Below are 51,236 nucleotides of genomic sequence, written 5' to 3' on the forward strand. Positions count from 1 at the left end.
CTGCTTGAAGACGTTGAAGTTGATCGACGGCACGCCGTCGACGCGCGCGATCGACACCGGCTCCTGCTCGCGCTCGACGACCTGGCCCAGATCGCCGAGCCGCACCACGGTCGCGCCCTTGGTGCTGACGACGAGATCGGCGAACGCCTTCGCGTCGCGCACCTTGCCTTCGACCCGCACCACCGCCTCGGTCTGCGCGGCCTGCAGCAGGCCGACCGGCACGTCGGTGTTGGCGCGCTTGATCGCCGCGGCGATGTCGGCCGGCGTCAGGCCCACCGCCCGCAGCCGCTGCGCGTCGAGGTCGATGCGCACCTGGCGCACCGTGAGCCCGCCGACATCGACGCGCGCGACGCCGCCGACGCGTTCGAGCCGCTTGCGCACCTGCTGGTCGGCCAGCAGCGACAGCTCGCGCGCGCTGCGATCCGGCCCGATCAGCGAAAGGAGGACGATCGGCTGCGCGTTGTCGCCGTCGAAGCGCGAGATGAACGGCGCCTTCACCTCTTCGGAGAAGCCCGGCTGCAGCACCGAGACCTTGTCGCGCACGTCCTGCACGGCGCGCGCCATGTCGGCGTCGAGCCGGAACTCGACGACCGTCTCGCTGCGGCCTTCGAAGCTGTTCGAGCGGATCATCTTCACGCCCGCGATGCCGTTGAGCGCGAGCTCGATCGGCTTGGTCACCTCGACCTCGACGGCCTCCGGCGACGCGCCCGGGTAACGCACGCTGACGAAGACGATCGGCGGCGCGATGTCGGGCAGGCGCTCGACGCGCAGCTGCGCGTAAGAGAAGAGCCCGAGCACGCACAGCGCGATCATCATCATCGCGGCGAAGACCGGGTTGTTGATCGAGACGCGGGTGATCCACATGGCGCGGCCCGTGCGATCAGGACTTCGCGCGGCTGCGTTGCTGCGCCTGCCCGGCACCCGCGGCGGCCGGCGCGACGGGGCCCGGCGCGCCCTCGAAGCGCGCCTGCGCGCCTTCCTTCAGGTTCTCGAAGCGCAGCGCGAGCAGGTCGGCTTCGGGCGCGAGGCCCTTGAGCACCTCGATGCGGCCGCCGGCGTCATCGCGGCGGCCGGTGATGACGATGCGCCGCACCAGCGCGCCGTGCTCGATCGTCCAGACCTGATCCTGGCCCGAAGCCTGGCTCAGCGCCGCGACCGGCACCGTCAGGCGCGGGGTCGGGTCGTCGATCAGCACCTGCGCCTGCGCGTACTGGCCGGCACGCAGCCGCTCGTCGGCATTCGCGATCGTCACCACCACCGCGATCGCGCGCGTGCCGGCCTCGGCCTGCGGCGCGATGCGGTCGATGCGGCCCGCGACCGGCTCGGCGCGCCCTTCAACGCCGACCGTCACCGGCTGCCCCACCGCCAGCAGCGAGACCGCGTGCGTGGACACGGTGCCCACCAGTTCCAGCGTCGTCAGATCGACGAGCGTCAGCACCGGCTGTTCCGCGCTCAGCTTCTCGCCGGGCACGACATGGCGCTTGCCGACGATGCCGGCGATCGGGGCGACGAGCGCCGCCTCGCGCAAGCCGATGCGCATGCTCGACAGCTGCGCCTGCATCGAGCGCAGCTGCGCACGCGCCGCGTCCAGCTTGGCCTGCGACGACTGCAGCGCGTTCGGCGAGATGAAGTTCTGCTCCGACAGCCGCAGGTTCGATTCATGCAGCCGCAGTGCCTCGGCCAGCATCGCCTGCGCCGACTCGACGCTCGCGGCGCGGTCCTCGACGCGACTGTTGAGGTCGGCCAGATCGATGCGACCCAACAACTGGCCGGCCTTGACGCGCCGGCCCTCGGCGGTGTCGAGCGCCAGCAGCGTGCCCACCGCCTTGGCCTTGACGATCGCCGTCTGCGGCGCGACGAGCGGCCCCGAGAACTCGACGCGCTGCGGCATCGGCACGAGCAGCGGCCGGGTGACTTCGGCGCCCTTGAATTGGAGCGGCGGCGCGGCCTTGTCGGGCTCGGCCTTGGGCCTCGATGCGAGCACCGCGGCGGCGCCGGCCAGGGCCAGCACCGCCACCGTGAAGCCGACCTGCAGACGCCGTCTTGTGAACGCGCCGCGGCCGCTGGCGGGGGTGGTTTGCGTCATGGGCGGCGAGTCTAGGCGTCGCCTTTGGCGCCCCTGGTCGCACCTGCGACGAACCGGGGCTTTGCGGGCTCAGGCTGCCGGGCCGGCCGACGAGCCGGCGGAACTCCGCGACGAACGCCGCTTCAGCTTGCGGGTGCCTGCCCCGGGATCGGCGGCAGGGGGTGGCTAACGTCCCCGCACTGCGCGCGATGGCGCAGCGCGTGATCGATCAGCACCAGCGCGAGCAGCGCCTCGGCAATGGGCGTCGCGCGGATGCCGACGCAGGGGTCGTGGCGGCCGAAGGTCTCGACCGTCGCCGGCCGGCCCTGGACGTCGATCGACTGGCGTGGCGTGCGGATCGAGCTGGTCGGCTTGATCGCGATCGACACGGTGATGTCCTGGCCGCTGCTGATGCCACCGAGCACGCCGCCGTCGTGGTTGCTGCGGAAGCCGGCGGGGCTCATCTCGTCGCCATGCATCGAGCCGCGATGCGCGACGCTCGCGAAGCCGGCGCCGATCTCGACGCCCTTGACCGCGTTCAAGCCCATCATGGCCTTCGCGATGTCGGCATCGAGCCGGTCGTACAGCGGCTCGCCCCAGCCGGGCGGCACGCCGGTGGCCTCGACGACGATGCGCGCGCCGACCGAGTCGCCCTGCCTGCGCAGTTCGTCCATGAAAGCTTCGAGCTGCGGGATCTGGCTCGCGTTGGGCGCGAAGAAGGGGTTGTTCGCGACGTGCTGCCAGCCTTCGTGGCGAATCGCGATCCCGCCGAGCTCGGCCATGCCGCCACGCAAGCCGATGCCATGCCGTTCGGCGAGCCACTTCCTCGCGACCGCGCCAGCGGCGACGGTGGGCGCGGTCAGCCGCGCCGAGCTGCGGCCGCCACCGCGCGGATCGCGCGTTCCGTACTTCTGCAAGTAGGCGTAGTCGGCATGCCCGGGGCGAAAGCTCTGCGCGATGTTCGCGTAGTCCTTGCTTCGCTGATCGGTGTTGCGGATCAGTAGCGCGATCGGCGTGCCGGTGGTCCGGCCTTCGTGGACGCCGGAGAGGATCTCCACCGCATCGGGCTCCTGGCGCTGCGTGACGTGGCGGCTGGTGCCGGGACGGCGGCGGTCGAGCTCGATCTGGATGTCAGCTTCGGCGAGGGCCATGCCGGGCGGGCAGCCGTCGATCACGCAGCCGATCGCGGGGCCGTGCGACTCGCCGAAGTTGGTGACGCGAAACAGGTGACCGAGGGTGGAGCCGGACATGGCGCAGGCAGCAGCGAAGCGGCCTGCATTGTCACTTCTGCAGAAAAGGAAACCAGCGGCTAGAAGCTGCAGGCCAACCCGAGATGCGCCTGCACCTGCAGGCTCGTGCCGCCTTCCGCGTCGCGCCGCAGCTTGGTCGGCAGGCGAAAGCGGGTCGAGCATTCGTCGGCCTCGATCCCTACCGAGCGCAGCATCAGCCTGGGCATTTCGGAGGGGACGCTGAGCGCGCGCCGCGGGCGTTGGCGCGTGCCGGGCGCGGCTTCCGACGGCAGCTCGACGATCGCGACGCTGCGCGTGGCGGCTCGGCTCGGCCGGGCGAGCTCGCGCGAGGCGCGGCGGGCCCAGCTTTCGTGGACTTCGGGCAGCGGGCCGAAGGCCTGGGCTTCTTCGGCTTGCATCGCGCCCGCGCCGCTCGCGGCGGCCCACAGCGCGAGCGCCACGAGCCCCGATCGTCGGGGCGGGACAAGCTTGGAAGCCGAGATGGCCGGAGGCTGCGCCATGCCGGAAGCTTGGGGCATTTCGCGCCTGGCGGGGCGCTGCGTTAACACCCGGATTCAGGGGCAACTCTTGCGCTGCGGATTCCTTGGCAGCGGCCGCGGTGCGGCGTCAGGAGGCGCGGAACCCGATGTGTCGAAAGCCGCAGCCGAAGCCCGGCGCGCGCGCCGGCGGCGCGGCGAGACGCCTCGATTCAGAGCCGCGGTTCGGCCGGCACTTCCTGCTCGACCGGCCAGTCGCGGATGTAGGCCTTGAGCATGCGGTTCTCGAAGTCCTGGCCTTCGACCACCGCCTTCGCGACGTCGTGGAAGGAGATCACGCCCATCAGCGTGCGCTGGTCCATCACCGGCATGTAGCGCGCATGGCGGCCGAGCATCATGCGGCGCACTTCGTCGATGCTGGTTTCGGGCGTGCAGGTCAAGGGGTGATCGTCCATCACGCTGCGCACGAGGGTCGTGCCAAGTGTGCCGCCGTTGCGCACGATGGCGAGGATCACTTCGCGGAAGGTCAGCATGCCGACCAGCTCGCCATGCGACATCACCACCAGCGAGCCAATGTCGTGCTCGGCCATCGTCGAGGCGGCCTGCGCGAGCGCCTCGTCGGGCCCCACGGTGAACAGCGTCACGCCCTTGACGCGCAGGATGTCGATGACCTTCATCGCGATGACTCCTCTATGCACCTTGCCGAAAACCCGCGATTCAATATAGCCACAATCCCCGGCACTCGCCACAGCAAAGCCACCCCCATGCCCGGCGCGAACGACCCCGGCTTCGACACGCTGGTGCTGCACGCCGGCGCGGCACCCGATGCGGCGACCGGCGCACGCGCGGTGCCGCTGCACCTGTCGACCTCCTTCGTGTTCCAGGACGCCGATCACGCGGCCTCGCTGTTCAACATGGAGCGCGCGGGGCACGTCTACTCGCGCCTCTCGAATCCGACGAACGCGGTGCTCGAAGAGCGCATCGCCGCCCTCGAGGGCGGCGTCGGTGCGATCGCGACGGCGAGCGGCCAGGCCGCGCTGCACCTCGCGATCGCGACGATCGCCGGCGCGGGCTCGCACATCGTCGCGAGCGCGGCGTTGTACGGCGGCTCGCACAACCTGCTGCACTACACGCTGCCGCGCTTCGGCATCACGACCACCTTCGTGCGGCCCAATGACATCGACGCCTGGCGCGCGGCCATCCGCCCCGAGACCAAGCTGCTGTTCGGCGAGACGCTCGGCAACCCCGGCATGGACGTGCTCGACCTGCCGTGCCTCGCGACGCTCGCGCAAGAACATCGCTTGCCGCTCGTCGTCGATTCGACGCTGACGACACCGTGGCTGATGAGGCCCTTCGACCACGGCGCCGATCTCGTCGTGCATTCGGCGACCAAGTTCCTCGGCGGGCACGGCACGGTGATCGGCGGACTGCTGGTGGACGGCGGTCGCTTCGACTGGGACGCCGCTGCGGACTACGCGAGATCGGCTGCATCCGCGGCCGCGGGTACGCAGCGCTTCGGTGAGCTGACCGCGCCCTACGAAGGCTTCCACGGCATGGTCTTCACCGAGGAAAGCAGCACCGGCGCCTTCCTGCTGCGCGCGCGCCGCGAAGGCCTGCGCGATTTCGGCGCGTGCATGAGCCCGCACACCGCGTGGACGATCCTGCAGGGCATCGAGACGCTGCCGCTGCGCATGGCGCGGCATGTCGAGACCGCACGGCGCATCGCGCACTTCCTCGAAGAGCATCCGATGGTCGCGAGCGTCGGCCACCCCGACCTGCCCTCGCACCGCGACCACGCGCTCGCGAAGAAGCTGCTGCCGCGCGGCGCCGGCGCCGTCTTCAGCTTCGCGCTGCGCGGCAGGCCGGGTGTCGAGGGCGATGCCTCGCGCGATCAGGGCCGCGCGTTCATCGAAGCGCTGAAGCTGTTCTCGCATCTCGCGAACGTCGGCGATTGCCGCTCGCTGGTCATCCACCCGGCCTCGACGACGCACTTCCGCATGGACGACGCGGCCTTGCGCCTCGCCGGCATCACCGCCGGCACGATCCGCCTGTCGATCGGGCTGGAATCGGCCGAGGACCTGATCGACGACCTCTCGCGCGCGCTGCGCGCCGCCGAGAAGGCCGCGGCGTGAAGCTCGAGCTCGCGGGCCACGCGGCGGCGGCCTACGCCTACACCGGCGGCAAGCCCTTCGATGCATCGCTGCCGCTCGTCGTCTTCGTGCACGGCGCGATGAACGACCACAGCGTCTGGGCGCTGCACAGCCGCTGGTTCGCGCACCACGGGCGCGCGGTGCTCGCGGTCGATCTGCCCGGCCACGGCCGCAGCGCCGGGCCGGCGCTCGGCTCGGTCGAGGCGCTGGCCGACTGGCTGGTCGCGCTGATCGACGCGGCCGGCACGAGGGACCGCATCGCGCTCGTCGGCCACAGCATGGGCTCGCTGGTCGCGCTGGAAGCCGCTGCGCGGCTCGGCGCGCGGGCCGATGCACTCGCGATGATCGGCACCGCGTTCCCGATGAAGGTGTCGACCGCGCTGTTCGAGTGCGCGCTCGCCGATCCGCTCGAGGCGATCGACCGGGTCAACACGTTCTCGCATTCGACGCTGGCGGCCAAGCCGTCGAACCCCGGACCGGGCACCTGGCTGCACGGCGCGAGCCGCGCGCTGATGCGCAGGCAGCAGGAGCGCTACGCCGCCGCCGGCCACGGCAACCTCTTCCACCACGACTTCGGCGTCTGCGACCGCTACCGCGGCGCGAACGAAGCGGCGCAGCGCGTCGTGTGCCCGGCGCAACTGCTGCTCGGCGCGCACGACAGCATGACCCCGCCGAAGGCCGCGCAATCCCTCGTCGATGCGCTGGCCGCGAACTTGGGGGGAGGCCCGGATCGCGGGGTCACGGCCACGCTTGCGGCCGGGCATGCTCTGATGGCCGAAACGCCCGATGCGGTGTTGAATGCGCTGAAGCGCCTCATCACCGCCTGAACACGATGAATCCAGCCACCGCCCCGCAGCAAGTCGCCGACGCCGACATCCGCGCCGCCCGCAGCTTCGCCGAGTTCTACCCGCTGTACCTGCGCGAGCACAGCGACCGCACCTGCCGCCGGCTGCACTTCGCCGGCTCGACGCTGGCGCTGCTGTGCATCGCGATGCTGATCGCCAGCGGCCGGCCGCAGTACCTGCTCTACGGCCTGCTGTGCGGCTACGGCTTCGCCTGGCTCGGCCATTTCGGCTTCGAGAAGAACAAGCCCGCCAGCTTCAAGCGCCCGCTCTACAGCTTCATGGGCGACTGGGCGATGTACCGCGACATCTGGCTCGGGCGCGTCAAGATCTAGCCAGCAACTCGTTTTGCGGCACCCAAGTGCCGTGGAAGCCTTCGTGCACGCGGCACGGGAACCTGACCACCGCGACCGGGCCGCGGCCCAGGTGCATCGCATCGAGGATCACCAGATCGCTGCGGTTCTCGGCGCGGCGCCCGACGATCGCGAGCAGCCAGCCGTCGCCCTCCGCCGCACCCGCGTGACGCGGCACGAAGTGCGGCTCCTCGGGGCTCGAGTCGGCACCGGCGTACCAGAAGTCCAGCTTGCCGGCGGCCTCGTCGAAGTGGCCGAGGCAGGTGAACGGCGGGCCCTTCGGGCCCCACTCCAGCATCGGCCCGAGCGCCGGGTTGCTGGTGCCGAACCAGAACTGCCACGCGCGCGTCATCGAAAAGCGCGGGTCGATCGTCGGCATCTCGCCGATGTGCGGGATCAGCCGGCGCTGCTCGATGCGGTCGTCGGGGCTCGCCAGGTCGAGCGACCAGCGCTCGCCGAACGGCGGCTTCTCCTTCGCGTCGGGGTCGTGGAGGTCGGGAAACTGGCTGAGCCAGCCGGATTCGGTGACGAAGTGGTCGAGGTGCAACGTCGTGCCGCCGTTCGTCTCCTCTTCCCACGCGTTGAAGGTGTGCGTCTGCATCGCGAGCTTCGGGCTCGTGAACCAGCGGATGCCCTTCACGCCCTCCTTGCGCGGGATGACCGCGACCCTCGTCTTCTTCGTCGAGTCCCAGTGCCAGTAGGGCTCGCCGCGCTTGACGCGCTCCCAGTCGCAGACCATCGGGCAGATCACGAAGACGATGAAGTTGCGCGAGACGAGGAAGTCGTGCGCCATCGAGCAGTACGGCGCCTTGAAGCGTTCGGTGCGCGTGATCGCGCCGCGCGGGTCGATGGTGTAGAGCTCGATCTCGTCGCTCGCCACGCCTTCGGTGTTGTAGGCGAAGGCGATTGCCTCGCCGGTCTGCGGGTCGAGCTTGGGATGCGCGGTGAAGGTGCGGCTCTTCAGGGTGCCGCCGAAGTCGCGCTCGCCGAGCGTGGCGAGCGTCGCGGGATCGAGTTCGTAGGGCCGGCCCGACTCCTTCAGCGCATAGAGCCTGCCGTGATGCCAGAGCATCGAGGTGTTCGCCGTGTTGTTGTCGCGCCCGGCCACTTCCGGCGCATCGGTGAACGGGTTGCGGTAGGCGCCGAACAGCGCGCGGCGCGCCTTGCGTTCGAGCTCGAACTTCTCGGTGCGCACGTAGCGCGTCTTGAGGTCGGCATGGCCGTTCTCGAGACGCACCATGTGCACCATGCCGTCGCCGTTGAGGAAGATGTCGGTGCCCAGCAGCGGCGGGTAGGTCGGGTCGGCGCTGTTGCGGTAGTAGGCGCCGTTCAATCCGGGCGGGATCGCACCGATCACCTCGCAGTCCTGCACATCGACTTCCATGCGCACCGGCGCGGCGTGGCCGCGGTAGACGAGCAGGTCGGGAAAGCGCAGGCCGTTGGCGGACGAGTCGGAAGAGGCGGCGAGGGGTGCGTTCATGGTGTGCGGTACGGCTTGAAGGACAACGGGGAAGGCCGCGCGACTCAGACGAACATGCGCAGCATGCCCAGCGCATCGGCGGGGCGGGGGATCGAGAAGCTCACGTCTTTCCAGTCGGCCGCGGCCGGCCGCGCGAGACAGGCCGCGTGCCAACGGGCGACGTTCGGCCAGGCCTCGAGCGCGATGCCGCACTGCGGCGCGAGGTCCATCACCGTCGCGACGTTCAGGTCGGCTACCGTGAAGCGTGCGCCCAGCAGGTGCGCCTGCTGCGCCAGGTGCGCGTCGAGCACCTTCATCGGCCGATCGAGCTTGGCGATCGCCATCAGCGCTTCGGCCTCGACGCGCCGCTCGGGCGCGAACAGCTTGCGATTCGCCGAGGCGAGCAGCAGCGGCTTCTCGACTTCGGTGACGACCCAGAAGCTCCATTGCGTGGCGAGCGCCTCTTCGCGCAGGCCCGCGGGCGCGAGCGGGCCGCCGTGCTTGCGCGCGAGGTAGAGGTTGATCGCCATCGACTCGACGACGACGAAGCCGTCGTCGTCGAGCGCCGGCACGCGGCCGTTCGGATTGATCGCGAGGAACGCCGGCTCGCGCGTGCTGCCGTCGGTGAAGCCGAGCGGCACGTGCTCGAACGGCAGGCCCAGTTCCTTCAGCATCCACAGCGTGCGATGCGCGCGCGAGGCGGTCGAGCCGTACAGCGTGATCATCGTGGCGGCCTTCCGGGTGCTCAGAACTGATGGCGGATGCCGGCGACGTAGCTGTCGGCGTTCTGGTAGTCGGCGGCCGCCGGCACCCAGACCTTGTCGCGCATCAGCATCAGGTACAGCTCGGTGCGCTTGGACATCGCATGCAGGAATCCGGCCGAGGTGGTCTCGCGGGTGCGCGTGGCCGCGCCAGGGGCGCGCGGGTCCTGCTTGTCCTGCGCATGCGCGAGCTGGAACGTGTTCGCACCGAAGGTCGCCGCGGTGCCGACGGTGACGAACTCGTCGTCGTAGCCAATGCGGTCGTTGTCGATGTCGGCGTACTGGCCGAACAGGCGCACCGGGTCGATCGTGTAGGCGACGCCGGCGAGCCAGGTGTCCTGCTGCCGTGCGCCCGGCAACTGCGGCAAGGCGGCGTGGCGCAGGCTGGTGTTCGCGACCGTCACGAACAGCGGGCCGGCGCGGTAGTTCAGGTTGAAGCTGTAGCTGTAGCGGCTGCCGCTGCCCTCGCCCGCCTGCAGCGCGGCGTTCGCGCTGAAGCCGGCGAGCACCGGGCTGCTGTACTGCGCCGAGTTGACGAGCGAGGTGTCGGCCTCGACGCCGTTGGGGCTCTTGCTGCCGCCGGCGAACAGCACTCGGAACGAGGGCGAGAACAGCGAGTTCGGGCCGAAGGCGTTGGTCTGGATCAGCGAGATCCAGGTCGGGTGCGGCGTGTTGCCGAGCTTCACTTCGCCGAGCTTGTCGCTGCCCAGCGCGACGTAGGCGTTGCGACCGAAGAAGTAGTCGGCGCCCGAGCCGGGGTTCGCGTCGAAACGGCCCGGCGCGCCGGTGTCGGTGCGGAAGAAGGCCTCGAGCACGAAGCGCGCCTTCATGCCGTTGCCCAGGTCCTCGGTGCCGCGCAGCCCCCAGAAGCTCGTCTGCACGGCGCCGCTGTGCACGCCCTTGATGGTCACCACGCGCGCGGCGCCGGGGCCGGCGGGCGCAAGCGATGTCGGCGGCGCGAGCGTCTCGATCACGCCGACCGCGGCGTCGACGGTGCCGTAGATCTGCACCGTCGATTGCGCCGCGGCGGGCAGTGCGGCGCAGGCGCCGGCCAGGGCGCTCAGCGCGAACAGGATCTTCCTCATGCAAGTCTCCGTGGTGTTGTCGTTCGGACTTCACCGCGCCCTCCGCGCGGCTCGAACGCACGATAGGGATCACTCGCTGGAGGCAAAAACAGTTTGGATCGATGATCCGAATCGACCTCGGCAATACCAAGGGCAAACCCGCGCGGTCGCCCGCAGCCTCCTTCGGTCCATCGCCATGCGACTCGATCGTTTCGATCTCAACCTGCTCATTGCGCTCGACGCGCTGCTCGAGGAACGCAACGTCACGCGCGCTGCCGAGCGGCTGTGCATCGGGCAGTCGGCCGCGAGCGCCGCGCTCGCACGGCTGCGCGAATACTTCGGCGACGAACTGCTGATCCAGGTCGGCCGCGAGCTGCGGCCCACGCCGATGGCGCGCAGCCTCGCCGAGCCGGTGCGCGACACGCTGCTGCGCGCCCGCGCGACGCTCTCGCTGCGGCCCGACTTCGACCCGGCCACCGCGCAGCGCGAGTTCACGATCGCCGCGTCCGACTACGTCAACCACGTGCTGCTCTGCGACGTGCTGCGCCGGCTGGCGGTGCAGGCGCCGGGCCTCGCGATCCGTCTGCAGAGCCTGCCGCGCGATCTGTTCGAGCAGTTCGAGCGCGGCAGCATCGACCTGCTGGTGATGCCGCAGGCCTACGCGAGCCGGCTCGACCACCCGCAGCGCCGCTTGTTCGAGGACCGGCAGGTCTGCCTCGTGTGGTCGGGCAACACCGCGGTCGGCGACGCGCTCAGCGCCGAGCAGTACCTCGAGCTGGGCCATGTGAGCCTGAGTTTCCAGCTGCCCGGCGGCAGCGCGTTCGAGGAGTGGCTGTTCCCGCAGCACCGGCAGCAGCGGCGCGTCGAGGTCCGCGTCGACAGCTTCAGCCTGGTGCCGATGCTGCTCGTCGGCACGCCGCGCATCGCGGTGATCCACCACCGGCTCGCCGCGCGCGCCGCGCAGCAGCTGCCGCTGCGCATCCTCGATGCGCCGATCGAATTGCCGACGCTGGTCGAGATGCTGTGCTGGCCGCGGCACCTCGAGAGCGATCCCGCGCACCGCTGGCTGCGCGAAACCGTCTTCGAGAGCGCCGCGGCAATGCCCACGCCGGGCGGCAGCGGCGCCCCGACGAGCGCCTAGACGTCGGCCTGGAAACCCGAGGCCTTGACGATCGGCGCCCAGCGGTCGAGGTCGCTGCGCGCCAGCTTCTCCAGCTCCTGCGGCGTCGAGGCCGCGGCCTCGTAGTTGGCGATCCTCAAGGCCTCGACATAGCCCGGCGCCGCGACCGCGGCCCGCACGATCGCGGCGGTGCGGGCCACCACCTCGGCCGGCGGTGCGCCGGGGATGTAGACGCCGAACCAGTCGCGCATCTCCAGGCCCGGCATGCCCTGCTGCTCGAACGTCGCGAGCTCGGGCGCGAAGCGCGAGCGCGCGGGGCCGGTCGAGGCGAGCAGGCGCAAGCGCCCCGCCTTCGCGTGCGTGATCATGTCGCCGAGCGTCAGGACCAGCGCGGCGATCTGGCCGCCCATCAGGTCGTTGAGCGCCGCGCCGCCGCCGCGGTAGGGCACGTGCGTCATGTCCAGATCGAGCTTGCGGCTGAGCGCGTCGCCGACGAAGTGCGGCGGCGAGCCCGCCGCCGGCGAGCCGTAGCTGACCTTGCCCTTGTTCGCCTTCGCCCAGGCGGCGAACTCGGCGACGTTGCTCACGTTCGCCGGCACCGCCGGGCCGACACCGAAGCCGAAGTCGACGGTGGCCGCGAGGCTCAACGGGGCGAAGTCCTTGAACGGGTCGTAGCTCAGCTTCCTGTAGCTGTGCGGGTTGATCGACAGCACGCCGGCAGGATTGAGCAGCAGCGTGGTGCCATCGGGCGGCGCCTGGCGTGAGCTGTCGATCGCGATGCGGCCGCCGGCGCCCGGCTTGTTCTCCACGAGCACCGTCTTCGCGAGCTTGCCGTTCAGTTCTTCGGCGAGCCGGCGCGCGAAGAAGTCCGGCGCGCCGCCGGGCGGGAAGCCGACGAAGATGCGCGCGGTCTCGGGCTGTGCCTGGGCGCGCGCGGCGGGCAGCGCGAGTGCGCAGGCCGCGCCCATCGTCCATTGCAGGGCTTCTCGGCGGCGGATCGTATTCATGCTTGTCTCCTTTTTCGGATGGGATCGCTGCGGAATCGCTCAGCCGAGCTCGACGATGCGCCGCGGCGTGCGGTGCAGGCTTTCGCCGGGGCCGTCGGCTTCGATCAGGTAGACCTCGGTGTTGTGCACGAACATGCGCTCGTCGAGGATCCCCGGGTGCACGACGATGGCCATGTGCTCCTCGATCGTCATCGGCTCGTCGTGGCGCACCAGCGGGCGCTCGACCATGTCGTAGCCCATGCCGTGGATCGACAGCCGGCGCTCCTCGGCCATGCCGTGCTGGCGCAGCCAGGCGTTGTGCTGCTCGTGCACGTCGGCGCACCGCGCGCCGGGCTTGAGCAGCGTGAGCGCATAGCGCTGCGCATCGAGCACCCGCTCGTGCGCCTGCCTCAGCTCGGCGCTGGCCTCGCCGAGCACGAAGATGCGCGACAGCTCGGTGTAGTAGCCGCCGGCGCCGTTGTTCTCTATCAGCAGCGAGAACACGTCGCCGCCCTGCAGCGTGCGGCCCTGCATCGAGCGGCCGCGAAAGCTCGCCGCCTGCCCCGGCGGCGCGGACGAGCAGAGGAACACGCCCTGCTCGCTGCCGAGCCGCTGGCCCAGGTACTGCGCATGCGCGGCGATCTCGAAGTCCTTCAACCCCGGCTCGATGAACGCGGCCATGCGCGACATCACCTCGTCCTGCATCGCCGCGACCTGGCGCATGCAGGCGCGCTCTTCCTCGCTCTTGATCGCCTTGATCGCATCGACCCAGTCGGTCGCATCGACCAGCTGGCAGGCCGGTGCCTCGGCCAGCCCCTGGCGCAGCGCGGCGCCGAAGCCGTGGTACCAACCCGCGGGCGCGACCATGCCGACGCGGCGTGCGCCCATGCGGCGCAGCTCGGCCAGGGCGATCTCGGCGTCGTAGCCCGCGCTGTAGGCGACGGACGGATAGCTCGGCGTGGTGAAGCGCCGCTCGATGCCGGTGCGTTGCAGTTCGTCGGGTGCGGCGACACGACGCCCGCCGAACGGGCCCTGCTCGATCAGCGACATGCCCTCTTCGAGATGGAAGACCAGCGTCGTCGGGTAGCCGTTGTGCGCCGGCTGGTTGCTGAACCAGCGCACGTGGCCGCCGACCCAGTCGCTCGAGTTCTGCACCACCAGCGCCTGCAGGCCTTCCGCACGCATGCGATCGCGGCAAGCACGCCAGCGGCGGTTCATCTCGGTGGCCGAGACGGCGTTGACGGCGCGGGGATGAAGCTCGGACATGGCGGTGGCCTCGAAGAAGTCGCCGCACCTTACGGGGCCGTCCGGGCCGCGCCAAACAGTTTGGGTCGATGCGCGGGATCGAGCCGGTCGATACCAAGGGCAAGCCCTGATGCCGCGGCGTCGCGCGCGCGGCGGGTGCGCTAGCGCCGCACGACGTTGTGCATCGCGCCCGTGTCGCCGGCGAGGAAGCCGGCCAGGTTCTCGCGCACGATCGGCCAGGCCTGCTCGAGGTAGATGTCGCTCATGCCACCGAGCAGTGGCGTGATCAGCACGCGCGGCTCGCTCCAGAGCCCGCTCGCGGCCGGCAGCGGCTGTTCGCGGAACACGTCGAGCGCCGCGCCGGCAAGGCGCTTCTCGCGCAACGCGGCGACGAGCGCCTGCTCGTCGAGCACGCCGCCGCGGGCGACGTTGACGACGAAGGCGCCCGGCTTCATTGCCGCGAGCACGCGCGCGTCGACGAGGTTCTCGGTCTCCTTCGACAGCGGCACCACCAGCACCAGGTAGTCGGCAAGCGCAGCCGCTTCGGCGAGCCGATCGCGGGTGTACATGGCGTCGAAACCCTCGGCGGCGCGCGGCGTCCCGGAGACGCCGACGACCTTCATGCCGAAGGCCTTGCAGCGCGGCGCCAGCGCCTCGCTGATCGCGCCAACGCCGACGATCACCGCCGTCTTGCCCCACAGCAGCGGCTGCGGCCAGCGCTCCCAGTGCCTGCGCTGCTGATGGCGCAGGATCTTCGGCAGGTCGCGCGTGAGCGAGAGCATGTGCAGGAAGACCAGCTCGGACATCTGCGGGCCGTGCATGCCGCGCGTCGAGGTGACGACGACCTCGGGCCGCAGCGCACGCAGCTTGACGATCGCATCGGTGCCGGTCGTCAGGGACTGGATCCAGCGCAGCTTCGGCGCCGCCTCGACCAGGGCTTCGTCGAACTGGAAGTGGTGGCCGATCATCGCGACGGCCTCGCCCGCGTGGCCGCGCGCCGCCTCGCGATCGTTGGTCGCCACGAGATCGAGGCCGGGAAAGGCCGCGCGCGCGAGCGCTTCGAAGGCGGCGGCATCGGCTTCGGGCGCGCCGATGTAAAGGATGCGGTTGGCGGTCATGCGGTCGGCCTGCGGCCAGGCAGGTCTGCGAGGGTCGAGCAACAGGAAGCGGCGGGCCGGGGCCCCATGCGCCGCGGCTACTGGTTGAAGCGCAGCACCAGGCTCGCGGCGCCGAGCGCCTTGCCGCCCTTCAGCGCGTCGAGCACCGCGGCCTTGTCGAGCCCCGGCGGCAAGGCCTCGGGCTCGAGCGAGGTCGCGATCAGCGTGAAGACGTAGTGCTGCGGCGCGTTGCCGCGCGGCGGGCAAGGGCCGAGGTAGACGAGCCCGAGCGAGTTCTTGCCGGCGATGAACGGCAGCGGCGTCGCGAGGTTCGCGCCGGCGGCCAGCGCGCTCACCTCGGCGCGGATGCCGTAGGCCACCCAGTGGTTCACGCCGAGGCCGGCACGGCCCGCCTGGTCGTCCATCAGGATCACGAAGCTCTTCGTCGCCGCGGGGGCGCGCGCCCAGGCCAGCGGGGGCAGAAGGTTCTCGCCGGTGCAATTCGCGTTGCTGGGGTTCTTGCCCGCCTCGCGGGCCTCGAACATCGCGTTGTCGGCGCGGCCCGGCGACCACAGGCTGAAGCCCTTGTGGCCGGGGTCGCCCGACGCGCCGCGGCCGGCGGTGCCGGCGCAACCGGCGGCGAGCGTCGCCGCGAGCAAGACGAGGCTGACGAGGCTTCTTCGGATCATGGTCGCGTCTCCTGAAGTGCAGCCTAGTGGCTGCGGTGTCCGTGCCCAAACAGTTTCGCGTGATGGCTGGCATCGCGCCGCGCGATACCCGCGCCGGGCCGGTGGCGAGCCGGTCGCCGATGCGAAGGGCTAGGCTTCGTGCCATCGACCGCCGCCACGAAAGACCGAAGACGATGCGCGAACCCGCCTGGCGCCGCGAAGGCGAAGAACCCGACTACCGCTTCTCGCTCGCCAACGAGCGCACCTTCCTGGCGTGGATCCGCACCGCGCTCGGCGTGCTCGCGACCGGCCTGCTGCTCGACCAGTTCGCCACGCGGCTGGAGCCGCAGCGCGTCGTCGCGATCGTCGCGCTGCTGCTGTGCGCGGCGGCCGGCTTGCTCAGTGCGCTCGCCTACCGGCGCTGGCGCGACAACGAGATCGCGATGCGGCTGCGCGAGCGGCTGCCGCCCTCCTCCGCGTTGTTCCTGATGGCGGCCTCCCTGGTGGCGGTCGCGACCGCGCTGGCGGTGCTGATGCTGCTGCGCCTCGCCGGGCCGGCATGAGTGCGGGCGCCGCGCTCGAACCCGCGCGCGATGCCGGCCTGCAGGCGGAGCGCACCGCGCTCGCATGGAACCGCAGCGCGGCCGCGTTGCTGATCGACGCGCTGCTGCTGCTGCGCGCCGGCTACCTCGCCGAATCCGCGCCGGTGCTGGGCCTCGCGGTCGCGCTGCTGGGGATGAGCAGCGCCTTGATCGTGCTGGCGCGCAGGCGGCGCCGGCAGCTCTTGCGCGCGGACGGCCCGCGGCTCGCGTCGCGGTGGGCGATCGGCGCGATGGCGGCATCGGCGGTGACGGCCTGCGTCGGCGCGATCGCGGCGATCGGCGAGCGCGTGACGCAGTGACGCGCAAGCGGCCCGGGGCTGGCGATCGCACCCGCGGTTCTCAGAACGCGACCTGATCGGCGCCCTTGAGCGCCAGCATCGCGCGCGCCTCCGCGGGCGTCGCGATCTCGTAGCCCAGCTCTTCGAGCAGGTGGCGGATCTTGCGGACCTGCTGCGCGTTCGTCTCGGCGAGCTTGCCGCGGCCGAGGTAGATGCTGTCCTCGAGCCCGACGCGCACGTTCGCGCCCTGGATCGCCGCATGCGTCAGCAGGCTCATCTGGTGCCGGCCGGCGCCGAGCACGCTCCAGTGGTAGTCGCTGCCGAACAGCCGGTTGGCCGTCTCGCGCATGAAGGTGACGTTCTGCGGATCGGGCCCGATGCCGCCGAGGATGCCGAAGATCGTCTGGATGAAGAACGGCGGCTTCACGAGCCCCGCATCGACGAAGTGCGCGAGGTTGTAGAGGTGGCCGACGTCGTAGCACTCGAACTCGAACTTCGTGCCGCAGCCTTCGCCGAGCTCCTTCAGGATCAGCCGGATGTCGCGGAAGGTGTTGCGAAAGATGATGTCCTCGGTGCCCTCGACGTAGGCCTGCTCCCACGGGTACTTCCAGTCCCTGATCTTCGATGCGACCGGATGGATGGAGAAGTTCATCGAGCCCATGTTGAGCGAGGCCATCTCGGGCTTGAAGCGCAGCGGCGGCGCGAGGCGTTCGGCCAGCGTCATCTTCGTGCTGCCGCCGCTGGTGATGTTGATCACCGCATCCGTCGCGGCCTTGATCGGTGCGAGGAACTGCGCGAAGACGTCCGGGTCGGCGCTCGGGCGGCCATCGAGCGGATCGCGCGCATGCAGGTGCAGGATCGCCGCGCCGGCCTGCGCCGCGTCGATCGCATGCTCGGCGATCTGCGCCGGCGTCAACGGCAGATGCGGCGTCATCGAAGGCGTGTGGATCGCGCCGGTGACGGCGCAGGTGACGATGACTTTCGAAGCCTTGGCCATGCGGCGCTCCTCTTCGTTCAGGTGCTACCGGGGCCGCCGCCGCGTAAATCGCTCCGGCCTGCGTGCCCTGCTTCGCTTCGATCCGTTCGCCGGGGCACGATCGAGCGCTTGCCGTCCGGCGCACTGCCGCACGGTTGGCCGCCGTCGGCGGCGTTCATCGCCTTCAGGTGATCCAGCAGCTTCAGCCGCAGCGCGGCCTGCGCTTCGGGCGTCCAGCGCCGGAAGCCTTCGCCGCTCTTCATGCCGAGCTTGCCTTCGGCGATCAGCTCGCCGAGCAGCGGCGACGGCCCGGGCAGGCGGTCGATGTGCGGCAGCACCGTCTCGTGGATCGCGAGCGTCAGTTCGAGGCCGACCAGATCGGCGTTCTCCAGCGGGCCCAAGACCGGCAGGCGGCGGCCGAAGCTGGCCTTGACCACCGTGTCCACCGTCTGGGCGTCGCACACGCCGTCGGCGACCAGCGCGATCGCCTCGCGCCAGAGCGCGTGCTGCAGCCGGTTGCCGATGAAGCCCGGCACGTCCTTCTCGACCATCGCCGGCGTCTTGCCGGCCGCGGCGAGCAGGTCGAACATCGATCGCGCGAGCGCCGCATCGGTGGCGGGCGTCTTGATGACCTCGACCAGCGGCACGAGGTAGGGCGGGTTCCACCAGTGCGTGCCCATCGCGCGGTGGCCGGTCTCCAGGCCGCCCGTGATCCGCGTGATCGGGATCACCGAGGTGTTGCTCGCGAGCAGCGCATCGGGCTTCGCGAGCCGTTCGAGCTGCGCGAACAGCTGCTGCTTCCACGCGAGGTTCTCGGGGCCGGCTTCGAAGATCACGTCGGCGCCGGCGACGCAGGCGCCGAGGTCGTCGACCGGCGCCACGCGCTCTGCGGCGGCCGCGTCCTGGCCGAGATCGGCGAGGTTGCGCACGATGCGCTCGCGCAGGCTCGCGAGCGCGGCGGGCTGCGTGTCGAACACGTCGACGCGATGGCCGGCCACCGCGAACACTTGCGCGAGGCCGTGGCCCATCAGGCCGGCGCCGACGACGGCGATGCGGGGCTTGCTCATCTCATCCGGCCGTGTAGCCGCCGTCCGCGTAGACGGTGTGGCCGGTGTGGAAGTCGCTCGCGCGCGAGCACAGGAACAGCAGCGGGCCGGCCAGGTCCTCCGGCTCGCCGAGGCGGCCGATCGGCACGCGCGCGAGGAAGCCGGCGCGCACGGCGTTCGCGTGCTCGGTGTCCTCGAACATCCAGGCGGTCAGCGGCGAGCGGAACACCGTCGGCGCGATCGCGTTGACCGTGATGCCGTGCTTGCCCCATTCGCAGCCGAGCGCGCGGGTGAGACCGTCGGTGGCGGCCTTGCTCGCGCAGTAGGCGCTGTAGCCGGCCGGGTGGCCGAGCTTGCCGCGCGCGGACGAGACCAGCACCACCTTGCCGCCCTCGCCGCGCGGGATCGCGTGCCGGCCGAACGCGCGGCACAGGAGCCACGCGCCGGTGAGGTTGCCGTCCATCACCGCCTCGAAGCGTTCGAGCGGCATCTCGGTGATCGGCACCGGATCGTTCAGGCCCGAACCGACGACGAGGATGTCGACGCGGCCGAAGGCCTGCACGCCGGCCGTGACGATCGCCTCGCAGTCGGCTTCGGTCGTCGGGCGCCGCGCGACGGTGGCGACCTCGGCGCCAAGTTGCACGCAGGCGCTCTCGGTCTCCGCCAGCGCCTTCGCGTTGCCGGCCGCGAGCACGAGCTTCGCGCCGGCACCGGCGAGCACCTGCGACGCGAGCGCACCGAACGCGCCCGAGGCGCCGGTGACCACGGCCACCTTGCCGCGCACGTCGAACAGGCTCGCGGGGTGCTTCAGCCAGTCAGGCGACTTGCTCATCGGGCGGTCCTCAGGCTTTCGGCGGATAGGGCATCACCACCAGCATCGTCGCGACGCTGTTGCCGAGGTTCTTCACCTCGCGCGTCTCGCCGCCGGGGATGCAGCAGCTGTCCATCGGGCGCAGCACGGTCTCGACGCCGCCGACGCTGACCGTCAGCTCGCCGGCGAGCATCACGTAGACCTTTTCAAGAGGCGAGGCATCGGGCCCCGCGCCTCCACCGGGCAGGAAGTGCGACAGGCCCGTCCAGAACCGCTCGGGCCCGCCCGCTTCGAAGCCCTGCAGCCGCAGGGAGCGCATCTCGTAGTGATTCGGCGCGACGTAGGGCTTCGCGTCGTCGAAGCGGGTGACCTTCATGGTGGCTTCGGCCTACTTGCCGGTCTCGATGCGGTACCTGCCGCTCGGATCGACGATCGCCACGAGGCGAACGATGCAGCCGTCGCCCTTGGTCCAGCGCCACGGGAAGGCCGCGAACGTCACCCGCTTGCCCGTCACCTTGTCGATCTCGCCGCCGACGTTCTCGATGCCGCAGATGCCGGCCTTCAGGATGGCCTGGTGGCAAGGCTCCCACTCCGGGAAGTCCTCGATCACCTTGCGGCCGGTCTCTCTCTCGTATTCGCGGTTCACGTCGGGCAGCAGGCCGTTCGGCCAGCCCGGGCCGTGCGGGCCGATGGCGGTGCCCAGCGGATGGTCGAGCGCCTGGGTGTCGGTGCCGATCATCTTGACCTTCTTCTTCGCGAACCACTCGCCCGCGTCCTTGTAGAAGCCGGGCGAGTAGGCGTAGTAGTCGCGGTTGTCGCCGTAGGTCTTGTGCCAGCCGGTGTTGACGATGACGATGTCGCCCTCGCGGATCTGGGGGCTCGCCTTCTCCAGGTCGTCGCCGGTGATCACTTCCCACTTCTTCTTCGGGATCGAGACCACCACGCCGGTGCCGAAGAAGTGCGGCAGCGGCACCTCGTCCATGAAGGCCGTGCCGGCCACCACGTGCGCGGGCGCGTCGATGTGCGTGCCCGAGTGCATCACCGTGGTGATCTTCTGCGTGAGCACGCCCGAGCGCGCCATCGTGTGCAGGCGCTCGATCTTCACGTCTTCGAAGTACGGCCAGCACGGCTGGCCCAAGCCCCAGGGGTGGCTCAGGTCGTAGAACTCGAGCCCCATCTTGTTGTTCGTGTTCTCTTCGTAGTCGGTGCCACTGATGTTGATCATCGTCAGTCCCTCGTGATGGAAGCGGGTGGGCGCGGCGGGTCTTCAGGCGTGCTCGAGCCGGGCGGCGGCGATGCCGGCGATGCAGATCCGCTCGTCCTCGTCGCCGGTGCCGCCGGAGGCGCCGGCGGCACCGAGCACGGTGCCGGCCGCGTCGGTGATCAGTACCGCGCCGGTCTGCGCGATGAACTTCTGGCTCGCGGCGGCCGCGACGGCACCGAAGAACACCGGCATCTTTTCGGCACGAGCGCTGAGCGTGCGGGTGTTCGCGCCCATGCCGACGGCCGCCGCCGCCTTGCCGAGTGCGATGTCAATGCGCAGCGCGCTTGCAGCCGGTTCGCGCAGCGTGGCGATCACCTGCGCGGCCGCATCGACGACGACGACGGCCATCGGCCGCAAGCCCTGCGTTCGCGCTTCGCCGATCGCGGCGGCGACGAGCGTGGCGGCGGCCGTGGCATCGAGTCGGGTCATGGATTTCTCACTGCTATACGGTACACATGCACCGTATTATGGTTATGCTGCGCTGGCCTATGGAACCCGGGTTTCCCCGAGCAGGCGGGCCTGCGCGGCGGACCGGCATCCGCGGGCCGATGCCGCCGGCTCGGCAGAATCCGCGGCCGTCGCCGTTCGAAACCGTGAAGGAACATGAGCCCGACCTCCCGCGAGCCCGCCGACCCGGCACCGGCCGAGACCGAAAGCCCCGCCGAGCGCCAGCAAGGCGTGCAGGTCATCGCGCGCGCCGCCGCGTTGCTGCGTGCGCTGGAGCAGCAGCCGCAGGGCATGAGCCTGGGCGAGCTGGCGCGCGCGCTCGAGCTGCCACGCTCGACGGTGCAGCGCATCGTCGATGCGCTGCATGTCGAAGGTTTGGTGATGGCCTCGGGCGCGAAGGCCGGCGTGCGGCTCGGCCCGGCGCTGCTGGGCTTGGCCGCGGCGACGCGCTTCGAGATCGCGACGACCGCGCGCCGCACGCTCGAAGCGCTGGCGAAGGATTGCGGCGAGACGGTCGATCTCTCGCTCGCCGATCAGGCCAAGGTGATCTTCGTGGACCAGATCGCCGGCCGGCACCGGCTCGCCGCGGTGTCGGCCGTCGGCGTCTCGTTCCCGCTGCACTGCTCGGCGAACGGCAAGGCGGTGCTGGCGGCGATGACCGAGCCGGAGCTGCGCAAGGTGCGCGCGCGCATGACGCTCGCGCGCAGCACCGCCGCCACGCTCTCCACCTGGCCGGCGCTGGAGCGCGAGCTCGACGCGATCCGCAAGGCCGGCTACGCGGTCGATCGCGAGGAGCACTCGGTGGGCATCTGCGCGATCGCCGCGGCGCTGCGCAGCCCCTCGGGCGAGCTGGCGGCGCTGTCGATCCCGGTGCCGACGCAGCGCTTCCGCGACATCGAGGCCGGCCTCGTGCCGCTGCTGCTCAAGCACACCGAGGCGCTGCGCAAGCGGCTCGGCGGCTGAGCGGCCGACGCCCGCTTCCTCAGCGCTCGACCAGTTCCGCGATCGTCATCTCGGCGAATCCGGCGCGCTGCCAGAAGGCCTCGACGCCCGTGCCCGGTTCGAGCAGCAGCGCGCCGATCAAGGGCGCGGCCGGCGTGCTGCGCGGCTCGCACAGCAGCACGTGGCGCTTCTCGCCTTCCTCGTCGAGCCGGCCGGCCCAGCCGATCGCGATCAGCGCGTCGAGCACCGGCTCGACCTGCAGCGGATCGACGCGCAGCGAGGCGCCGAGCTGGAGCGTGGTGAGGCCCTGGCCGGCACGCCCGCGCACCGCGGCGAGCGCTCGCAGGATCTGCACCGCGAGGCGGAAGCGGTGCCCCGGCGTGGCGGGCCAGCGCACGACGTGCATCGACAGGCTGGGCGCGTAGGCCGCGACCACCGCGCCGAGCAGCACGATCACCCAGCCGAGGTAGAGCCAGATCAGGAAGATCGGCGCGGTGGCGAAGGCGCCGTAGAGGGTCGAGTAGGTGGGGATGAAGCCGAGGTACCAGCCGAGCACCTTCTTCGCGACCTCGATGCCGACCGCGACGAACACGCCGCCGGCGATCGCGTGCCGCCAGCGCACTTCGGTGTTCGGCACGTAGTGGAAGAGCGCGGCGACCGCTGCCGCGAGCAGGCCGAATTCCAGTGTGTTGAGCAGCATGCTCAAGGCGCCGGGCATCTTGCTCACGAGCCCGCGCGAAGCCGACAGCGCGTACGAGGTCATCGTCAGGCTGATGCCCAGCAGCAACGGCCCGAGCGTGGCCGCGGCCCAGTAGACCAGCACGCGCTGCGCGATTGGCCGCGGCTTGCGCACGCGCCAGATCGCGTTGAGCGTGCGGTCGATCGTGAGCATCAGCGCGAGCGCGGTGATCACCAGCAGCGCGAGGCCGGCGCTGCCGAGCCGATCGGCCTTCGAGGCGAACTGTGTCAACGCGATCAGCACCGGCCGCGCGATCGAGTCGGGCACCAGGGCCTGCAGGAAGTACTTCTCGAGCGCGCCCTGGAACTTCGAGAAGATCGGAAAGGCGCTGAAGATCGCGAGCGTCACCGTCGCCAGCGGCACCAGCGCGATCGTGGTCGTGAAGGTCAGGCTGCTCGCGGTGACGCCGAGGCGGTCTTCGCGAAAGCGCTGGCGCAGCGTCGCGAGCGTGTCGAGCCACGGCCAGGTGGACAGCGTCGCGCGCAGCAGTTCGAGGCGCTCGCGCCAGTCGCGCGGTGCCGGCGCAAGCGCCGGCGCATCGGGCTCGACGACGGCGGCGTGCGGCGTGTCGGCGCGCTCGTGCGCGGCTTCGGCAAGGCTCATGCGGCATCATGCCAGCCGTGTCCGCGACGCCTGCCGCCCTCGATGCACCGCCTGCCGGCGAAGCGATGCGCAGGCTCGCGCTCGCGAGCCTGGTCGCGCTGATCGTGCTCGGTGTCGCGTGGGAGGCCTGGCTCGCGCCGACCGGCCGCGGCACGCTGGTGGTGAAGGTGCTGCCGCTCGCGCTCGCGCTGCCCGGCGTCTGGTTGCGCCGGCTCTACACCTTCCGCTGGCTGAGCCTCGTGGTGTGGCTCTACTTCGTCGAAGGCGTGGTGCGCGCCTGGGGCGACCGCGGCACGAGCGCGGCGCTGGCGGGCCTCGAGATCGCGTTGAGCGTGCTGCTCTTCGCGGCCTGCGCCGCCCACATCCGCCAGCGGCTGCGGGCGGCGGCATGAGCGCCGAACTGCTCGGGTCGCTGCGCGCGATCGTCGGTGCGGACCACGTGCTGCACGGAGGCGATCTCGCGCGCTGGGAGCTCGACTGGCGCAAGCGCTTCCGCGGCCGCGCGCTCGCGGTCGTGCGGCCCGCGAGCACCGAGCAGGTCGCCGCGGTGGTGCGCTGCTGCGCCGAGCGGCGCGTGCCGCTCGTGCCGCAGGGCGGCAACACGGGGCTGGTCGGCGGCGGCGTGCCGGATGCGAGCGGTACGCAGGTGCTGCTGGCGATGGGCCGCATGCATCGCGTGCGCGGAATCGACGCGGCCAACCTCTCGATGACCGTCGAAGCCGGATGCGTGCTCCAAGCGGTGCAGGAAGCGGCCGCGAGCGCGTGCCTCTTGTTTCCCCTGAGCCTCGCGGCCGAGGGCAGCTGCACGATCGGCGGCAACCTGGCGACCAACGCGGGCGGCACGCAGGTGCTGCGCTACGGCAACGCGCGGGAGCTGTGCCTCGGCCTCGAAGTCGTCACCCCGGCCGGCGAGGTCTGGGACGGCCTCGCCGCACTGCGCAAGGACAACACCGGCTACGACCTGCGCGATCTCTACATCGGCAGCGAAGGCACGCTCGGCGTGATCACCGCGGCGACGCTGAAGCTGCACCCGCGCCCCGCCGCTCAGTGGACCGCGCTCGCCGCGTGCGACTCGATGTCGCGTTGCGTCGATCTGCTGCAGCTCGCGCGCTCGCGCTTCGGCGCCGGCCTCACCGGCTTCGAGGTGATGAACACGCTGTCGCTGGCGCTCGTCGCACGCCACTTTCCCGCGCTGCCGCGGCCTTTGGCGCCAAGCCCATGGACGGTGCTGATCGAGTTCAGCGCGAGCGACGCAGGCGCCGAAGCCGCGTGCCGCGAGCGCTTCGAATCGCTGCTCCAAGCCGCCTTCGAGGCCGGCGCGATCACCGACGCGGCGCTCGCCGAAAGCCTCGCGCAAGCGAAGCAGCTCTGGCACCTGCGCGAAAGCATCCCGCTCGCGCAGGCCGAGGAAGGCCTGAACATCAAGCACGACATCGCGCTGCCGGTGTCGGCGATCCCGTCGTTCGTCGATGCGACCGATGCGCAGATCCTGCGCCGCTTCCCCGGCGCGCGGCTGGTCGACTTCGGCCACCTCGGCGACGGCAACCTGCACTACAACGTGCAGGCGCCAGAGGGCGTCGCCGCGGCGGATTTCCTGGAGCGGGAAGAAAAGGCGGTGAACCGCGTGGTCTACGACGCGGTGGCCGCGCACGGTGGCTCCATCTCGGCCGAGCACGGCATCGGCGCCTTGAAGCGGGACACGCTGCCGCACTACAAGCCGGCGGTGGCGCTGGGCCTGATGCGCGCGATCAAGGCCGCGCTCGACCCACTGGACCTGATGAACCCGGGCCGGGTGCTCTGAAGGCCCGTCGCGCCGACGCCCGTCGATGGACGTGCGGCTCATGCGGATGCCGAGTCGCCGCGGCGGCGTTACTGGATCTGCCCCTTCAAGGCCTTGGGCACCGGCAGCGCGTGCACCTCGATGCCTTCGTCGCGCAGTGCCTCGGTCTCGTCGGCGCTGGCCTGGCCGCGGATGCCGCGGTGCGGAATCTCGCCGTAGTGGATGCGGCGCGCTTCGGTGGCGAAACGGTCGCCCACGTCCTCGGTGTGCTTCAGCACATGCTGCACCGCGCGCACCCACAGCGCCTCGACGCTGCGCGGCTCGGGCGTCACCGCGACGTGGCCGGCGGTGGGCTTGGACGCCGCGTTCGCTTCGGGCGGCGCCCCGGCGCTTACGTCGCGCATCTCGCGCGAACCGAAGGCGGCGCGCGACAGACTCAAGCGCGCGGCGGTGGGCATCCGCTCGACGCCGGAGTCGCCGCACAACGGGCATTCGACGAGGCCGCGCTCGCGCTGGCCGGTGTAGTCGTCCAGCGACGCGAACCAGCCTTCGAAGCCGTGGCCGTGGGTGCAGCGCAGGTTGAGCACTTTCATGGGCCGCAGATCATGCACCGGCCAGCGCCCGGGGGGTGTCGCGCCAACGCAAAGGCCAGCGTCCGGCCAAGCTGTGCGTGAGCCACAGCATGCCGATCAAAGTTTTCGCGTCGGTCAGCTCACCGCGCGCGGCGGCGGCCTCGAGTTCCGCGAGCGTCGTGATCTGCACGTCGAGGAACTCGCCGGCATCGAGCCGGCGTTCGCCGGGCGACAGGCCGCGCGCAAACCAGATCTCGATGCCTTCGTCGGAGTAGGAGATCGCGTTGTGCAGCACGCCGGCGCGGGCCCATTCGCGCGCACGGTAGCCGGTCTCCTCGGCGAGCTCGCGCACCGCGCAGGCGAAAACGTCTTCGCCGGGGTCGAGCTTGCCGGCGGGGAACTCGACGAAAGCGCGATGGTGCGGGTAGCGCCACTGGCGCTCGACGACCAGCCGGCCGTCGTCGAGCAGCGGCACGATCATCACCGCGCCCGGATGGACGATGTACTCGCGGCTCGCCTCGCTGCCGTCGGGCAGGCGCGCGACGTCGTGCCGCACCTGCAGGAAGGGGCCGCGGTAGGCCTCGCGCGAGCTGAGCGTCGCTTCGCGCAGGTGCGCGTCGCGGTCGTCAGCGCCGGCCGCCATCGCGCTCAGCTCGCGAGCGCGATGCGGATCGCCTCGGCGCAGACCGCCATCAGCGCGCCCGGCAGCACGCCGAGCAGCAGCACCGCGGCGCCGTTGAAGGCCAGCAGCGCGCGCGCGCCGCCGGCATCGGCGGGCGTGACGATGGCGGCGGCCTCGTCGGGCGCGTCGAAGTAGATCGTCTTGACGATGCGCAGGTAGTAGAACGCGCCGATCAGCGACATCAGCACCGCGAACACCGCCAGGCCGATGTAGGCCGGCAGGTTGGTCGACACCAACGCCTGCAGCACCGCGAGCTTCGCGTAGAAGCCGACGGTGGGCGGGATGCCGGTCAGCGAGAACATGCACACGCCCAGCACCGCGGCAAGCACCGGGTCGCGCCGGTGCAGGCCGCGAAGGTCGGCGATCTCCTCGGCTTCGAAGCCGCGGCGCGCCAGCAGCATCACCGCGCCGAAGGTCGCGAGCGTCGTCACCACGTAGGTGATCAGGTAGAACATCGCCGAGCTGTAGCCGTTGGCCGCTGAGTAGGTGTTGCCCGAGACCTCGGTGGGCGTGAGGCCCAGCAGCATGAAGCCGAGCTGGCCGATCGCCGAGTAGGCGAGCATCCGCTTGAAGTTGCTCTGCGCGATCGCAGCGACGTTGCCGATGACGAGCGAGGCGACCGCCAGCACCGCGAGCATCTGCTGCCAGTCGGGCGCGAGCCCGATCATGCCGTCCACCAGCAGCCGCATCGTGATCGCGAAGGCCGCGAGCTTCGCGGCGCCGGCGATCAGCAGCGTGACCGCGGTCGGCGCGCCTTGATAGACGTCGGGCACCCACATGTGGAAAGGCGCGAGGCCGAGCTTGAAGCCAAGGCCGGCGACGACGAAGACGACGCCGAAGACGAGCACCTGCTTGTTGATCGCGCCGGTGCCGATCGCGCGGAACACGTCGCCGAGGTTCAGCGAGCCGGTCGCGCCGTACATCATCGACAGGCCGTAGAGCAGGAAGCCCGACGCCAGCGCGCCGAGCACGAAGTACTTCATCGCGGCTTCGGTCGCGAGCGCGTGATCGCGGCGCAGTGCGGTCATCGCGTACAGGCTCAGCGACATCAGCTCCAGCCCGAGGTAGACCACGAGGAAATTGTTCGCCGAGCACATGATGGAAATGCCCAGCAGCACGAACAGCGAGAGCGTGAAGAGCTCGCCCTTGAGCAGCTCGCGATCGGCGGCGTAGATGCGCGCATAGACGAGCGAGACCGCGACCGCGAGAGTCGCCGTCAGCGCGAGCAGATGCCCCATCGGATCGGCGACCACCATGCCCTGCATCGCGTAGAGCGTCGAGCCGCTGCGCAGATCGTCCAGGTGCAGCCAGGCGACGACGGCCAGCGTCGCCATCGAAAGCCAGAAGGTCGGCGTGCGGCGGGCGGAGGTCGAGAACAGATCGACCAGCGCGATCAGGCAGGCCATGCCCAGCAGCACGATCTCGGGGTAGACCGCGAGCCAGTTCATGTCGTTGTTCATGGTCTTGGCGGGCGGCTCAGCGGAGCTTATTCATCAAAGCTTTGATTGGGCGACGTGCTCGAGCAGCTCGACGACCGAGACGTTCATCCGGTCGGTGAAAGGCTTGGGGTACAGGCCCATCCACAGCACCGCGGCGGCAAGCAGCGCGAGCATCGCGAACTCGCGCGCGTTGATGTCTCGCAGCGCCTTGACATCGTCGTTGGCGACCGCGCCGAAGTACACGCGCTTGACCATCCACAGCGTGTAGGCCGCGCCGAACACGAGCGTCGTCGCGGCGGCGAGGCCGATCCAGAAGTTGAACTTCACCGCGCCGAGGATGACCATCCATTCGCCGACGAAGCCGGCCGTGCCGGGCAGGCCGCAGTTGGCCATCGCGAACAGCACCGCGAAGGCGGCGAACTTGGGCATCGTGTTGGCGACGCCGCCGTAAGCCGAGATCTCGCGCGAGTGCACGCGGTCGTAGAGCACGCCGATGCACAGGAACATCGCGCCCGAGACGAAGCCGTGGCTCACCATCTGCACGATGCCGCCGGCCACGCCGAGCGGCTCGAAGATGAAGAAGCCCAGCGTCACGAAGCCCATGTGCGCGATCGACGAATACGCGACGAGCTTCTTCATGTCGTTCTGCACCAGCGCGACCAGGCCGATGTAGACGACGGCGATCAGCGAGAGCGCGATCACGAAGCCCGCCCAGGCCTGCGCGGCGTCCGGCGCGATCGGCATCGAGAAGCGCAGGAAGCCGTAGGCGCCGAGCTTCAGCATGATCGCGGCCAGCACCACCGAGCCGCCGGTCGGCGCCTCGACGTGCGCGTCGGGCAGCCACGTGTGCACCGGCCACATCGGCACCTTGACCGCGAAGGCGGCGAAGAACGCGAAGAACAGCAGCGTCTGCGCCGGCATCGGCAGCGGCAGTTCGTGCCACGCCAGGATCTCGAAGCTGCCGCCCGACTTGTAGTACAGGTAGATCAGCGCGATCAGCATCAGCAGCGAGCCGAGCAGCGTGTAGAGGAAGAACTTGAACGCCGCGTACACGCGCCGCGGCCCGCCCCAGATACCGATGATGATGTACATCGGGATCAGCGTCGCTTCGAAGAACACGTAGAACAGCAGGCCGTCGAGCGCGGCGAACACGCCGATCAGCAGGCCCGAGAGGATCAGGAAGGCGCCCATGTACTGGTGCACCTGCTCGGTGACCACCTCCCACGCGGCGACGATGACGATCACCGTGATGAACGCGGTCAGCGGCACGAACCACAGCGAGAGGCCGTCGAGCCCGAGGTGGTAGCGGACGTTGAAACGGTCGATCCACGCGAGGTTCTCGACGAACTGCATCTGCGCGGTCGAGGCGTCGAAGCCGGTGACCAGCGGCAGCGTCAGCGCGAAGCCGGCGACCGCCGCGATCAGCGCGACCCAGCGTGTGACCGGCGCGTTCGTGTCGCGCCCGAGCGCGAGCAGCACGAGGCCCGCGAAGATCGGCAGCCAGATGGCGAGCGAAAGCAGACCCATGTTGCGTTGGCCTTCGTGGTTTTCTGTTCTTCTTGTTCAGCGCCCCGGCCACAAGGCCCAGGACATGAAGGCGAACACGCCGAGGATCATCACCAGCGCGTAGTGGTAGATGTAGCCCGACTGCAGACGACGAGCGAACTGCGCGATCGAGCCAACGAGGTTCGCCGAGCCGTTGATCGCGCCGTCGATCACCGCCTGGTCGCCGCCCTTCCAGAGGCCGCGACCCAGGCCACGCGCCGCCGGCGCGAAGACGTTCTCGTTGATCCAGTCCATGTAGTACTTGTTCTCGAGCAGCCGCACGACGAAGCCGAGTCGGGCATGGATCGCGGCGGGGATGTCGGGCCGCTTCAAGTAGAAGAACCACGCGGTCGCCACGCCGGCGAGCGCCAACCAGAACGGCGCCGTCACCAGCCCGTGCAGCGCCATCGCGGCGGCGCCGTGGAAGTGCTCGCGCAGCTCCGACATCGCCGGGTGCGCCTCGGCGTTGACGAAGATCGCGTCCTTCAAGAAGCCGCCGTGGACCATCGGGCCGATCGCGAGGAAGCCGATCACGACCGAGGGCGCGGCCAGCAGCAGCAGCGGCGCGGTGACGACCCAGGGCGACTCGTGCGGCTCGTGCGCGTGCGCATGCGCGTGCGCGTCATCGTGATCGTCGTGCGCGTGGTCGTGCTCGGCGGGATGCGGCTTGTGCCGGAAACGCTCCTCGCCGTGGAAGACGAGGAAGTACATCCGGAACGAATAGAAAGCCGTCACGAACACGCCGGCCAGCACCGCCCAGTACGCGAAGCCCGAGCCCCACACCGTGCTCGCGTGTGCGGCCTCGATGATCGAGTCCTTGCTGTAGAAGCCCGCGAACAGCGGCGTGCCGATCAGCGCCAGCGAGCCGAGCAGCGAAGTGATCCACGTGATGGGCATGTGCTTGCGCAGGCCGCCCATGTTGCGGATGTCCTGGTCGTGGTGCATGCCGATGATCACGCTGCCTGCGGCGAGGAACAGCAGCGCCTTGAAGAAGGCGTGGGTCATCAGGTGGAAAACCGCGACCGAGTACGCCGAAGCACCGAGCGCCACCGTCATGTAGCCGAGCTGCGAGAGCGTCGAATAGGCGACGACGCGCTTGATGTCGTTCTGGATGATCCCGAGGAAGCCCATGAACAGCGCGGTGATCGCGCCGATCACGATCACGAAGCTCAACGCCGTGTCGCTCAGCTCGAACAGCGGCGACATCCGCGCGACCATGAAGATGCCGGCCGTCACCATCGTCGCCGCGTGGATCAGCGCCGAGATGGGCGTCGGGCCTTCCATCGAATCGGGCAGCCACACGTGCAGCGGGAACTGCGCGCTCTTGCCCATCGCGCCGATGAACAGGCAGATGCAGGCGACGCTGAGCAGCATCCACTCGCCGCCCCACAGCGGCATCGGGAAGGTCAGCTTGGCCAGCTCGGGCGCCTTGGCGAACAGCTCGCCGTAATTCAGCGTGCCTCCGTAGGCCAGCAGCAGGCCGATGCCCAGGATGAATCCGAAGTCACCGACCCGGTTCACCAGGAAGGCCTTCATGTTGGCGAAGATCGCCGTCGGCTTCGTGTACCAGAAGCCGATCAGCAGGTAGCTCACCAGCCCCACCGCCTCCCAGCCGAAGAACAGCTGGAGCATGTTGTTGCTCATCACGAGCATCAGCATGCTGAAGGTGAACAGCGAGATGTAGGCGAAAAAGCGCTGGTAGCCCGGGTCCTCCTCCATGTAGCCGATGGTGTAGATGTGGACCATCAGCGACACGAAGGTCACCACGCACATCATCATCGCGGTGAGGCCGTCGACGAGGAAGCCGATCTCCATCGTCAGGCCGCCGACGTTGAGCCACTCGTAAACGGTTTCGTTGTAGCGCCAGCCGTCGAGCGCGACGGCCTTCAGCGCCATCGCCGAGATCACGAAGGCGACAAAGACGCCGAGGATCGTGATCAGGTGCGAGCCGCGCCGGCCGAGCGTCTTGCCGAACAGGCCGGCGGCGATGGCGCCGACCAGCGGCGCGAGCGGCACGGCGAGCAGCAGCGATGTTGAGAGTCCGGCCATGTCGTTTGCGTTGTTCGTTCGGTCGTGGTCAAGCCACCGCGCCTCCCCGGCGCGGCCGGGCGATCAGCCCTTCAATTCGTCGAGCTCATCGACGTCGATCGTCGAGCGGTTGCGGAACAGCACGACGAGGATCGCGAGGCCGATCGCCGATTCCGCGGCGGCCACCGTCAGGATGAAGAAGACGAAGACCTGCCCGCCCATGTCGCCGAGGTAGTGCGAGAAGGCGACGAAGTTCAGGTTGACCGCCAGCAGCATCAGCTCGATGGCCATCAGCAGCACGATCAGGTTGCGGCGGTTCATGAAGACGCCGATCACCGACAACGCAAACAGCAGCGCGCCGAGCGAAAGGTAGTGGCCGAGTCCGACGCTCATGCGGCGCCCCCCGGCTTCGCGGCGGTGTCCGATGCGACCGGCGCCGGCGGCTCCGGCGCCCGCTCGGCGGCCATCGAGACGATGCGCACGCGGTCCGCCTTGCGCACCCTGATCTGCGCGGCCGGGTCGAGGAACTTGCTGTCCTTGCGCTTGCGCATCGTCAGCGCGATGGCCGCGATGATCGCGACCAGCAGCAGCACCGCCGCGATCTGCAGCGGGTACAGGTACTGCGTGTAGATCTCGATGCCGAGCAGCTTGGTGTTGCCCAGCGCGACCTCGGCGACATCCGGCGGCGGCGCCTCCGGCAGGTCGAAGCCGCGCTTCAACACCCAGATCATCTCGACGGCGATCACCGCGCCGATGCTGCCGCCCACCGGCAGCAGCTTCCAGAAGCCCTCGCGATCCATCGACTGCATGTTCGCGTCGAGCATCATCACGACGAACAGGAACAGCACCATCACCGCGCCGACATAAACCAGCACCAGCGAGATGGCGAGGAACTCCGCGCGCAGCAGCATCCACACGCACGCCGCGGTGAAGAACGCGAGCACCAGGTAGAGCGCGGCATACACCGTGGTCTTCGCGGTGATGACGCGAAACGACGCGAACAGCAGGATCGCGGAGAAGACGTAGAAGAGCGCGGCTTCGGTATTCATCAGCGGTAGGCGGCGTCCGTGGCGCGTGCGGCCGCAATCTCTTTTTCGTAGCGGTCGCCCACCGCGAGCAGCATGTCCTTCGTGAAGTACAAGTCGCCGCGCTTCTCCCCGTGGTATTCGAGGATGTGCGTCTCGACGATCGAGTCGACCGGGCAGCTCTCTTCGCAGAAGCCGCAGAAGATGCACTTGGTCAGGTCGATGTCGTAGCGCGTGGTGCGGCGGCTGCCGTCGTCGCGCACGTCCGATTCGATCGTGATCGCCAGCGCCGGGCACACGGCTTCGCAGAGCTTGCAGGCGATGCAGCGCTCTTCGCCGTTCTCGTAGCGCCGCAGCGCATGCAGGCCGCGGAAGCGGGGTGACAGAGGCGTCTTCTCTTCCGGGAACTGGATCGTGATCTTGCGCGACAGCGCATGCCGGCCCGTGAGCTTCATGCCCTTGAGCAGCTCGACGAGAAAGAAGGTGTTGAAGAACTCGCGGATCGAACCCGAGAGGGAGGCGACGGCATTCACGGCAAGGCTCGCTTCACTTCCAGATGTTCCAGGGCGACTGGATCCACAGGCCGACGACGATCAGCCAGATCAGAGTGACCGGAATGAAGATCTTCCAGCCCAGCCGCATGATCTGGTCGTAGCGGAAGCGCGGGAAGGTCGCGCGCACCCACAGGAACATCGTGACGACCACGAAGGTCTTCAGACCGAGCCAGATCCAGCCCGGCACCCAGTTGAAGAGCACGCTGTCGATCGGCGGCAGCCACCCGCCGAGGAACATGACCGATGCGAGCGCCGAGACCAGGATCATGTTGGCGTACTCGGCCAGGAAGAACATGGCGAAGGCCATGCCCGAGTACTCGACCATGTGGCCGGCGACGATCTCCGATTCGCCCTCGACGACATCGAAGGGGTGGCGGTTCGTCTCGGCGATGCCGGCAATCACGTAGACCACGAAGATCGGCAGCAGCGGCAGCCAGTTCCAGCTGAGGAAGGTGAGCCCCTTGCTCGCGAACCAGCCCTCACCCTGCTGCAGCACGATGCCGCTCATGTTCAGCGTGCCCGAGACCATCAGCACCACCACGAGCGCGAAGCCCATGGCGATCTCATAGCTGACCATCTGAGCCGAGGCGCGCAGCGCGCCGAGGAAGGCGTACTTCGAGTTGCTGGCCCAGCCGGCGATGATCACGCCGTAGACCTCCATCGACGTGATCGCCATGATGAACAGCAGGCCGGCGTTGATGTCCGCCAGCACGATCTCGGGGCCGAAAGGCACCACCGCCCAGGCGGCCAGCGCCGGCATGATCGTCATCACCGGGCCGAGCAGGAACAGGCTCTTGTTCGCGGCGGTCGGGAGGATGATCTCCTTGAACATCAGCTTGACCGCGTCGGCGATCGGCTGCAGCAGCCCGAGCGGGCCGACGCGGTTGGGGCCGACGCGGATCTGCGACCAGCCGATCGCCTTGCGCTCCCACAGCGTCAGGTAGGCGACGCAGATCATCAGCGGCAGCACCACGCCGACGATCTTCGCGAGCGTCCACACGATCGTCACGAAGGTGGGCCAGAAGCCGCCGAGCCAGGCGGTGCCGACCTGATGCAGGCCGTCCATCAGCGCACGGTCTCCGTCGCCGGGGCGCTCGCGACGTTCGCGAGCCGCTCGACCGTCAGCTCACCGAAGCTCGAACCGAGCGCCGCCGTCGCCGCCTGCCCGGCCGGGATGCGCACCGCGTTCGGCGCGAGGCTCGGGTCGTGATCGGCCTGCAACCGCACGCTGGTGCTGCCGCGCTTGACCTGCACCCAGCCGTTCGGCGCCAGACCGAGCGAACGCCACAGCGCGGTCGGCAGCCCCACGCGTGCAGGGGCCGCGTCGGCGGTGGCCTGCAGCGGCGGCGAGCGGCGCACGATGGCATCGCTGGCATAGATCGGCCAGTCGGCGATGCGCTCGACGGCCGAAGGGGGCGGACCCTCGATGACGCGCGTCAGCGCGGCAGGCATGTCGATCGCGTTGTCGAGGCGCGCATCGATCGATGCCGGATCGCCGAGCGCGCAGGCGCGCACCTGCTCGACGGTCTCGGCCCTGAACACCTCGGTCGCGTCGAGCCCGAGCATCGTGCCGAGCACCCGCAGCACCTTCCAGCCGGGCCGCGTCTCGCCCAGCGGCTTGACGACGCCGTGAAAGCTTTGCAACCGCCCTTCGGCGTTGACGAAGCTGCCGCCCGTTTCGGTGAATGGCGCGATGGGCAGCAGCACGTCGGCGAACTCCGCGTTCGCACTGCGGAAGGGGCTCATCGAGACGACCATCTCGGCGCCGACCAGCGCAGTCGCGGCACGGCGCGCATCGGCCGCGTCGAGGGCGGGCTCGGTGTTGAGCAGCAGGTAGGCCTTCAGCGGCTTGGCGAGCATCTGGCCGGCATCGAGCCCGCTGTCCTTCGCATCACCGCCGCTCGGCTGCGCGCCGGCAAGCTGCGCACCGACGGAGTTGCCCGCTTCGCCGAAGTAGCCGCAACTCGCGCCGGTGTGCTGCGCGATGAACCGCGCGAGCGCAAGCAGGGCATCGGCCTGCGGGTGCCACGCCGCGGCGTTGCCCAGCAGCACCGCCTTCGCGCTGCCGGCGCCGAGCGACTTGGCGATCGCCGCCGCGCGGGCGTCGAGCGCTTCATCGGCGGCGACCTTCAACGGCGCCGCGACGCCTGCGGCCGCCGCGACCGCCGATGCAATCCGCGCGAGCGCATCGACCCAGCCCGACGGTGCCGCCGTGATGCGCGCATGCGTCGGGATCAGCGCCGCGTCGTCGAGCGCGTGCAGCATGCTGATCTGCGCGCCGCGCTTGGCCGCCTGGCGCAGGCGCTGCGCGAACAGCGGATGGTCCTTGCGCAGGAAGGAACCGACCACCAGCGCGCTGTCGAGCGTCGACAGCGATGCGATGCTGGTGCCGAGCCAGCGCGCCTTGGTCGACGCATCGAAGCGGGTGTGGCGCAGGCGGTGATCGACGTTGCCGCTGCCGAAGCCGCGCATCAGTTCGCCGAGCAGGTGCAGCTCTTCGACGGTGCTGATCGGCGAGGCGAGCGCACCGATGCTGGCGGCGCCGTGCACGCTCCTGATTTGCAGAAGGCCGTTGGCAACGTACTCCATCGCCGTCGCCCATTCGACCGGCACCCACTGGCCGTTCTGCTTGAGCATCGGCCGCGTGAGGCGGTCGTCGCTGTTGAGCGCCTCGTAGCTGAAACGGTCGCGGTCGGCGAGCCAGCACTCGTTGACCGCCTCGTTCTCCAAGGGGAGCACGCGCATCACGCGGCCGCCCTTGACCTGCACGATCAGGTTGGCGCCGGTGGAATCGTGCGGGCTCACGCTCTTGCGGCGCGAAAGCTCCCAGGTGCGCGCGCTGTAGCGGAAGGGCTTGCTGGTGAGCGCGCCGACCGGGCAGAGGTCGATCATGTTCCCCGACAGCTCGGAGTCGACCGTGTCGCCGGCGACGGTGGTGATCTCGCTGTGTTCGCCGCGGTGGATCATGCCCAGCTCCATCACGCCGGCGACCTCCTGGCCGAAGCGCACGCAGCGGGTGCAGTGGATGCAGCGCGTCATCTCTTCCATCGAGATGAGCGGGCCGACGTTCTTGTGCGCGACGACGCGCTTCTCCTCGTCGTAGCGCGATGCCGACTTGCCGTAGCCGACCGCCAGATCCTGCAGCTGGCATTCGCCGCCCTGGTCGCAGATGGGGCAGTCGAGCGGGTGGTTGATGAGCAGGAACTCCATCACCGACTGCTGCGCCTTGACGGCCTTCTCGCTCTTGGTGCGGACGATCATCCCCTGCGTCACCGGCGTCGCGCAGGCCGGCATCGGCTTCGGCGCCTTCTCGACGTCGACGAGGCACATGCGGCAATTGGCCGCGATGCTGAGCTTCTTGTGGTAGCAGAAATGCGGGATGTAGGTGCCCGCGGCGTCGGCCGCGTGCATGACCATGCTGCCCTCGGGCACGCTGACCTTCTTGCCGTCGAGTTCGATCTCAACCATGGGTGTGAATGCAGCTCGGGCAGCTCAAACGTAGGCCGGCACGACGCAACTCTTGTGCTCGACGTGATGCACGAACTCGTCGCGGAAGTGCTTGATCATCGCGCGCACCGGCATCGCCGCCGCGTCGCCGAGCGCGCAGATAGTGCGGCCCTGGATGTTGTCGGCGACCGAGTTCAGCAGGTCGATGTCTTCCATGCGGCCCTTGCCGTGCTCGATGCGATCGACCATGCGCCACAACCAGCCGGTACCTTCGCGGCACGGGGTGCACTGGCCGCAGCTTTCGTGCTGGTAGAAGTAGCTCAGCCGCAGCAGGCTCTTGACCATGCAACGCCGCTCGTCCATCACGATGACTGCGCCCGAGCCGAGCATCGAGCCGGCCTTCGCGATGGCGTCGTAGTCCATCGTCGTGTCCATCATGATCGCCGCGGGAAGCACCGGCGCCGACGAGCCGCCGGGGATCACCGCCTTCAGCGCACGCGAACCGCTGACGCCGCCGGCGAGCCGGAGCAGCTCGCTGAACGGCATGCCCATCGGGACCTCATAGTTGCCCGGCCGTTCGACGTCGCCGACGACGGAGAAGATCTTCGTGCCGCCGTTGTTCGGCTTGCCGACCTTCAGATAGGCATCGCCGCCCTCGCGAATGATCCAGGGCACCGCGGCGAAGGTCTCGGTGTTGTTGATGGTCGTCGGCTTGCCGTAGAGGCCGTAGCTCGCCGGGAACGGCGGCTTGAAGCGCGGCTGGCCCTTCTTGCCTTCGAGCGATTCGAGCAGCGCGGTCTCTTCGCCGCAGATGTAGGCGCCGAAACCGTGGAAGGCGTGCAGTTGGAAGCTGTGGCCGGAGCCGAGGATCGCGTCGCCGAGGTAGCCGGCCGCCCTCGCCTCGTCGAGCGCCTCTTCGAAGCGCTCGTAGATCTCGAAGATCTCGCCGTGGATGTAGTTGTAGCCGCGCGTGATGCCCATCGCGTAGGCCGCGATGATCATCCCCTCGATCACGATGTGCGGGTTGTAGGCAAGGATGTCGCGGTCCTTGCAGGTGCCGGGTTCGCCCTCGTCGGAGTTGCAGACGAGGTACTTCTGGCCGGGGAACTGACGCGGCATGAAGCTCCACTTGAGCCCGGTCGGAAAACCCGCGCCGCCGCGGCCGCGCAGGCCCGAAGCCTTCACTTCGGCGATGACCTGATCCGGCGTCATCGCGACGTTCGCGTCGTCGCCGGTGCGGCCTTCGCCCTTCAGGATCTTCCTTAGCGCCGCGTAGCCGCCGCGCGCTTCGTAGTCCTTCAGGCGCCAATTGCGGCCGTCGAGGCCGGCGTAGATCTGCGCGCCGACGTGGCGGCCGTGGAAGCAGGTCTCGCGACCGGTGGCTTGGAACCTCGAGAGGTCGAGCGTCATGGAGCGGCCTTCAGCGTCGCGAGCAGCTCGTCGAGCCGCTCGTTCGTCATGTAGCTGAGCATCTGGCGATCGTTGAGCAGCATCACCGGCGCGTCGGCGCAGGCGCCGAGGCATTCGCTCGGCTGCACGGTCACGACGCCGTCGGCACTGGTGCCGTAGGGCTCGACGCCAAGGCGCGAGCACAGGTGCTGCAACGCGGTCTCGCCGTCGCGCAACTGGCACGGCAGGTTGGTGCAGACGTTGAGCTTGAACTTGCCCAGCGGCTGCTGGTTGTACATGTTGTAGAAGGTCGTCACCTCGTGCACCGCGATCGGCGGCATGCCGAGGTGATCTGCGATCGCACGTTCGGCGTCGGCCGACACGAAACCCTGCTCCTGTTGCACGATCGCGAGGCAGGCCATCACCGCGGACTGCTTCTGCTCGACCGGGAACTTCGCGACTTCGCGGTCGAAGCGCGCCAGCGTCTCGGCCGCGAGCGGCATCGAAGAAGGCAGCGCGCTCATCGGTCGATCTCCCCGAACACGATGTCCATCGTGCCGATCACCGCGACGGCATCCGCGATCATGTGGCCGCGGCTCATTTCGTCGAGCGCGGCGAGGTGCGCGAACCCCGGCGCGCGGATCTTCAGGCGGTAGGGCTTGTTCGCCCCGTCGCTCACCAGGTAGATGCCGAACTCGCCCTTTGGATGCTCGACCGCCGCATACGCCTCGCCCTCCGGCACGTGCATGCCCTCGGTGAAGAGCTTGAAGTGGTGGATCAGCTCTTCCATGTTCGACTTCATGTCGACGCGCTCGGGCGCGGCGACCTTGTGGTTGTCGGTGATCACCGGGCCGGCGCCTTTCGCCGAGTCGGCGCGCAGCCAGTCGATGCACTGGCGAATGATGCGGTTGCTCTGCCGCATCTCCTCGACGCGCACCAGGTAGCGGTCGTAGGTGTCGCCCGTGGTGCCGACCGGCACATCGAAATCCATGCGGTCATACACGTCGTAGGGCTGGTGCTTGCGCAGGTCCCATTCGACGCCCGAGCCGCGCAGCATCGGGCCGGTGAAGCCGAGGTTCAGTGCGCGCTCGCGGCTCACGACGCCGATGCCGACGGTGCGCTGTTTCCAGATGCGGTTGTCGGTGAGCAGCGTTTCGTACTCGTCGACGTAGGTCGGAAAGCGCTTCGAGAAGTCGTCGATGAAGTCGAGCAGCGAGCCCTGGCGGTTCTCGTTGAGCCGCTCGATCGCCTTCGCGTTACGGATCTTCGAGGCCTTGTACTGCGGCATCGCATCGGGCAGATCGCGGTAGACGCCGCCGGGACGGAAATACGCCGCGTGCATGCGCGCGCCGCTGACCGCCTCGTACATGTCGAACAGGTCTTCGCGCTCGCGGAAGCAGTAGATGAAGATGTTCATCGCGCCGCAGTCCAGGCCATGGCAGCCCAGCCACAGCAGGTGGTTGAGGATGCGGGTCAGCTCCGCGAACATCACGCGGATGTACTGGGCGCGGATCGGCACTTCCAGCCCGAGCATCTTCTCGATGGCCAGGCAGTAGGCGTGCTCGTTGGCCATCATCGACACGTAGTCGAGACGGTCCATGTAGGGCAGCGACTGGATGAAGGTGCGCGTTTCCGCCAGCTTCTCGGTCGCACGATGCAGCAGGCCGATGTGCGGGTCGGCGCGCTGGATGACCTCGCCATCGAGTTCGAGGATCAGCCGCAGCACCCCGTGCGCCGCCGGATGCTGCGGCCCGAAGTTGAGCGTGTAGTTCTTGATTTCGGCCATGGGACGTCGGTTCGTCGCGGCTCAGTGCACGCCGCTGCCGTAGTTCTCTTCGCGAATGATCCGCGGCACGATCTCGCGCGGCTCGATCGTCACGGGCTGGTAGATCACCCGCTTCTGTTCCGGGTCGTAGCGCATCTCGACGTGGCCGCTGACCGGGAAATCCTTGCGGAACGGGTGGCCGATGAAGCCGTAGTCGGTGAGGATGCGGCGCAGGTCGGCATGGCCCTCGAACACGATGCCGAAGAGGTCGAAGGCTTCGCGCTCGAACCAGTTCGCCGCGTTCCACACGTCGTTGACCGAAGCGATGCGCGGCAGATCGTCGTCCGGGCAGAACACCCGCACGCGCAGCCGCCAGTTCCTGCTGACCGAAAGCAGGTGAAGCACCACGGCATAGCGGGGGCCGTCCGCGAAGGGCGACTCGCCACCGTCCTTGTAGCTCGAGTAGTCGAGGCCGCAGACGTCGATCAGCTGCTCGAACTGCAGGGTCTCGTGATCGCGCAGCGTCTCGCACAACCCGAGGTAGTCGGCTGCGGCGACGGTCAGCGTGAGCTCGCCGCGATCGCGCACCAGCGACTTGATCCGACCGGCCAGCGCGGCTTCGAGCGCCGGCTGCAGGACATCGAGCTTGTGGTCCATCGTGTAGAGCTTTCGCTTCACCGCGCGATGGTGTTCTCGCGCCGAATCTTCGACTGCAGCTGCATCACGCCGTAGAGCAGCGCTTCGGCGGTCGGCGGGCAGCCGGGCACGTAGACATCGACCGGCACGATGCGGTCGCAGCCGCGCACGACCGAGTAGCTGTAGTGGTAGTAGCCGCCGCCGTTGGCACACGATCCCATGCTGATGACCCAGCGCGGCTCCGCCATCTGGTCGTAGACCTTGCGCAGCGCCGGCGCCATCTTGTTGCACAGCGTGCCGGCGACGATCATCAGATCGCTCTGCCGCGGGCTCGGGCGGAACAGCATGCCGAAGCGGTCGATGTCGTAGCGCGCGGCGCCGGCGTGCATCATCTCGACGGCACAGCAGGCGAGGCCGAAGGTCATCGGCCACAAGGAGCCGGTCTTCGACCAGTTGACCAGCGCGTCGACGCTGGTCGTCACGAAACCTTCCTTCAGAACGCCTTCGATACCCATCGCTTCATTCCCAGTCGAGGGCGCCCTTCTTCCATTCGTACGCGAAGCCCACCACGAGGATGCCGAGGAAAACCATCATGGCCCAAAAGCCGGTCGGCCCGATCTCGTTCAGAGACACCGCCCACGGAAAGAGGAAGGCGATCTCGAGATCGAACAGGATGAACAGGATCGCCACCAGGTAGTAGCGCACGTCGAACTTCATGCGCGCGTCCTCGAAGGCTTCGAAGCCGCATTCGTAAGGGCTGTTCTTGTCCGCGTTCGGCCTGCGCGGGCCGAGCAGGAAACCGATCAGCTGCGGTGCGACACCGACGCCGACGCCGACCAGGATGAACAGGATGACCGGCAGGTAGGGCTCGAGGCTCATCGGGCTTGGGGCAGGCTGGAGGCGAGCGGTGGACGAGCGGTTCGCGATCTCGGCGATGCCTTCGCAAGCTGCGGGCAAGACCGGTCGTGCTTTGCCTTGGTGCCGTCGGCGAGACTCGAACTCGCACAGCTTTCGCCACTACCCCCTCAAGATAGCGTGTCTACCAATTTCACCACGACGGCTTCGTGGAACCGGGCTTGCACGGGCAAGGCGAAAGGCCGGTTGCAACCGCTTCGCACCCACGGGTGCAACGCTGTTGCGCAGCAAAAATTCTAGCTCGAAACCTTCGCTCCTCGACCCGTCGGAGGTGAGTGTCGAGGCCCTTTCAGGCGCCTGCGACGCCGCCTGGAGGGCCTGGGCTTTGGATCACTTGGTCGGGATCTGTGCGGCGCCCGAAGCACTCGGCGTGGGCGCGGCGGGCGCCGGCTGTGCACCGCCCTCGGCGGAAGCCGGCACGCCGGGGATCTGCGCCGACGCGGGCGCGCTCGCTGCGGGCTGCGCAGGCGCCGCGCGCTCGAGCACGCTGCTCGGTGCCGCACCGCCGCGCAGGTTGCCGAAGTAGGCCAACGCCAGCGTGCAGGCGAAGAACACCGCGGCCAGCACACCGGTCGAACGCGACAGGAAGTTCGCGCTGCCGGTCGCGCCGAACAGGCTGCCCGAAGCGCCGCTGCCGAAGGAGGCGCCCATGTCGGCGCCCTTGCCGTGCTGGATCAGCACCAGCCCGATCATCGCCAGCGCGGACAGCAGCTGCACCGCAGCGACGATCGTCAACATCCATTCCATGAAAGCAAGCTCCAGGTTCGCGCGCGCTTCAGGCGCTCGCGCGGCAGATCGAAAGGAAATCGGCAGCCTTCAAGGACGCGCCGCCGATCAGGCCGCCGTCGATGTCGGGTTGCGCAAAAAGGCTGGCCGCGTTGTCGGGCTTGACGCTGCCGCCGTAGAGCAGCCGCATCCTGTCAGCTTGCGGCGTCGCAGCGCGCAGCTGCGCACGCAGCAACGCGTGCACCGCCTGAGCCTGCTCGGGCGACGCGGTGCGGCCGGTACCGATCGCCCAGACAGGCTCGTAGGCGACGATCATCTCGCCGGTGCAATGCGCCAGCGTGTGGATCACCGCGGACAGCTGGCGCTTCACGACCGCTTCGGTGTCGTCAGCCTCGCGCTCGGCCAACGTCTCGCCGACGCAGACGATCGGCGTCACGCCGCTGGCGAGCGCAGCGCGGGCCTTGTCCGCGACGAGCTGATCGCTTTCGCCGTGAAGCGCGCGCCGCTCCGAATGGCCGACGATCACGTAGCGGCAGCCGAAGTCGGCCAGCATGCCGACCGAGACCTCGCCGGTGTAGGCGCCCTGAGAGTGCGCCGAACAGTCTTGCGCCCCCCACTCGATCGCGCTGCGGGCCAGCCGCTCGGCTGCTTGCGCGAGGTAGGGAAACGGCACGCACACGGCGGCATCGCAGGGCAGCGGGCCGGCCGACTTCAGCGCTTCGAGCAGCGCTTCGTTGGCGGCGTGGGTGCCGTGCATCTTCCAGTTGCCTACGACCAGCTTGCGGCGGGCTTCGTTCATCGCTCGCTTCTCCCTCTCACCAGCACATCACGATCTTGCCGACGTGCCGGCTCGATTCCATCAGCTGGTGCGCCTGCACCGCCTCGGCTGCGGCGAAGGTCTGGTAGACCGCTGGCTTGATCCGCCCGGCTTCGATCAGCGGCCAGACCTCGCGCTGCAAGGCCTGCGCGATCTGCGCCTTGTAGGCAACGGTGCGCGGGCGCAGCGTCGAGCCGGTGATCGTGAGCCGGCGGCGCAGCAGCGCGTTCGCGTCGAAGCGCGCGTCGGTGCCTCCCTGGATGGAGATCACGCTCAGCCGGCCATCGTCGGCCAAGCACTCGATCTCGCGCGCGACGTAGGGGCCGGCGACCATGTCGAGGATCACGTCCGCACCGCGGCCGTTCGTCAGGCGCTTCGTCTCGGCGACGAAGTCCTGCGTCTTGTAGTTGACGAAGTGATCGGCACCGAGCTGCACGCAGGCCGCGCCCTTGGCGTCGTCGCCGACGGTGACGATCACCGTGGCGCCGAAGGCCTTCGCAAGCTGGATGGCGGTCACGCCGATGCCGCTCGAACCGCCTTGCACCAGCAGCGTTTCGCCGGCTTGCAGCTTTGCGCGCTCGAAGACGTTGATCCAGACGGTGAAGAAGGTCTCGGGCAGGCTCGCGGCCTCGACGTCGCTCAAGCCCTTGGGCACCGGAAGGCACTGGCCGATCGGCGCGGTGCAGCGCTCGGCATAGCCGCCGCCGTGCGTCAAGGCGCAAACACGGTCGCCGAGCACGAAGCCGGCCGCCGCCAGTGCAGCGGCGTCGCCGGCCACGACGCGCCCGGCCACCTCGAGCCCCGGTAGGTCCGAGGCATCGGCCGGCACCGGATAAAGCCCTTTGCGCTGGAGCACGTCGGGGCGGTTCACGCCGCAGGCCGCCACCTCAATCAGCAACTCGCCGACGCGCGGCACCGGCTCGGGCCGCTGCACGAGGCGCAACACCTCGGGCCCGCCCGGCTGGGAGATTTCGATCGCTTGCATGCCGTCACGCCGTCATCGCGCCGCGCCCGAAGGACGTGGCGCGTGGACGTCCTACTCCATCTTCGAAGGCTCGTCGGCGGCAGGCGGCGGCGGATCGCCGCGCTCGCCCTGCGGCTCCCCGCCACGCTCGCCTTGCGGCTCGGCGCGTTCCGAATACTCGCGGCGCGGCGGACGGTCGCCGCGATCACGCCGCGGCCCGCGGTCGCCCCGATCGCCCCGGTCGCCGAAATCACGACGCGGACGCTCTTCCTCGACCCAGCCTTCCGGCTTGTCGAGCAGCGCCTTCAGGCTCAGCTTGATGCGCCCTTTCTCGTCGGTCTCGAGCACCTTGACTTTCACGACCTGGCCTTCCTTGAGGAAGTCCTCGACGCGCTCGACGCGCTGGTGCGCGATCTGGCTGATGTGCAGCAGGCCGTCCTTGCCGGGCAGGATGTTGATCAGCGCGCCGAAGTCGAGGATCTTGGTGACCGGGCCTTCGTAGACCTTGCCGATCTCGGCCTCGGCCGTGATCTCCTCGATGCGCTTGAGCGCGAACTTCGCGCGCTCGGCGTCGGTCGAGGCGACGGTGATCGTGCCGTCTTCGCCGATGTCGATCGTGCAGCCGGTCTCGTCGGTCAGCGCGCGGATCGTCGCGCCGCCCTTGCCGATCACGTCGCGGATCTTCTCGGGGTTGATCTTCATCGTGTACAGGCGCGGCGCAAACTCGCTGATCTCCTGCTTCGCGCCGCCCACCGCCTCGACCATCTTGCCCAGGATGTGCAGCCGCGCCTCCTTCGCCTGCGCGAGCGCGACCTGCATGATTTCCTTCGTGATGCCCTGGATCTTGATGTCCATCTGCAGCGCGGTCACGCCGGTCGTCGTGCCGGCGACCTTGAAGTCCATGTCGCCGAGGTGATCCTCGTCGCCGAGGATGTCGGTCAGCACAGCGAAGCGGTTGCCGTCCTTGATGAGACCCATCGCGATGCCGGCGACGTGCGCCTTCAGCGGCACGCCGGCGTCAAGCATCGCGAGGCAGCCGCCGCACACCGAGGCCATCGACGACGAGCCGTTCGACTCGGTGATCTCCGAGACCACGCGCAGCGAGTACGCGAACTCGTCCTTCTTCGGCAGCACCGGGATCAGCGCGCGCTTGGCGAGCCGGCCGTGGCCGATCTCACGGCGCTTCGGGCTGCCCACGCGGCCCGTCTCGCCTGTGGCGAAGGGCGGCATGTTGTAGTGAAACATGAAGCGGTCCTCGAACTCGCCGGCCAGCGCGTCGATGCGCTGCGCGTCGCGTTCGGTGCCGAGCGTGGTGATCACCAGCGCCTGCGTCTCGCCCCGGGTGAACAGCGCCGAGCCGTGGGTGCGCGGCAGCACCGACGAGCGGATCTCGATCGGGCGCACGGTGCGCGTGTCGCGACCGTCGATGCGGGGCTCGCCGGCCAGGATCTGGCTGCGCACGATCTTGGCTTCGATCTCGAACAGCAGGTTCTCGACCTTGACCTTGTCGACGGCTTCGCCACCTTCGGCCAAGGCCGCCAGCACCTCGGCGTAGGCGGCACGGGTGGCCTGCGTGCGGTCCTGCTTCGAGCGGATCTGGTAGGCGGCGCGCAGCTTCTCTTCACCGAGGCCGTTGACCTTGGCGATGAAGGCTTCGTCCTTGGCCGGCGCTTCCCACTTCCACTCGGGCTTGCCGGCTTCGCGCACCAGTTCGTTGATGACGCCGATCGCGACCTTCGCCTGGTCGTGGCCGAAGACCACGCCGCCGAGCATCACGTCTTCGGGCAGTTGATCGGCTTCGGACTCGACCATCAGCACGGCCGCCTCGGTGCCGGCGACGATGAGGTCGAGCTTGCTGTTCGCGAGCTGGCCCGGGCCCGGGTTCAGCACGTACTCGCCGTTGACGTAGCCGACGCGTGCGGCGCCGACCGGGCCGTTGAACGGGATGCCGCTGATCGCGAGCGCCGCGCTGGAGCCGATCAGAGCGGCGATGTCGGCCGAGGCTTCCGGATTCAGCGACAGGACATGCACGACGACCTGCACCTCGTTGTAGAAGCCCTCGGGAAACAGCGGGCGCAGCGGGCGGTCGATGAGCCGCGAGGTCAGCGTCTCGAGCTCGCTCGGCCGGCCTTCGCGCTTGAAGAAGCTGCCGGGGATCTTGCCGGCGGCGTAGGTCTTCTCGATGTAGTCGACGGTCAGCGGGAAGAAGTCCTGGCCGGGCTTCGGGTTCTTGGCCGCGACCACGGTCGCCAGCACCACCGTGCCCTCCATGTCGACGATCACGGCGCCGCCCGACTGTCGCGCGATCTCGCCGGTCTCGAGCGTGACGGTGTGCGAGCCCCACTGGAAGGTCTTGCTGACCTTGTTGAACATGCTCATGCGTGTCTCCTGTCGTGTTCCCCTGCCGGGAACCGGGCGCAAGGGGTGGCGCCTTTCACCGCAGGAACCTGACATCGAGGCGGGGATGCCATTCCATCGGGGCTGAACCCGTCAACCGCGATGGAATGACACATCGGCGCTTCGCTGGCCGGCTCCTGAAAGCGAAAAGCCCGAACAGGAGGTCCGGTTCGGGCTCTTCGTCGTTCTTCTTACTTGCGCAGGCCCAGCTTCGCGATCAGCGCGGTGTAACGCTCGGCGTCGCGGGCCTTGAGGTAGTCGAGCAGCTTGCGGCGGCGGCTCACCATCTTGAGCAAGCCGCGGCGACCGTGGTGGTCCTTCGCGTGCGTCTTGAAGTGCGGCGTCAGGTCGTTGATGCGGGCGGTGAGGATCGCCACCTGCACCTCGGGCGATCCGGTGTCCGCGGTGCTGCGGGCGTTCGCCTTGACGATGTCGGCAATGTTGAGGTCGGCCACGGCCATGGTGCTGTTTCCTGTCGATGAAACCGCCGACGCACCCCGAGCCTTGCTCGATGCCGCGGTTTCGGTTGCCACTTGCGGCACGAGTGAAACCGACCCGTGCCGTGCTGAGTTTTCGCGCCGCCGTCGCCGCGCGAAGCCGCGGATTATAGGGACCGGGCCGCGCGCAGCCGCTGCACCCCCTGGAGCAACCGGCCCGGATCGCGCGACGCGAAGCACCAGCGCAGCCAGCCCTCGGACTCCGGCCCGAAGGCGACGCCCGGCGCCAGTCCTAGCCCCGATCCGGTGACGAGCCGCTTCGCGCAGGCCAGCGAATCGCCCTCGCCTTCGAGCCGCAGGAAGGCGTACATGCCGCCGCTCGGGACGGCGAGCTCGACGCCATCGAGCCCGCGCAGCGCGCCGACCAGCGTGTCGCGGCAGTGCCGCAGGTGCGAGCGCACGCGCGGCACGGTCTCGCCGGCGCCGCGTAGCGCCGCGAGGCCTGCCTGCTGCACGAAGACCGGCGCGCAGGAGGTGTTGAACTCGACCAGCTTGCCGACCGCCTCGGTCAGCGCCGCCGGCAGCACCAGCCAGCCGAGCCGCCAGCCGGTCATCAAGAAGTTCTTCGAGAAGCTGTTCGCGACGATCAGCCGGTCGTCGGGCGCCGCGATATCGAGGAAGGAAGGCGCGCAGTCGCCGTCGCCGAACCAGACGCGCTCGTACACATCGTCCGCAACGATCCAGGTGCCGGTGCGCCGGCAGTGGTCGAGGATCGCCTGCTGCTCGGTACGGCTCAGCGTCCAGCCGGTCGGGTTGTTCGGTGCATTGATCAGCAGGACCTTGCTGCGCGGCGTGACGGCGGCGAACAGCTCGTCGAGATCGAGGCTCCACGCGCCCTGCTTCGGCCGCAGCGCGAGCCGTGTCACCTCGGCACCGAGGATCGCCGGCTGCGCGGTGAGGTTCGGCCAGACCGGCACCACGACCACCACCTCGTCGCCCGCGCCGGCCAGTGCCTGCATGGCGACCATCAGGCCATTGACGCCGGCGGAGGTGACCGCGATGCGCTCGGCGCCGATCGGCCCGTGCAGCGCACTCGTGTAGTCGGCGAGCGCCTCGCGCAACGCCGGCAGGCCGAGGTTGTGCGAGTAGAAGGTCTCGCCGCGCCGCAGCGATTCGATCGCGGCCTCGGTGATCGGCGCCGGCGTGGCTTCGTCACCCTCGCCGAACCAGAAGGCCAGCACGTCGTCGCGGCCGAGGCCCGCGTTGGCGACCTCGCGGATCTTGGAGGCGGGCAGCTGTCGGATGGCGTCGCGCATGGGCTTCAGGCGGCGGAGAGTTCGTCGAGCGGCCAGCGCGGCCTGACGTTGAAGCTGAGGTCGAAGCGCGCTGCGGTGTCGGCCCCGTCGAGGCCGACTTGCCAGCGCATCGCGGCGGCGAGCGCAATCATCGCGCCGTTGTCGGTGCACAGATCGAGCTCCGGGTAGTGCAGCCGCGCGCCGAGCCGCTCGCAGGCGGCGCCGAGCTGCTCGCGCAGATGGCGGTTCGCTCCGACGCCGCCGGCAATCACTAGCCGGCGCAAGCCGGTCGCCTTGAGCGCCGCGACCGACTTGTGCACCAGGACCTCGACGATCGCCTGCTGCGTGGCCGCGGCGAGATCCGCGCGCGCCTGGTCGCAGGGGCTGTTGCCGAGCTTGAGGACCTGCGTGCGCACGGCGGTCTTCAGGCCGGCGAAGGAGAAATCGAGATCGCCGCTGTGCTTCAAGGGCCGCGGCAGATCGAAGCCGGCCGCATCGCCCATCTCGGCCAGCCGCGCGAGCGCCGGCCCGCCCGGGTAGCCGAGCCCGAGCAGCTTCGCGCTCTTGTCGAAGGCTTCGCCGGCGGCGTCGTCGACGGTCTCGCCGAGCAGCCCGTAGCGGCCGACGCCGTCGACACGCATCAGCTGCGTATGCCCGCCCGAGACCAGCAGCGCGACGAAGGGAAAGCTCGGCGCATCGGCCGAAAGGAAGGGCGACAACAGATGCCCTTCGAGGTGATGCACGCCGAGCGCCGGCACGCCCAGCGCCGCGGCCAACGAGACCGCGAAGCCGCTGCCGACCAGCAGCGCGCCGGCCAGCCCCGGCCCGCGGGTGTAGGCGATGCGGCCGACGTCGCCCAGCGACGCGCCGGCCTCGCGCAGCACCTCGCAGGTGAGCGGCAGCACGCGCCGGATGTGGTCGCGCGACGCCAGCTCGGGCACCACGCCGCCGTAGTCCGCATGCATCGCGACCTGCGTGTGCAGCGCCTGCGCCCGCAACCGCGGCGGCGCGCCGCCCGCGGCCTCGACGAGCGCGACGCCGGTCTCGTCGCAGGAGGATTCGAAGCCGAGGATCAGCATCGGCCGAGTGTAGGAAGCCCGGCTGCGCCGACCGGGCAACAGGCCCTTGCAATTGCTCACGCCCGCGCATGCCCGCAGCGCCGACCATTGGCGGATGCAACGCGCTTTCCTGCCGGCATGAAGCTCTACCGCCTCGCCGCCTGGCCCGAACTGCCCGCGGCCTACCAGGGCATGGCCTACCGCCGCATGCTGCACCGGATGTCGCACCGGCCCGCTTCGCTGCGCCAGCTGGTGCGCATCAGCGGCCTGCAGCGCAGCGCAGTGCGCGACTTCCTCGACGCGCTGGCGCACAAGCAGTGGCTGGCCGTGGGCGAGCCCGCAGCGACGCCCGACCTGATCGGCTGGTTGCGGCGCCGCCTGGGCCCGCTCGCCTCGCGCTGAGACGCAGGGCCGCCCGGGCCCCGCGCCGGGCGCGGGACGCTGGCGTGAACCTTGCACCACGCCGGGCATGGCCCCGACGCACACGCTGCGCATCGTCATCGTTGCACCGGAATCGCTCGCGCCCGAGCACGACGACGATGCGGCGGTGATCGAGGCCGAGCGCTCGCGCAGCCTGCGCATCGGCCTGCTGGCCGGCGGCTACAACATCGTCGCGGTGCTGCCGACCGATGCTTTCCTGCCCGATCGCATCGCGCAGATCCAGCCGGACATGATCGTCGTCGATGCCCAAAGCGGCGCACGCGACACGCTCGAGCACGTCGTGATGTCCACGCGCGACGAGCGCCGGCCCATCGTGCTGTTCACCGACGACGACGACACCAGCCACGTCGGCGACGCGATCGCCGCAGGCGTCACCGCCTACGTCGTCGCAGGCCTCGCGCCGGAACGCATCAAGCCGGTGCTCGACGTCGCGCTCGCGCGCTTCCGCCACGAAGAGCAGATGCGCCGCGCGCTCGCCGACGCGAAAACGCAGCTCCACGACCGCAAGCTCATCGACCGCGCCAAGGGCCTGCTGATGCAGCGCCAGGGCCTCAGCGAAGAAGAGGCCTACGCCAGGCTGCGCAAGACCGCGATGGACCGCGGCCTGCGCGTGGCCGAGGTCGCGCAGCGGCTGATCGACGTGGCCGACATGCTCGGCTGAGCCCACCCGCCGAGGGGCCGGGCCGTCGAGTCCGGACACCGAGACCCGCGAAGACCGGCAGCGCGCGCCGCCGACGGCTTCGAACCTCCATGCCGACCGGAGCGTTCCCGGCCGGGGGCAGCGCTTGGCATGGCGCTTGCAGCGCCATGGGCGGGGTCAACGGCGATCCCGCATTCGGTGCGCCACGGGTGGTGCACCGGCTCAGACGACGACGTCTTCGCTCCGCGGCTCGCGGTGCGTGGACGTTTTTTTTCGCCCCTACGAATCGGAACGACGGAGTCGAGATGCCATGCCGAACCTTTCCCTGCTGCAAGCCCGCCTGGGCCGCCGAGCCGTGCTGAAGACCGCCGCGGCAGCGGCTGCGACCGGCGCCGTGCCGGGCCTGCAGTCCGCGGTCTGGGCACAGGGCTCGGACAAGCCCGAGAAGGAAGAGGTCCGCATCGGCTTCATCCCGCTGACCGACTGCGCTTCGGTGGTGATGGCCTCGGTGCTCGGCTTCGACAAGAAGTACGGCGTGAAGATCGTGCCGACCAAGGAAGCCTCGTGGGCCGGCGTGCGCGACAAGCTGGTCAACGGCGAGCTGGACATGGCGCACGTGCTCTGGGGCCTGATCTACGGCGTGCAGCTCGGCACCGCCGGCCCGAAGAAGGACATGGCGGTGCTGATGAACCTGAACCACAACGGACAGGCCATCACGCTGTCGCGCAAGGTGGCCGACAAGGGCGGTGTCGACGGCCCGGGGCTCGCCAAGCTGATGGCGAGCGACAAGCGCGAGTACACCTTCGCGCAGACCTTCCCCACCGGCACGCACGCGATGTGGCTGTACTACTGGCTCGCGTCCTACGGCATCAATCCGATGAAGGACGCCAAGGTCATCACCGTGCCGCCGCCGCAGATGGTGGCCAACATGCGCGTGGGCAACATGGACGGCTACTGCGTGGGCGAACCCTGGGGCCACCGCGCCATCATCGACGGCATCGGCATCACCAGTGCCACCACCCAGGACATCTGGAAGGACCACCCGGAAAAGGCCCTGGGCACCACCGCCGACTTCGTCAAGCGCTACCCCAACACGGCGCGGGCCGTCACGGCCGCCATCATCGAGGCCGGCCAGTGGATCGACGCGGGCCTGCAGAACAAGAACAAGATGGCCGAGACGGTGGCCGACAAGAGCTACGTCAACACCGGCGTGGACGCCATCAACCAGCGCATCCTCGGCCGCTACCAGAACGGCCTGGGCAAGACCTGGGACGATCCCAACCACATGAAGTTCTTCAACGACGGTTCGGTCAACTTCCCCTACCTCAGCGATGGCATGTGGTTCCTCACCCAGCACAAGCGCTGGGGCCTGCTGAAGGAGCACCCGGACTACCTGGCGGTGGCCAAGCAGGTGAACCAGGTCGAGCTCTACAAGCAGGC

General features: G+C 69.4%; 54 protein-coding genes and 1 tRNA gene (1 of these 55 cut by a window edge). 12 read left to right on the top strand and 43 right to left on the bottom strand.

The genetic code is table 11. The features are described 5' to 3' along the window. The 5 genes from VFR90_RS11010 to VFR90_RS11030 form a co-directional block, all read right to left on the bottom strand. Positions 1-864: the beginning of an efflux RND transporter permease subunit gene (locus VFR90_RS11010; RefSeq protein ID WP_326406178.1), read on the bottom strand. Its footprint begins 2,268 nt before the window's first position; 864 of the gene's 3,132 nt are visible here — the first part of the coding sequence; the start codon lies at positions 862-864; its stop codon lies beyond the left edge, outside the window. Between the two features lie 16 nt (positions 865-880). Further along, on the bottom strand, positions 881-2,086 hold the full coding sequence (locus tag VFR90_RS11015; protein WP_326406179.1) for an efflux RND transporter periplasmic adaptor subunit: 1,206 nt from the start codon (positions 2,084-2,086) through the stop codon (positions 881-883). A 122-nt stretch (positions 2,087-2,208) separates the two neighbouring features. Beyond that, positions 2,209-3,315: a chorismate synthase gene (aroC, locus tag VFR90_RS11020; protein ID WP_326406180.1), complete on the bottom strand. Its 1,107-nt coding sequence runs from the start codon at positions 3,313-3,315 to the stop codon at positions 2,209-2,211. A gap of 59 nt (positions 3,316-3,374) precedes the next feature. Further along, a complete protein-coding gene (locus VFR90_RS11025; protein ID WP_326406181.1) occupies positions 3,375-3,755 on the bottom strand; it encodes a hypothetical protein in 381 nt (126 codons plus the stop codon). A gap of 248 nt (positions 3,756-4,003) precedes the next feature. Further along, positions 4,004-4,468 (bottom strand): CBS domain-containing protein, encoded by a 465-nt coding sequence (locus tag VFR90_RS11030; protein ID WP_326406182.1) that lies wholly within the window; start codon positions 4,466-4,468, stop codon positions 4,004-4,006. A gap of 87 nt (positions 4,469-4,555) precedes the next feature. Between VFR90_RS11030 and VFR90_RS11035 the strand changes: the two genes are divergently transcribed. From VFR90_RS11035 to VFR90_RS11045, 3 genes are read left to right on the top strand one after another with little or no spacing between them, the layout of a single operon-like run. Then, on the top strand, positions 4,556-5,923 hold the full coding sequence (locus tag VFR90_RS11035; protein WP_326406183.1) for an O-acetylhomoserine aminocarboxypropyltransferase: 1,368 nt from the start codon (positions 4,556-4,558) through the stop codon (positions 5,921-5,923). Beyond that, the gene (locus VFR90_RS11040; RefSeq protein WP_326406184.1) at positions 5,920-6,768 is read left to right on the top strand and encodes an alpha/beta fold hydrolase; all 849 of its coding nucleotides are present in this window, start codon (positions 5,920-5,922) and stop codon (positions 6,766-6,768) included. Before VFR90_RS11035 ends, VFR90_RS11040 begins: the two co-directional genes overlap by 4 nt. 5 nt (positions 6,769-6,773) lie before the next feature. Continuing rightward, positions 6,774-7,118 carry an Mpo1-like protein gene (locus tag VFR90_RS11045; protein WP_326406185.1) on the top strand — a complete coding sequence of 115 codons (345 nt, stop codon included), beginning with the start codon at positions 6,774-6,776 and terminating at the stop codon, positions 7,116-7,118. On the opposite strand, the gene VFR90_RS11050 is transcribed toward VFR90_RS11045, so the two are convergent. The 3 genes from VFR90_RS11050 to VFR90_RS11060 are packed head-to-tail and all read right to left on the bottom strand — an operon-like array spanning position 7,108 to position 10,441. After that, positions 7,108-8,616 (bottom strand): carotenoid oxygenase family protein, encoded by a 1,509-nt coding sequence (locus tag VFR90_RS11050; protein ID WP_326406186.1) that lies wholly within the window; start codon positions 8,614-8,616, stop codon positions 7,108-7,110. The genes VFR90_RS11045 and VFR90_RS11050 overlap by 11 nt on opposite strands. A 44-nt stretch (positions 8,617-8,660) precedes the next feature. After that, on the bottom strand, positions 8,661-9,320 hold the full coding sequence (locus VFR90_RS11055; RefSeq protein WP_326406187.1) for a glutathione S-transferase family protein: 660 nt from the start codon (positions 9,318-9,320) through the stop codon (positions 8,661-8,663). Between the two features lie 20 nt (positions 9,321-9,340). Continuing rightward, positions 9,341-10,441, bottom strand: coding sequence for a porin (locus tag VFR90_RS11060; RefSeq protein WP_326406188.1), 1,101 nt, complete (start codon positions 10,439-10,441; stop codon positions 9,341-9,343). Positions 10,442-10,616: 175 nt separating this feature from the next. On the opposite strand from VFR90_RS11060, the gene VFR90_RS11065 reads away from it, so the two are divergent. After that, a complete protein-coding gene (locus VFR90_RS11065) occupies positions 10,617-11,561 on the top strand; it encodes a LysR family transcriptional regulator (RefSeq protein ID WP_326406189.1) in 945 nt (314 codons plus the stop codon). Here VFR90_RS11065 and VFR90_RS11070 read toward each other — a convergent pair. From VFR90_RS11070 to VFR90_RS11085, 4 genes are all read right to left on the bottom strand, one after another. Beyond that, positions 11,558-12,547: a tripartite tricarboxylate transporter substrate-binding protein gene (locus tag VFR90_RS11070; RefSeq protein WP_326406190.1), complete on the bottom strand. Its 990-nt coding sequence runs from the start codon at positions 12,545-12,547 to the stop codon at positions 11,558-11,560. The genes VFR90_RS11065 and VFR90_RS11070 overlap by 4 nt on opposite strands. A 39-nt stretch (positions 12,548-12,586) precedes the next feature. Further along, positions 12,587-13,792: a M24 family metallopeptidase gene (locus VFR90_RS11075; protein WP_326406191.1), complete on the bottom strand. Its 1,206-nt coding sequence runs from the start codon at positions 13,790-13,792 to the stop codon at positions 12,587-12,589. A 140-nt stretch (positions 13,793-13,932) separates the two neighbouring features. Further along, a complete protein-coding gene (locus VFR90_RS11080) occupies positions 13,933-14,889 on the bottom strand; it encodes a D-2-hydroxyacid dehydrogenase (protein WP_326406192.1) in 957 nt (318 codons plus the stop codon). Between the two features lie 77 nt (positions 14,890-14,966). Next, entirely contained in the window at positions 14,967-15,557 is a 591-nt protein-coding gene (locus VFR90_RS11085) for a YbhB/YbcL family Raf kinase inhibitor-like protein (protein WP_326406193.1), read from the bottom strand. Positions 15,558-15,730: 173 nt separating this feature from the next. Between VFR90_RS11085 and VFR90_RS11090 the strand changes: the two genes are divergently transcribed. Beyond that, the gene (locus VFR90_RS11090; protein WP_326406194.1) at positions 15,731-16,099 is read left to right on the top strand and encodes a YidH family protein; all 369 of its coding nucleotides are present in this window, start codon (positions 15,731-15,733) and stop codon (positions 16,097-16,099) included. Continuing rightward, a complete protein-coding gene (locus VFR90_RS11095) occupies positions 16,096-16,437 on the top strand; it encodes a DUF202 domain-containing protein (protein WP_326406195.1) in 342 nt (113 codons plus the stop codon). Before VFR90_RS11090 ends, VFR90_RS11095 begins: the two co-directional genes overlap by 4 nt. Positions 16,438-16,477: 40 nt before the next feature. On the opposite strand, the gene kce is transcribed toward VFR90_RS11095, so the two are convergent. From kce to VFR90_RS11125, 6 genes are read right to left on the bottom strand one after another with little or no spacing between them, the layout of a single operon-like run. Next, positions 16,478-17,413: a 3,5-dioxohexanoate:acetyl-CoA acetone transferase gene (gene kce, locus VFR90_RS11100; protein WP_326406196.1), complete on the bottom strand. Its 936-nt coding sequence runs from the start codon at positions 17,411-17,413 to the stop codon at positions 16,478-16,480. A 17-nt stretch (positions 17,414-17,430) separates the two neighbouring features. Beyond that, a complete protein-coding gene (locus tag VFR90_RS11105; protein ID WP_326406197.1) occupies positions 17,431-18,459 on the bottom strand; it encodes a 3-hydroxyacyl-CoA dehydrogenase family protein in 1,029 nt (342 codons plus the stop codon). Position 18,460: 1 nt separating this feature from the next. Then, complete coding sequence (locus VFR90_RS11110; protein ID WP_326406198.1) at positions 18,461-19,270, bottom strand: SDR family NAD(P)-dependent oxidoreductase; 810 nt, start codon at positions 19,268-19,270, stop codon at positions 18,461-18,463. 10 nt (positions 19,271-19,280) lie between these two features. Beyond that, positions 19,281-19,625: a cupin domain-containing protein gene (locus VFR90_RS11115; protein ID WP_326406199.1), complete on the bottom strand. Its 345-nt coding sequence runs from the start codon at positions 19,623-19,625 to the stop codon at positions 19,281-19,283. 12 nt (positions 19,626-19,637) lie between these two features. Further along, entirely contained in the window at positions 19,638-20,474 is an 837-nt protein-coding gene (locus VFR90_RS11120) for a cyclase family protein (RefSeq protein WP_326406200.1), read from the bottom strand. Between the two features lie 42 nt (positions 20,475-20,516). Beyond that, complete coding sequence (locus VFR90_RS11125; RefSeq protein ID WP_326406201.1) at positions 20,517-20,942, bottom strand: heme-binding protein; 426 nt, start codon at positions 20,940-20,942, stop codon at positions 20,517-20,519. A gap of 174 nt (positions 20,943-21,116) precedes the next feature. On the opposite strand from VFR90_RS11125, the gene VFR90_RS11130 reads away from it, so the two are divergent. Continuing rightward, the gene (locus VFR90_RS11130; protein ID WP_326406202.1) at positions 21,117-21,923 is read left to right on the top strand and encodes an IclR family transcriptional regulator; all 807 of its coding nucleotides are present in this window, start codon (positions 21,117-21,119) and stop codon (positions 21,921-21,923) included. A gap of 19 nt (positions 21,924-21,942) precedes the next feature. Here the strand turns inward: VFR90_RS11130 and VFR90_RS11135 are convergent, their stop codons facing one another. Continuing rightward, positions 21,943-23,244: a YihY family inner membrane protein gene (locus VFR90_RS11135; protein ID WP_326406203.1), complete on the bottom strand. Its 1,302-nt coding sequence runs from the start codon at positions 23,242-23,244 to the stop codon at positions 21,943-21,945. Between the two features lie 8 nt (positions 23,245-23,252). Between VFR90_RS11135 and VFR90_RS11140 the strand changes: the two genes are divergently transcribed. Both VFR90_RS11140 and VFR90_RS11145 read left to right on the top strand, forming a co-directional pair. After that, positions 23,253-23,636 carry a DUF2069 domain-containing protein gene (locus tag VFR90_RS11140; protein WP_326406204.1) on the top strand — a complete coding sequence of 128 codons (384 nt, stop codon included), beginning with the start codon at positions 23,253-23,255 and terminating at the stop codon, positions 23,634-23,636. Further along, positions 23,633-25,045: an FAD-binding oxidoreductase gene (locus tag VFR90_RS11145; protein WP_326406205.1), complete on the top strand. Its 1,413-nt coding sequence runs from the start codon at positions 23,633-23,635 to the stop codon at positions 25,043-25,045. Before VFR90_RS11140 ends, VFR90_RS11145 begins: the two co-directional genes overlap by 4 nt. A 68-nt stretch (positions 25,046-25,113) precedes the next feature. Here the strand turns inward: VFR90_RS11145 and VFR90_RS11150 are convergent, their stop codons facing one another. From VFR90_RS11150 to tsaD, 24 genes are all read right to left on the bottom strand, one after another. Then, positions 25,114-25,617 (bottom strand): DUF1178 family protein, encoded by a 504-nt coding sequence (locus tag VFR90_RS11150; protein ID WP_326406206.1) that lies wholly within the window; start codon positions 25,615-25,617, stop codon positions 25,114-25,116. Between the two features lie 10 nt (positions 25,618-25,627). Then, positions 25,628-26,239: an NUDIX domain-containing protein gene (locus VFR90_RS11155; RefSeq protein WP_326406207.1), complete on the bottom strand. Its 612-nt coding sequence runs from the start codon at positions 26,237-26,239 to the stop codon at positions 25,628-25,630. A gap of 5 nt (positions 26,240-26,244) precedes the next feature. Next, positions 26,245-27,738 (bottom strand): NADH-quinone oxidoreductase subunit NuoN, encoded by a 1,494-nt coding sequence (gene nuoN, locus VFR90_RS11160; protein ID WP_326406208.1) that lies wholly within the window; start codon positions 27,736-27,738, stop codon positions 26,245-26,247. Positions 27,739-27,771: 33 nt separating this feature from the next. Then, positions 27,772-29,244, bottom strand: a complete 1,473-nt coding sequence (locus tag VFR90_RS11165) for an NADH-quinone oxidoreductase subunit M (protein ID WP_326406209.1) — start codon at positions 29,242-29,244, stop codon at positions 27,772-27,774. A 36-nt stretch (positions 29,245-29,280) separates the two neighbouring features. Then, on the bottom strand, positions 29,281-31,311 hold the full coding sequence (nuoL, locus tag VFR90_RS11170) for an NADH-quinone oxidoreductase subunit L (protein WP_326406210.1): 2,031 nt from the start codon (positions 31,309-31,311) through the stop codon (positions 29,281-29,283). A gap of 63 nt (positions 31,312-31,374) precedes the next feature. Beyond that, positions 31,375-31,683: an NADH-quinone oxidoreductase subunit NuoK gene (gene nuoK, locus VFR90_RS11175; RefSeq protein WP_326406211.1), complete on the bottom strand. Its 309-nt coding sequence runs from the start codon at positions 31,681-31,683 to the stop codon at positions 31,375-31,377. Then, positions 31,680-32,339 carry an NADH-quinone oxidoreductase subunit J gene (locus VFR90_RS11180; protein ID WP_326406212.1) on the bottom strand — a complete coding sequence of 220 codons (660 nt, stop codon included), beginning with the start codon at positions 32,337-32,339 and terminating at the stop codon, positions 31,680-31,682. Before VFR90_RS11180 ends, nuoK begins: the two co-directional genes overlap by 4 nt. Continuing rightward, complete coding sequence (gene nuoI, locus VFR90_RS11185; protein WP_326406213.1) at positions 32,339-32,848, bottom strand: NADH-quinone oxidoreductase subunit NuoI; 510 nt, start codon at positions 32,846-32,848, stop codon at positions 32,339-32,341. Before nuoI ends, VFR90_RS11180 begins: the two co-directional genes overlap by 1 nt. A 13-nt stretch (positions 32,849-32,861) precedes the next feature. Beyond that, positions 32,862-33,935 carry an NADH-quinone oxidoreductase subunit NuoH gene (gene nuoH / locus VFR90_RS11190; protein ID WP_414676525.1) on the bottom strand — a complete coding sequence of 358 codons (1,074 nt, stop codon included), beginning with the start codon at positions 33,933-33,935 and terminating at the stop codon, positions 32,862-32,864. Continuing rightward, positions 33,935-36,337 carry an NADH-quinone oxidoreductase subunit NuoG gene (gene nuoG / locus VFR90_RS11195; protein ID WP_326406214.1) on the bottom strand — a complete coding sequence of 801 codons (2,403 nt, stop codon included), beginning with the start codon at positions 36,335-36,337 and terminating at the stop codon, positions 33,935-33,937. The genes nuoH and nuoG overlap by 1 nt, the downstream gene beginning before the upstream one ends. A gap of 24 nt (positions 36,338-36,361) precedes the next feature. Next, entirely contained in the window at positions 36,362-37,726 is a 1,365-nt protein-coding gene (nuoF, locus tag VFR90_RS11200; RefSeq protein WP_326406215.1) for an NADH-quinone oxidoreductase subunit NuoF, read from the bottom strand. Next, complete coding sequence (locus tag VFR90_RS11205; RefSeq protein ID WP_326406216.1) at positions 37,723-38,229, bottom strand: NADH-quinone oxidoreductase subunit NuoE family protein; 507 nt, start codon at positions 38,227-38,229, stop codon at positions 37,723-37,725. The genes nuoF and VFR90_RS11205 overlap by 4 nt, the downstream gene beginning before the upstream one ends. Then, entirely contained in the window at positions 38,226-39,491 is a 1,266-nt protein-coding gene (locus VFR90_RS11210) for an NADH-quinone oxidoreductase subunit D (protein WP_326406217.1), read from the bottom strand. Before VFR90_RS11210 ends, VFR90_RS11205 begins: the two co-directional genes overlap by 4 nt. 21 nt (positions 39,492-39,512) lie before the next feature. Beyond that, positions 39,513-40,127, bottom strand: coding sequence for an NADH-quinone oxidoreductase subunit C (locus tag VFR90_RS11215; protein ID WP_326406232.1), 615 nt, complete (start codon positions 40,125-40,127; stop codon positions 39,513-39,515). Positions 40,128-40,144: 17 nt separating this feature from the next. After that, positions 40,145-40,621, bottom strand: coding sequence for a NuoB/complex I 20 kDa subunit family protein (locus VFR90_RS11220; RefSeq protein ID WP_326406218.1), 477 nt, complete (start codon positions 40,619-40,621; stop codon positions 40,145-40,147). Positions 40,622-40,625: 4 nt separating this feature from the next. Continuing rightward, positions 40,626-40,985, bottom strand: coding sequence for an NADH-quinone oxidoreductase subunit A (locus VFR90_RS11225; protein ID WP_326406219.1), 360 nt, complete (start codon positions 40,983-40,985; stop codon positions 40,626-40,628). A gap of 97 nt (positions 40,986-41,082) precedes the next feature. Next, positions 41,083-41,167, bottom strand: a tRNA-Leu gene (locus VFR90_RS11230). Positions 41,168-41,351: 184 nt separating this feature from the next. Then, the gene (secG, locus tag VFR90_RS11235) at positions 41,352-41,768 is read right to left on the bottom strand and encodes a preprotein translocase subunit SecG (RefSeq protein ID WP_326406220.1); all 417 of its coding nucleotides are present in this window, start codon (positions 41,766-41,768) and stop codon (positions 41,352-41,354) included. A gap of 28 nt (positions 41,769-41,796) precedes the next feature. After that, positions 41,797-42,546, bottom strand: coding sequence for a triose-phosphate isomerase (gene tpiA, locus VFR90_RS11240; protein WP_326406221.1), 750 nt, complete (start codon positions 42,544-42,546; stop codon positions 41,797-41,799). 16 nt (positions 42,547-42,562) lie between these two features. After that, positions 42,563-43,549, bottom strand: coding sequence for an NAD(P)H-quinone oxidoreductase (locus VFR90_RS11245; RefSeq protein WP_326406222.1), 987 nt, complete (start codon positions 43,547-43,549; stop codon positions 42,563-42,565). A 51-nt stretch (positions 43,550-43,600) separates the two neighbouring features. Then, positions 43,601-45,907: a polyribonucleotide nucleotidyltransferase gene (pnp, locus tag VFR90_RS11250; protein WP_326406223.1), complete on the bottom strand. Its 2,307-nt coding sequence runs from the start codon at positions 45,905-45,907 to the stop codon at positions 43,601-43,603. Between the two features lie 209 nt (positions 45,908-46,116). Continuing rightward, positions 46,117-46,386, bottom strand: a complete 270-nt coding sequence (rpsO, locus tag VFR90_RS11255; protein ID WP_326406224.1) for a 30S ribosomal protein S15 — start codon at positions 46,384-46,386, stop codon at positions 46,117-46,119. Positions 46,387-46,529: 143 nt separating this feature from the next. Then, a complete protein-coding gene (locus VFR90_RS11260; protein WP_326406225.1) occupies positions 46,530-47,678 on the bottom strand; it encodes a pyridoxal phosphate-dependent aminotransferase in 1,149 nt (382 codons plus the stop codon). A gap of 5 nt (positions 47,679-47,683) precedes the next feature. Next, positions 47,684-48,736 (bottom strand): tRNA (adenosine(37)-N6)-threonylcarbamoyltransferase complex transferase subunit TsaD, encoded by a 1,053-nt coding sequence (gene tsaD / locus VFR90_RS11265; protein WP_326406226.1) that lies wholly within the window; start codon positions 48,734-48,736, stop codon positions 47,684-47,686. Between the two features lie 117 nt (positions 48,737-48,853). Here tsaD and VFR90_RS11270 point away from each other — a divergent pair, with 117 nt between their 5' ends. The 3 genes from VFR90_RS11270 to VFR90_RS11280 form a co-directional block, all read left to right on the top strand. After that, positions 48,854-49,117 (top strand): hypothetical protein, encoded by a 264-nt coding sequence (locus tag VFR90_RS11270; protein WP_326406227.1) that lies wholly within the window; start codon positions 48,854-48,856, stop codon positions 49,115-49,117. Between the two features lie 67 nt (positions 49,118-49,184). Beyond that, complete coding sequence (locus VFR90_RS11275; RefSeq protein ID WP_326406228.1) at positions 49,185-49,817, top strand: ANTAR domain-containing response regulator; 633 nt, start codon at positions 49,185-49,187, stop codon at positions 49,815-49,817. A 289-nt stretch (positions 49,818-50,106) separates the two neighbouring features. Next, positions 50,107-51,236 (top strand): CmpA/NrtA family ABC transporter substrate-binding protein (locus VFR90_RS11280; protein ID WP_326406229.1); only part of this gene is annotated, 1,130 nt, incomplete at its 3' end.

The organism is Methylibium sp., assembly GCF_035762065.1.
Taxonomy (GTDB): Bacteria; Pseudomonadota; Gammaproteobacteria; order Burkholderiales; family Burkholderiaceae_C; genus Methylibium.

What these genes read in the sequence shown, in the direction of transcription:
- VFR90_RS11015 (WP_326406179.1), bottom strand. Translation starts at nt 2,086, where the DNA reads ATGACGCAAACCACCCCCGCCAGCGGCCGCGGCGCGTTCACAAGACGG.
- aroC (WP_326406180.1), bottom strand. Translation starts at nt 3,315, where the DNA reads ATGTCCGGCTCCACCCTCGGTCACCTGTTTCGCGTCACCAACTTCGGC.
- VFR90_RS11030 (WP_326406182.1), bottom strand. Translation starts at nt 4,468, where the DNA reads ATGAAGGTCATCGACATCCTGCGCGTCAAGGGCGTGACGCTGTTCACC.
- VFR90_RS11035 (WP_326406183.1), top strand. Translation starts at nt 4,556, where the DNA reads ATGCCCGGCGCGAACGACCCCGGCTTCGACACGCTGGTGCTGCACGCC.
- VFR90_RS11045 (WP_326406185.1), top strand. Translation starts at nt 6,774, where the DNA reads ATGAATCCAGCCACCGCCCCGCAGCAAGTCGCCGACGCCGACATCCGC.
- VFR90_RS11050 (WP_326406186.1), bottom strand. Translation starts at nt 8,616, where the DNA reads ATGAACGCACCCCTCGCCGCCTCTTCCGACTCGTCCGCCAACGGCCTG.
- VFR90_RS11055 (WP_326406187.1), bottom strand. Translation starts at nt 9,320, where the DNA reads ATGATCACGCTGTACGGCTCGACCGCCTCGCGCGCGCATCGCACGCTG.
- VFR90_RS11060 (WP_326406188.1), bottom strand. Translation starts at nt 10,441, where the DNA reads ATGAGGAAGATCCTGTTCGCGCTGAGCGCCCTGGCCGGCGCCTGCGCC.
- VFR90_RS11065 (WP_326406189.1), top strand. Translation starts at nt 10,617, where the DNA reads ATGCGACTCGATCGTTTCGATCTCAACCTGCTCATTGCGCTCGACGCG.
- VFR90_RS11070 (WP_326406190.1), bottom strand. Translation starts at nt 12,547, where the DNA reads ATGAATACGATCCGCCGCCGAGAAGCCCTGCAATGGACGATGGGCGCG.
- VFR90_RS11075 (WP_326406191.1), bottom strand. Translation starts at nt 13,792, where the DNA reads ATGTCCGAGCTTCATCCCCGCGCCGTCAACGCCGTCTCGGCCACCGAG.
- VFR90_RS11080 (WP_326406192.1), bottom strand. Translation starts at nt 14,889, where the DNA reads ATGACCGCCAACCGCATCCTTTACATCGGCGCGCCCGAAGCCGATGCC.
- VFR90_RS11085 (WP_326406193.1), bottom strand. Translation starts at nt 15,557, where the DNA reads ATGATCCGAAGAAGCCTCGTCAGCCTCGTCTTGCTCGCGGCGACGCTC.
- VFR90_RS11090 (WP_326406194.1), top strand. Translation starts at nt 15,731, where the DNA reads ATGCGCGAACCCGCCTGGCGCCGCGAAGGCGAAGAACCCGACTACCGC.
- VFR90_RS11095 (WP_326406195.1), top strand. Translation starts at nt 16,096, where the DNA reads ATGAGTGCGGGCGCCGCGCTCGAACCCGCGCGCGATGCCGGCCTGCAG.
- kce (WP_326406196.1), bottom strand. Translation starts at nt 17,413, where the DNA reads ATGGCCAAGGCTTCGAAAGTCATCGTCACCTGCGCCGTCACCGGCGCG.
- VFR90_RS11105 (WP_326406197.1), bottom strand. Translation starts at nt 18,459, where the DNA reads ATGAGCAAGCCCCGCATCGCCGTCGTCGGCGCCGGCCTGATGGGCCAC.
- VFR90_RS11110 (WP_326406198.1), bottom strand. Translation starts at nt 19,270, where the DNA reads ATGAGCAAGTCGCCTGACTGGCTGAAGCACCCCGCGAGCCTGTTCGAC.
- VFR90_RS11115 (WP_326406199.1), bottom strand. Translation starts at nt 19,625, where the DNA reads ATGAAGGTCACCCGCTTCGACGACGCGAAGCCCTACGTCGCGCCGAAT.
- VFR90_RS11120 (WP_326406200.1), bottom strand. Translation starts at nt 20,474, where the DNA reads ATGATCAACATCAGTGGCACCGACTACGAAGAGAACACGAACAACAAG.
- VFR90_RS11125 (WP_326406201.1), bottom strand. Translation starts at nt 20,942, where the DNA reads ATGACCCGACTCGATGCCACGGCCGCCGCCACGCTCGTCGCCGCCGCG.
- VFR90_RS11130 (WP_326406202.1), top strand. Translation starts at nt 21,117, where the DNA reads ATGAGCCCGACCTCCCGCGAGCCCGCCGACCCGGCACCGGCCGAGACC.
- VFR90_RS11135 (WP_326406203.1), bottom strand. Translation starts at nt 23,244, where the DNA reads ATGAGCCTTGCCGAAGCCGCGCACGAGCGCGCCGACACGCCGCACGCC.
- VFR90_RS11140 (WP_326406204.1), top strand. Translation starts at nt 23,253, where the DNA reads ATGCCAGCCGTGTCCGCGACGCCTGCCGCCCTCGATGCACCGCCTGCC.
- VFR90_RS11145 (WP_326406205.1), top strand. Translation starts at nt 23,633, where the DNA reads ATGAGCGCCGAACTGCTCGGGTCGCTGCGCGCGATCGTCGGTGCGGAC.
- VFR90_RS11150 (WP_326406206.1), bottom strand. Translation starts at nt 25,617, where the DNA reads ATGAAAGTGCTCAACCTGCGCTGCACCCACGGCCACGGCTTCGAAGGC.
- VFR90_RS11155 (WP_326406207.1), bottom strand. Translation starts at nt 26,239, where the DNA reads ATGGCGGCCGGCGCTGACGACCGCGACGCGCACCTGCGCGAAGCGACG.
- nuoN (WP_326406208.1), bottom strand. Translation starts at nt 27,738, where the DNA reads ATGAACAACGACATGAACTGGCTCGCGGTCTACCCCGAGATCGTGCTG.
- VFR90_RS11165 (WP_326406209.1), bottom strand. Translation starts at nt 29,244, where the DNA reads ATGGGTCTGCTTTCGCTCGCCATCTGGCTGCCGATCTTCGCGGGCCTC.
- nuoL (WP_326406210.1), bottom strand. Translation starts at nt 31,311, where the DNA reads ATGGCCGGACTCTCAACATCGCTGCTGCTCGCCGTGCCGCTCGCGCCG.
- nuoK (WP_326406211.1), bottom strand. Translation starts at nt 31,683, where the DNA reads ATGAGCGTCGGACTCGGCCACTACCTTTCGCTCGGCGCGCTGCTGTTT.
- VFR90_RS11180 (WP_326406212.1), bottom strand. Translation starts at nt 32,339, where the DNA reads ATGAATACCGAAGCCGCGCTCTTCTACGTCTTCTCCGCGATCCTGCTG.
- nuoH (WP_414676525.1), bottom strand. Translation starts at nt 33,935, where the DNA reads ATGGACGGCCTGCATCAGGTCGGCACCGCCTGGCTCGGCGGCTTCTGG.
- nuoG (WP_326406214.1), bottom strand. Translation starts at nt 36,337, where the DNA reads ATGGTTGAGATCGAACTCGACGGCAAGAAGGTCAGCGTGCCCGAGGGC.
- nuoF (WP_326406215.1), bottom strand. Translation starts at nt 37,726, where the DNA reads ATGACGCTCGACCTCTCGAGGTTCCAAGCCACCGGTCGCGAGACCTGC.
- VFR90_RS11205 (WP_326406216.1), bottom strand. Translation starts at nt 38,229, where the DNA reads ATGAGCGCGCTGCCTTCTTCGATGCCGCTCGCGGCCGAGACGCTGGCG.
- VFR90_RS11210 (WP_326406217.1), bottom strand. Translation starts at nt 39,491, where the DNA reads ATGGCCGAAATCAAGAACTACACGCTCAACTTCGGGCCGCAGCATCCG.
- VFR90_RS11215 (WP_326406232.1), bottom strand. Translation starts at nt 40,127, where the DNA reads ATGGACCACAAGCTCGATGTCCTGCAGCCGGCGCTCGAAGCCGCGCTG.
- VFR90_RS11220 (WP_326406218.1), bottom strand. Translation starts at nt 40,621, where the DNA reads ATGGGTATCGAAGGCGTTCTGAAGGAAGGTTTCGTGACGACCAGCGTC.
- VFR90_RS11225 (WP_326406219.1), bottom strand. Translation starts at nt 40,985, where the DNA reads ATGAGCCTCGAGCCCTACCTGCCGGTCATCCTGTTCATCCTGGTCGGC.
- secG (WP_326406220.1), bottom strand. Translation starts at nt 41,768, where the DNA reads ATGGAATGGATGTTGACGATCGTCGCTGCGGTGCAGCTGCTGTCCGCG.
- tpiA (WP_326406221.1), bottom strand. Translation starts at nt 42,546, where the DNA reads ATGAACGAAGCCCGCCGCAAGCTGGTCGTAGGCAACTGGAAGATGCAC.
- VFR90_RS11245 (WP_326406222.1), bottom strand. Translation starts at nt 43,549, where the DNA reads ATGCAAGCGATCGAAATCTCCCAGCCGGGCGGGCCCGAGGTGTTGCGC.
- pnp (WP_326406223.1), bottom strand. Translation starts at nt 45,907, where the DNA reads ATGAGCATGTTCAACAAGGTCAGCAAGACCTTCCAGTGGGGCTCGCAC.
- rpsO (WP_326406224.1), bottom strand. Translation starts at nt 46,386, where the DNA reads ATGGCCGTGGCCGACCTCAACATTGCCGACATCGTCAAGGCGAACGCC.
- VFR90_RS11260 (WP_326406225.1), bottom strand. Translation starts at nt 47,678, where the DNA reads ATGCGCGACGCCATCCGACAGCTGCCCGCCTCCAAGATCCGCGAGGTC.
- tsaD (WP_326406226.1), bottom strand. Translation starts at nt 48,736, where the DNA reads ATGCTGATCCTCGGCTTCGAATCCTCCTGCGACGAGACCGGCGTCGCG.
- VFR90_RS11270 (WP_326406227.1), top strand. Translation starts at nt 48,854, where the DNA reads ATGAAGCTCTACCGCCTCGCCGCCTGGCCCGAACTGCCCGCGGCCTAC.
- VFR90_RS11275 (WP_326406228.1), top strand. Translation starts at nt 49,185, where the DNA reads ATGGCCCCGACGCACACGCTGCGCATCGTCATCGTTGCACCGGAATCG.